The organism is Streptomyces sp. NPDC002785 (assembly GCF_040295565.1).
Lineage (GTDB): Bacteria > Actinomycetota > Actinomycetes > Streptomycetales > Streptomycetaceae > Streptomyces.
Map to the genome: position 1 here is coordinate 1 of NZ_JBEOVN010000033.1, position 47,891 is coordinate 47,891.

Sequence of the window (47,891 nt, forward strand, 5' to 3'; positions counted from 1 at the left end):
GCGCCCCGCAGGCTCTGCGGGGCGCCCCTCACTCGTGTGCGGGTCGCCGTGACCTCAACTCGGCTCTTCAAGAGCCTGATTGGGAATGCGCAACCGAGGCCCCCATTCCGCAAGCGCCCAGGTAACGCTTTGGTAGCCACCGGGGTACTGCCCATTGACGGCCCGGTGACGTGCGCATACCGTCCTCTCACCAAATAGGAAACTTTCCTAACAGAGGGCAGGTGCAGTGCTCATGGCCGGAACCACACCGGGTACCCCCCGCGTTCTGCGGGCCATGAACGACCGGGCCGCCCTCGATCTGCTGTTGGAGCACGGACCCCTCTCGCGTACGAAGATCGGGAAGCTGACCGGGCTTTCCAAACCCACCGCGTCGCAGCTGCTCGCGCGGCTGGAGGCCGCCGGGCTGGTCGTCGCCACCGGGACCGTGGCGGGGCGACCCGGGCCCAATGCCCAGCTGTACGCGGTGAACGCGCGGGCCGCCCATGTCGCGGGGCTGGATGTGAACGCCCGCCGGATCGTCGCCGCCGTTGCCGATGTGACCGGTGAGACGGTCGGGGAGTTCGAGCTGCGCACCCCTGGGCGGCGCGCCGACTGCGTGGTGCAGCAGGTGGCGGACGCGCTGGACGGGGCCATCAAGGACGCCGGGCTCATCCGCTCCGATGTGCACCGTGTCGTCATCGGCACCCCGGGCGCCTTCGACCCGGGTACCGGAAGGCTGCGGTACGCCTCGCACCTGCCCGGCTGGCACTCCCCCACCCTGCTGGACGAGCTGGCCGCGTTTTTGCCGATGCCGGTCGAGTACGAGAACGACGTGAACCTGGTCGCGGTGGCCGAACAACGGCTCGGCGCGGCACGCGGGCACGACGACTTCGTCCTGCTGTGGAACGAGGAGGGGCTCGGTGCCGCCCTCGTCATCAACGGACGGCTGCACCGCGGCTTCACGGGCGGTGCCGGTGAGGTCGGCTTCCTGCCGGTGCCCGGCGTCCCGCTGGTCCGACAGGTCACCAAGGCGAACGCGGGCGGTTTCCAGGAGCTGGCGGGCGCGCAGGTGTTGTCCCGGCTGGCCCGGGAGCTCGGCATCGACGACAGGCTGAGCCGCGGCAAGGGCACCCATCACGAGGTCGCGGCCCGTCTCGTCGCGCGAGCCGCCGAGGCCGCGGAGTCGGGCGAGGACGGCCCGTACCCCCGGCTCCTCGATCTGTTCGCCACCGGACTCGCGACCGGTCTCGCCTCCATGGTCGCCGTGCTGGACCCGGAACTCGTCGTGCTGTCCGGCGAGTTGATCGCGGCCGGCGGGGAAGCGCTGCGGGCCCGGGTGGAGTCCGAGCTCGTCGAGCTGGCGGCCTCCCGGCCCCGGCTGATCGCTGGTGACGTGACCCACCGCCCCGTACTGCGCGGCGCGCTGGAGAGCGCACTCGCCACCACCCGTGACGAAGTCTTCGACACGTCGCGCTGACGCCTTTCCCGCACCTTCCTTCGTACATCGCCCCTCTCCGTCCCCCATCCTTCATCGGGAGTCACCGCCATGTCCGGACACTGCCGGAAGACGGCCGCCGCGCTCGCCGCGACCGCCGCGATATCGCTGTTCGCCTCTGCCTGTACGGGCCAGAGCAACTCCGGTGCCAGTGATGACGCGTCCAAGGAGACGACCATCAATTTCTGGCACGGCTGGAATGCCCCGAACGAGGTCAAGGGAATTCAGGCCACGGTCGACGCCTTCGAGAAGGCGCACCCCAATATCCATGTGAAGGTCGTCGGCAATATGACCGACGACAAGATCAACCAGGCACTGCGGGCGGGCGGTTCGAAGGCCCCGGATGTCGTCTCTTCGTTCACCACGAACAATGTCGGCAAATTCTGTTCGTCGAAGGCGTTCGTCGACCTGAACCCCTTCCTGAAGAAGGACGGGATCGACCCGGACAAGACCTTCCCCAAGGCGATGAACGAGTACACGCAGTTCGACGGTGTGCGCTGCACCGTGCCGCTGCTCGGTGACGCGTACGGCCTCTACTACAACAAGGACGCGTTCAAGGCCGCAGGTATCACCAGTCCGCCGAAGACCTGGTCGGAATTGGCCACGGTTGCCAAGAAGCTGACGAAGACCAGGGGCGACTCGTACGAGCAGCTCGGTTTCATGCCGAACTACCACGGTTACGAGGCGACGACCGAGCACTACCTCGGTGGCTGGGACCCGAAGTACTTCGACGCGGACGGCAAGTCGAACATCGCCAAGGACCCGGCTTTCGCCTCCATGCTCACCACCCAGAAGAAGCTGGTCGACGACCTGGGCGGCTACGAGAAGCTGGAGAAGTACCGTACGGCGTTCGGTGACGAGTGGGGCGCCAAGCACCCGTTCCACACCGGCCAGGTGGCCATGCAGCTGGACGGCGAGTGGCGGCTCGGGATGGCCGAGGAGACCAAGCCGGAGTTCGAGATCGGGGTGGCCCCGATGCCCGTCGCCGACGACGAGGCCGACACCTACGGCAAGGGCTATCTGACCGGCACCATCGCCGGTATCGCCGCCACCTCGCAGAAGCAGAACGCGGCGTGGGAGCTGGTGAAGTACATGACGACCGACACCGACGCGGTGGTCGACTTCGCCAATGCCATTCACAATGTGCCGTCCACGCTGGACGCACTGAAGTCGCCGAAGCTGAAGTACGACCCGCGGTTCAAGACGTTCCTGGACGTCGCCGCGAACCCCGACAGCACCACCACCCCGCCCTCGGTGAACGGCGGCGCGTACCTGGTGTCCCTGCAGAACCTCGGATTCGACATCGAGAAGGGCAAGCAGAAGGACATCGAGGCGGGTCTGGAGAAGACCGCCAAGGAAATCGACGCAGCGATCGCACAGGCGAAGTAGAACGGCGATGAGCACGTACACACTCCGCTCGAAGCGCCGCCGGTCGGCCCTTCGGACGGCGGCCTTCATGTCGCCGTGGCTGATCGGGTTCTGTGTCTTCTTCGCCTACCCGCTGATCTCCACGCTCTATTTCTCCCTCACCGACTACGACGGTTTCGCCGCCCCGGAATTCAGTGGGCTGAAGAACTGGTCGTACGTCTTCAACGAATACCCGCTGTTCTGGCCCGCGCTGCGCAACACGCTCTGGCTGGTCGTGGTCATGGTCACCTGCCGGGTGGTGTTCGGTCTCGGCATCGGGCTGCTGATCACCAAGATCAAGACGGGTGCCGGGGTCTTCCGCACCCTGTTCTACCTGCCGTATCTGGCCCCGCCGGTCGCGGCGACCCTCGGCTTCGTCTTCCTGCTCAACCCGGGTACGGGGCCGGTCAATTCGATCCTCGGCGATCTGGGGCTGCCCACGCCCGGCTGGTTCACCGACGCCACCTGGTCCAAGCCGGCCCTGACCGCGCTCGCGGTGTGGGGGGTGGGCGACCTGATGGTGATCTTCATGGCCGCGCTGCTCGACGTACCGAAGGAGCAGTACGAGGCGGCGGAGCTGGACGGGGCGTCCGCGTACCAGCGGTTCCGCTTCGTCACTCTGCCGAACATCTCGCCGATCATCATGTTCGCCGTGGTCACCGGAATCATCCAGACGATGCAGTACTACACCCAGCCACTCGTGGCGGGGAAGGTCGCCTCGGGTGTGATGGGCGGCTCCGGGCAGCAGTTCGAACCGGGCTATCCCGACAAGTCGACACTGACGCTTCCGCAGCTCGTCTACAACCTCGGCTTCCAGCGCTTCGACTACGGCTCCGCCTGTGTGGTCGCACTCGTTCTCTTCGTACTCGCCATGGCGTTCACCGCACTGCTGATGCGGCGCCGCAGCGGGCTGATCCAGGCAGGTGAATGACGTGGCGCAGGCTCTCGACACCCTCGAGCCGGCCGACCGGGCGACCGACCCGATCACCCCGGCCGAACGCACGGCACGCCGCAAGGCGGTGCTGAACTGGATCGCCGTGCACTCGCTCGGCGTCGCTGCCGCACTCTTCTTCGTGCTGCCGTTCGTCTTCCTCCTGCTCACCTCGCTGATGAGCGACCAGCAGGCGCTGACCCGCGACCTGTGGCCGCACCCCTTCGAGTGGAGCAACTACAAGAAGGTGTTCGACACCCCGGGCTTTCTGACCTGGTGGAAGAACACCCTGCTGTACGCGGGGCTCGGCACCGTCCTCACGGTCGTGTCGTCGCTGCCCGTGGCGTACGCGCTCGCCAAGTTCCGCTTCCGCGGGCGGCATCTTTCGCTGATGCTCGTCATCTCGATGATGATGCTGCCGCCACAGGTCGTCGTCATCCCGATGTATCTGTTCTGGGCCAAGCAGTTGGACATGTCCGGCACGCTCTGGCCGCTGATCATCCCGATGGCCTTCGGTGACGCGTTCTCCATCTTCCTGCTGCGGCAGTTCCTGCTGACCATCCCGAACGAGTACCTCGACGCGGCGAAGGTCGATGGCTGCGGTGAGCTGCGCACCCTGCTGAAGGTCGTCGTACCGATGGCCAAGCCGGGCATCGCCGCCGTCGCGCTCTTCCAGTTCTTCTACGCCTGGAACGACTACTTCGGACCGCAGATCTACGCCTCCGAGAACCCGGCCGCCTGGACGCTCAGTTACGGCCTGGAATCCTTCAAGGGCGCGCACCACACCGACTGGAACCTGACCATGGCCGCGACCGTACTGGTCATGGCCCCCGTGATCCTTGTCTTCTTCTTCGCCCAAAAGGCTTTTGTCGAGGGCGTCACACTGACCGGAGTAAAGGGCTGACCTATGAAGCTCACAGTAGTTGGTGGCGGGTCCACCTACACACCTGAACTGATCGACGGCTTCGCCCGTCTGCGGGACACGCTGCCCATCGAGGAGCTCGTGCTCGTCGACCCGGCGGCCGACCGCCTCGAACTCGTCGGCGGCCTCGCCCGGCGGATCTTCGCCAAGCAGGGCCACCCGGGGAGGATCGTCACCACCTCGGACCTCGACGCGGGCGTCGCCGACGCCGATGCGGTCCTGCTCCAGCTGCGCGTCGGCGGCCAGGCCGCCCGCAACCAGGACGAGACATGGCCACTGGAGTGCGGCTGCCTGGGCCAGGAGACCACTGGGGCCGGCGGCCTCGCCAAGGCGCTGCGCACCGTCCCCGTCGTCCTGGACATCGCCGAGCGGGTCCGCCGTACCAACCCGAACGCCTGGATCATCGACTTCACCAATCCGGTCGGCATCGTCACCCGGGCGCTGCTCCAGGCCGGGCACAAGGCCGTCGGCCTGTGCAACGTGGCGATCGGCTTCCAGCGGAAGTTCGCCAGGCTCCTCGATGTCACACCCGGTGAGGTGCACCTCGACCATGTCGGGCTCAACCATCTGACCTGGGAGCTCGGGGTCCGCCTCGGCGGCCCGGACGGCGAGAACGTCCTGCCGAGGCTGCTCGCCGAACACGGCGACACGATCGCGGACGACCTTCGCATGCCGCGGGCGATCGTCGACCGGCTGGGCGTCGTCCCCTCGTACTACCTGCGTTACTTCTACACGCACGACGACGTCGTACGGGAGCTCGGCACCAAGCCGTCCCGGGCGGCCGAGGTCGCCGCGATGGAGAAGGAACTCCTCGCCATGTACGGCGACCCGGCGCTGGACGAGAAGCCCGCGCTGCTCGCCAAGCGCGGCGGCGCCTTCTACTCGGAGGCGGCCGTGGACCTGACGTCCTCCCTGCTCGGCTCGGGCGGCACACCTGTGCAGGTGGTCAACACGTACAACAGGGGGACGCTGCCGTTCCTGCCGGACGACGCGGTGATCGAGGTGCAGGCGAGGGTCGACGAAACGGGTGCCACCCCGCTCGCCGTACCGGAGCTGGACCCGCTGTACGCCGGTCTGATCGCCAATGTGACGGCGTACGAGGACCTCGCCCTGGAGGCCGCGCTTCGCGGAGGCCGCGACCGGGTGTTCAAGGCGCTGCTCGCGCACCCGTTGATCGGTCAGTTCGAATACGCCGAGGCGCTCACCGACAAACTGATCGCACACAACCGGGAGCACCTGGCGTGGGCGTGAACGCTTCGGTCCTCGCGATCGATGCGGGGAACAGCAAGACCGATGTGGCACTGATCGGTGAGGACGGAACGGTGCTGTCGGCGGCCCGCGGCGGTGGCTTCCAGCCGCCGGTCGTGGGGATCGAGACGGCCGTGGACGTTCTCGGTGCGGCCGTCGCCCGGGCGCTGGAGCTGTCCGGCACCCCGGTCGGCTCCGTCGCACATGTGTCGGCCTGTCTCGCCAACGCCGATCTTCCGGTGGAGGAGGAGCAGTTGGCGGCGGCGCTGCGGGCCCGTGGCTGGGGTTCCACGGTCGAGGTGCGCAACGACACCTTCGCGATTCTGCGTGCGGGGGTGGACGAGCCGCGAGGTGTGGCCGTCGTCTGCGGTGCGGGGATCAACTGTGTCGGCATGGTGCCGGACGGACGGACCGCGCGCTTTCCCGCCATAGGCCGGATATCCGGTGACTGGGGCGGCGGTTCGGGTCTGGCCGAGGAGGCGATGTGGTTCGCCTCGCGGGCGGAGGACGGCCGCGGTGAGCCGACCGAACTGGCCCGTGCGCTGCCCGGTCACTTCGGGCTCGACTCGATGTACGCGCTGATCGAGGCGCTGCATCTGGGCCGGGTCGAGTTCGAGCGCCGGCACGAGCTGGCTCCGGTGCTTTTCGCGACCGCGGCGGCCGGGGACCCGGTGGCGGGTGCGCTGGTGGACCGGCTGGCGCAGGAGGTCGTCGCGATGGCGTCGGTCGCGCTGAGCAGGCTCGGCCTGCTGGACGAGGAGGCGCCGGTGGTGCTGGGCGGCGGCGTGCTGGCGGCCCGCCACCCGCAGCTGGACGACAGGATCGCCGAACTCCTCGCGGTACGTGCCCCGAAGGCGCTGGTCCGGGTGGTGACGGAGCCTCCGGTTCTGGGGGCCGCGCTGCTCGGCCTGGATCACACGGAGGCGGCTGCCGGGGTGCACGAGAGGCTGCGTACGCAGTACAGCTGAGACGGGTGGTCTCTCCCGAGGGGGCGTCCCGCGGTGTTTGACGCCGCAGGACGCCCCTTGCGCACGGGAACCGTTCAGTTGTCCCGAACGTGTTCATGAGTGGGGAGATCGGTCCGCTTCGGGGATTGGTCCGCCGGTCGTCTTGATCGGCGGAGCAGGCCTTGATCGAATGCGTGTGATTGCATCCGTGGATCGATGCAGGATCCAGGCGTTCCTGGTGTGGATGTCGGTCCCTGCGGCCATACTTCTGGCCGGGTACCAGTCCCCGATCGGCCGGGGTCCGGGCCACCGTCAGTGACCGAGGGGGAGGTCAAGTGACATACCCGCCGAATGTACGCACGGCGCCGGAACACGCACGGGCGCAGCCGCCCGTGCCCGCGACCGTACCCGCTCCGCCGCAGGGCGGTGCCTGGTCCGCGACGGCACAACGGCTACGGGCCGCGGCGACGACCGAACCGGGCAGGCTGCAGATCATCGGGGCCGTACTGGCCCTGCTCGTCGTCGCGTTCGGGGCCGTGACGGCGTTCGAGATCGCCGACCGGGCGGCCGCAGCCGACGACGTGGTGAGCCGCAGCCAGCCGCTGAGCGCCGACGCGGCGGACATCTACCGCTCGCTGGCCGATGCCGACACCGCGGCGGCGAGCGGCTTCCTGGCCGGGGCGCAGGAGCCGCGCGATGTCCATGACCGGTACGGCAAGGACATCAAGGAGGCATCCCGGCTGCTGGTGAAGGCCGCGGCCAACACGGAGGCGTCGACAGCCTCCGGACACGAGATCACCACGCTCAACGAGGAACTCCCCCGGTACGCGGGTCTGATCGAGCGGGCCCGTGCCAACAACCGGCAGGGACTGCCGCTGGGCGGTGCCTACCTCCGGTACGCGAACCAGAAGATGACCAACGTACTGCTGCCGGCCGCCGAGCGGCTGTACACGGCGGAGACCGGCCGGCTCGACCGGGACAACGACTCGGCCAGGGCCTGGCCTCTCCTCTCGCTCGGGCTCGGTGTCGTGGCACTGGCCGCACTGTTCTGGGCGCAGCGGCGCAACTACCGCAGGACGAACCGGGTCTTCAACCACGGGCTGCTCGTCGCGACCGCCGCGTCCACCGTGGTGCTGCTGTGGCTGGCCGTGGGGCACACGGTGGCACGGTCCGAACTGCTGAACGCCGATGTGCACGGCCAGCAGTCCCTCGATGTTCTCAACCATGCGCGGATCGACTCGCTGAAGGCGCGCGCCAATGAGAACCTCACTCTTGTCGCCCGCGGCGCGGTACTCACCCCTGATGGCAAGAACGACAAGTACGAGACGGACTACAACACGGGCATGAAGGCCCTCGGTGAAGAGCTGGGGAGAGCCAGGAAGCTCGCCGACGACTCCCAGGGGAGCGGGCCGGTGGCGAACGCCATCAACGGTGTCTCCGAGTGGCAGGGCCGCCACCGGACCGCCCGCACGACCGACGACAACGGCGACTACGAGGGCGCGCTGAAGCAGATCATCGGGCCGGAGAACTCGACGGGTGAGTCCTTCAACCGGGTGGACGAGGCGCTGAAGCAGGCGCTCGCCCATGAGCAGGGCGAGTTCACCCGGGCCGCGAAGGCCGGGCGCGGGGCACTGGGCGGGCTGCCGATCGGGGCCGCCGCACTCGCCGCGCTGGGTGCCATCGCCGCGGTCGTCGGGGTCAACCGCAGGCTCTCGGAGTACCGGTGAGAGGGGGAGCGATGACCAGGAAGCGCACGGGGTCCACCCGCGGCAGGCTGCGCGGCTGGGGCGGAATGACGGGCATGGCCGTGGCCTGCGCGGTGACGGCCTCGCTCACCCTGCTGCCGCTCTCCCACGGCGGCACCGGCACCCTCGTCGGGGACACCTCGGGGCCGGGTACGGCGCAGGCGGTGCAGGCCCGGGCCGGCGACTGCGCGGACCCGGAGGCGAGCCTGCCGCCGTCGAGCGCCGACGGCCCGGGCATCGCGAAGATCAAAGCGCGCGGAAAGCTGATCGCCGGCGTCGACCAGAACAGCTTCCGCTGGGGATACCGCGATCCGGAGACCGGCAAGCTCGAAGGCTTCGACATCGATCTGGTGCGGGCCATCGCCAAGAACGTCCTGGGCGATCCCGACGCGGTGATCTTCCGGACCATCCCCACCAACCAGCGGATCGCCGCTCTGGAGAACGACAAGGTCGATGTCGTCGTCCGGACGATGACGATCAACTGCAGCCGGCTGGACCAGGTCTCGTTCTCCACGGCCTACTTCCAGGCCGGGCAGCAGGTCCTCGCTCCGAAGGACTCGCCGATCACCGGGTTCGACACGTCACTGGCCGGCAAGCGGATCTGCACCGCCGAGGGTTCCACCGCGTACGAGGCGCTGGAGAAGCAGTCGTTCGGCTCGGTCTTCAAGGACGAGCACGACGGCACCGAGGCGGACGAGGACCGGCTCACCGTCCCCAACCAGCTGGACTGCCTGGTACGGCTGCAGCTGGGCGAGGTCGACGCGGTGGTCACGGACAACGCGCTGGCGGCCGGCCAGGCAGCCCAGGACCCGGCGGTCGAGCTCAAGGGCGACAAGCCGTTCACCACCGAGTACTACGGCGCGGCGACGAAGCGCGGTGCGACCGATCTGGTGGCCCGGATCAACCAGGTGCTCGTCGACTACCGCAGGGGTGGTGGGGACAGCCCATGGATGGTCTCGTACCGGAAGTGGCTGGAGGCCGGTCTGCCGGGTATATCGGCGCCGCCGGCCCCCAAGTACCGGAGCAACTAGCGCCGGGCCGGCCAGGTGTGCGCGCGGGCGCGGACCGGGCCGGCGAGGCAGTGGCACTGATCCTGCCGGGCCCGTCCCGGCAGGAAGAGCGGAGAGGTGATCGATGGGCGTCGCGGGCCCCTTTCCCGGCTACGCGGGGAGGCCCCCCGGCCCGGTCATGGACCGGGACGAGGCGGACCGTGCGCTGGCCCGGCTGGGCGCGGAGCACGAGGCGATCGAGACCTCGCTCCTCGCCCTGCAGGACCACGCCGGCCGCCGGCTCCTGGAGGGCGCCGACCTGACCGGTGTCACCAAGGAACGCTGGGCCTCCACCGAGCAGTGGATCACGCTGCTGTGGGGGTATTTCGACGCCTACGCGGGGGCGCTGGCCGAGGCCCGCGCGGTGCGGGCCCGCCGGCGCCACCCCAACCGGGACGACCTGGTGACCCTCACCGAACTGCTGCGCGGCCAGGGTGTCACCGTGGCCCATGCGGCCGGCCGGCCCAATCCGTCGATCACTGGTCCCGCCAAGCTCTCCGAGCGGTTCACGCTGGAGGAGCTGGTCGCCCGGATGAACGACCTGTACGCCCGCTCGCTGGACATGGTCGTCGCCTCCGACTCCGTGTGGTCCGCGCTGCCCGCCCGGATAGATCTCCTCGCCGTCGAGCTGCACCGCACCCGCTCGCTGGCGCACTCCGTCGGCGTACGCCCCGGAGAGCATCCGGCGGGCGACGACCTGGAGGCGATCACCCATGAACTGGCCACGCTGCGGGTCCAGGTGATCTCCGATCCGCTCGCGTTCTGGCTGTCGGGCCCCGGAAGTTCGGCGCCCGGTGGCGGACGCCCCGACACGACGCGCTACGACCGGGCGGCCCGCGCCCTGGACGACGTACGCCGCGAGATCGAGGCGGTGCTCGCGGTCCGGCAGGACGCCGAGCAGCGTCTGGTCCACCTGCGTGATGTCCTCTCCCGCGCGGACCGCACCCTGACCGAGGCCCGGTCGGCGCGCGGCGAGGTGCTGGCGAAGATCGCCGCCTCCGAGGTCCCCGCGGTCAGCGGCCCGGCGACCGCGCTCCAGGAGCGGCTGGCCGCCGCTTCGGAGTACCGCAGGCATGCGCAGTGGCACCGGCTCTCCCCGCTCCTGGAGACGCTGGAGCGGGAGGCCGAGGAGGAGTTGCTGCGGGCCCGTGAGTCGCTGACCGCGGTCACGGCTCCGCTGGCCGTGCGGGCGGAGCTGCGTGGCAGGCTCGACGCGTACAAGGCGAAGGTCGCCCGGCACGGGATGGCCGAGGATCCGCTGCTGATCGAGCGGTACGACGCGGCGCGCCGGATGCTGTGGAGCGCACCGTGCGATCTGCGGGTCGCCACGCAGGCGGTGCTGCGCTACCAGGAGGCGGCGGCCGAACTGCTGTCCCAGGGCCGGACCTCGGGACCGGAGGACCGGCGATGAGTACAGGTATGTGCAAGGTGGAAGGGCCGCTGCGGCGGCGGGGCGAACAGGGGGACGGACCATGAGTACGCAGTGCCAGCGCCCTGCGTGCGAGGGCAGTTACGAGGACATGGGCGGCGGTGAGCTGTACTGCGACACCTGCGGTCTGGCTCCGGTCGTCTCGCCGACGGGCATGGTGAGTTCACCGCCGACCGGGATCGCGGGCGGCGGTGGCGCGAGCAGCAGGGGCAGCCGGGGCAGCAACAGCAGTTCGCGGGCCTCGTCCCGGGCGTCCTCGCGTTCCTCGTCCCGCTCGTCGACCTCGCGGCGTTCCGTTTCGGGACGGCTCTCGCGCTCGCTGTCCGGTGGCGCCACGTCCCGTTCGGTGTCGGTGCGTTCCTCCGGTTCGTCCACGGGCGCGTCGTCCGGCCGGGGGAGGCTGGGCGCGGGCCTGGTGCAGGTGCCGGACGTGCCGCGTCCCGACCCGAGCTCCGCGGTGATGGAGAACCCGCAGGTGCCGGAGCGGAAGCGTTTCTGTTCGCGTTCGGACTGCGGGGCCCCGGTGGGCCGGGCCCGTGGCGAACGGGCGGGCCGCACGGAGGGGTTCTGCACCAAGTGCGGCCACCCGTACTCCTTCGTGCCCAAGCTCCACGAGGGCGACATCGTGCACGGCCAGTACGAGGTCACGGGCTGTCTGGCGCACGGCGGGCTCGGCTGGGTCTACCTCGCGGTCGACCGTGCGGTGTCCGACCGCTGGGTGGTCCTCAAGGGCCTGCTCGACACCGGTGACCAGGACGCCATGGCGGCCGCCATCTCGGAGCGCCGCTTCCTCGCCGAGATCGAGCACTCCAACATCGTCCGGATCTACAACTTCGTCGAGCATCTCGACCAGCGCACCGGCTCGCTCGACGGCTACATCGTGATGGAGTACGTCGGCGGCAAGGCGCTCAAGGAGATCGCGAACGAGCGCCGAACCCCGGCCGGGAAGCGCGATCCGCTGCCCGTCGAGCAGGCGTGCGCGTACGGCATCGAGGCGCTGGAGGCGCTCGGCCATCTGCACAGCCGCAACCTGCTGTACTGCGACTTCAAGGTCGACAACGCGATCCAGACCGAGGACCAGCTGAAGCTGATCGACATGGGCGCGGTCCGCAGAATGGACGACGGAGAGTCGGCCATCTACGGCACGGTGGGGTATCAGGCGCCGGAGGTCGCGGAGGTCGGCCCGTCGGTCGCCTCCGATCTGTACACGGTCGCGCGGACGCTCGCGGTGCTCACCTTCGACTTCCAGGGCTACACCAACGTCTTCGTGGACTCGCTGCCGGACCCGGACAACATCGAGGTGTTCCGGACCTATGAGTCGTTCTACCGGCTGCTGGTCCGGGCCACCGACCCCGATCCGGCGCGGCGGTTCGCCTCGGCGGCGGAGATGGCTGAGCAGCTGACGGGTGTGCTGCGCGAGGTGGTGTCGCTGCAGACGGGGCGGCCTCGGCCTGCTCTGTCGACGTTGTTCGGTACAGAGGTACGGGTCACGGACACGCAGTTGTTCGCCGAGCTGACGGACGAGGTGTCGCGGCTGGGGGCACGGGCTGCCGCTTCGGCGTCGTCCGGGCGCTTCGGGCGGCGGCGGAACGGGGCGAGGGCCGGCGCTGCCGCGCCGTCTCCCGCTGTGCCGCCCGCAGGTCCGGGGCAGGGCGCGCTGCCCGCGGGTGCGCCGCCCGCGCCCGGGGCCGCTCCGCTGTCCGCGCCGCCCACCCACACAAAGGCGGGCAACGGGGCAAGCCAGAACAGCGCGGCCCTCCAGAGCGGCGCGGCCTTCTCGTACGCACAGGCCCGGGCCGTGATTCCGGCTCCCCGTGTTCCGGCCGCCACCGACCCCGGTGCGCCGTCGGGGCCCTATCACCCGAACGGCCCCCGGCTGGCCCGGTTCGACGCACGGTCCACCTCGCTCGCGCTGCCCGTGCCCCGGGTCGACACGAGCGACCCCAACGCGGGCTTCCTCGCCGGACTGATGACCACCGCCCCGTCCGAACTGATCGCCGCGCTGAACGCCGTACCCGCGGCCTCGCTGGAGACCCGGCTGCGTGAGCTGCGCGCCCGCCTGGAGATGAACGAACTCGGCGCGGCCGGGCAGACGCTGACGGCGCTGGAGAGCCAGTTCCCGGACGACTGGCGGGTCGTCTGGTACCGCGGCGTCACCTCGCTGGTGACGGGTGACAACGAGAACGCGGCGCTCTCCTTCGACGCGGTGTACGACGCGTTCCCCGGTGAGCCGGCGCCCAAGCTGGCGCTGGGTATCTGTGCGGAGGTCCTGGGCCAGCTGGACAACGCCGCCGAATACTACCGGCTGGTGTGGACGACCGACCCGAGCTTCGTCAGCGCCGCGTTCGGCCTGGCCCGAGTGCGGCTCGCCGCCGGGGACCGGGCCGGGGCCGTCGCGGTGCTGGAGTCCGTGCCGGAGGCGTCGATCCATTACACGGCGGCCCGGGTCGCCGCGGTGCGCGCCCGGCTGCATGAACGGGCACCGGACGAGCCCCTGATCGTCGATCTGATGGCCGCCTCGGCCCAGGTCTCGGGGCTGGCCGGTTTCGGTCTGGACGCGGTGCGCCGCGAGCAGTTGTCGACAGAGGTGCTGGGGACGGCGCTCGACTGGGTACTCTCCGGTAGTCCAACGGCTCGGTCCTCGGCCCCGCAGCCGCCTGCCGGGTCGCCCGGGCCGAGAACGCTGCTCGGCAGTGAGCTGGACGAGCGCGGCCTGCGTTTCGGGCTGGAGCGTTCGTACAGGATGCTCGCCCGGCTTGCAGAGCCCGGCGACGAGAGGATCGAACTGGTGGAGCGGGCCAACCGTTTCCGCCCCCGGACGTGGGTGTGAAAATGTCGCAGAAGCCCCAGGAGACGGCCCTGTCGAAGTGCCCCGGCTGCGAAGAGCCGCTGGAGCCGGGGGACCTGTTCTGCGGTGCGTGCGGGTACGACCTGTCGGCCGTGCCCGAACCGCCGCAGGACAACCCGACGATCGCCATGGCCGCGCCGGCGGAGCACGGGGCGACGGCCGCCGCCCGCACTCCGGCGGGTCGCCCGGCAGCGGTCCGCTTCGACGGGCCGGGCGGATCCGGCGACTTCGAGCTGGCCGCGCCTGGGGCCGCACCCGCATCCACGCCGTCCGCCGAGGCGCCCGCACCCGACCCCCGTACCCCGGCCGCGGAGCCGCCCTCCACGCCGCAGGCCGGCACCAGACTGTGTGTGGCCTGCCGCGCCGGTCGTGTCGACACCGACGGCTACTGCGAGAGGTGCGGTCACGCCCAGCCGCGCGAGCGCGACCACATGGAGCAGGAGCTCGGTTCGGTGGCCGCCGTCAGCGACCGGGGCCTGCGCCACCACCGCAACGAGGACTCGTTCGCGGTGTCGACCACCGCCCTGCCCGACGGTTCACCGGCCGTCGTCGCGATCGTCTGTGACGGCGTCTCATCGGCGAGCCGCCCCGACGAGGCGTCCGCGGCCGCCGCGAGCGCCGCCAACGAAGCGCTTCTGGAGTCGCTGCCGCGCGGCACCCATCCGCAGCAGGCGATGCACGAGGCGATCGTGGCGGCCGCCGAGTCGGTCAACTCCCTGGCCGAGGAGCCCGGCCAGGCCATGGAGCACGCCCCGCACCGCCACCAGAACGCCCCGGCGTGCACCTTGGTCGGCGCGGTGATGGCGGGCGGTCTGCTGGTCGTCGGCTGGGTCGGCGACAGCCGCGTCTACTGGGTGCCGGACGACCGCACCAACCCGCCTGCCCGGCTGACCGAGGACGACTCCTGGGCCGCGCAGATGGTGGCGGCGGGCCTGATGAACGAGGCCGAGGCGTACGCGGACGAGCGGGCCCACGCCATCACGGGGTGGCTCGGCGCCGACGCGTACGAACTGGAGCCGCACACCGCGTCCTTCAAACCGGACCGGTCCGGTCTCGTGGTGGTGTGCACGGACGGCCTGTGGAACTACGCGGAGTCGGCGGCCGAGATGGCCGCGGCGGTGCCGGCCGATGCGCAGCTGCGGCCGTTGCACGGCGCCCGGGTGCTGGTGGGTCATGCGCTCGACGGTGGGGGCCACGACAACGTAACAGTGGCTCTGCTGCCGTTCGCCGTACCGCCGCAGGGGGCAGGATCGGCCTGCGGCAACACATGAGTCCCGTTCCGTAGCGCTTGGTTCCGTTTCCGTCCGCCCACTCGCCCCTGACGACTTCGCTCGCGTTCACCCGCTTTTACTCGTATTTCTTCCCTCACAGCTGTCTTCGTCTGACACCTGGAGCATCAAGGAGCCGATCAGATGGCCAACTTCTCCAAGTCGAACGTGCCGCGGTTCTCCGTCGAGGTGTACCAGAACGAATATCTGCCGGAGGGCGGTCGCGAGGTCAACGCGATCGTCACGGTCACCTCGACCGGGGGAGGCACCACCGGCGGCGTGCCGCTGTCCGGTGCGGCTGCGACACCCACGCACGTACCGGGGCAGGCGCCGAAAGCCGCCGTGGTGATCATGGTCGACTGCTCCGGTTCGATGGACTATCCGCCGACGAAGATGCGCAACGCCCGCGATGCGACGGCCGCGGCCATCGACACCCTGCGCGACGGCACCGCGTTCGCCGTGGTCGGCGGTACGCACGTCGCCAAGGAGGTCTACCCGGGCAATGGGAGGCTCGCCGTCGCCGATGCGCGGACCAAGGCCCGGGCGAAGGAGGCCCTGCGTGCGCTCAGCGCCGGTGGCGGTACGGCGATCGGCACCTGGCTGCGGCTGACCGACCGGCTGCTCGGCGCCGCCGATGTGGAGATCCGGCACGGCATCCTCCTCACCGACGGGCGCAACGAGCACGAGGCGCCGGAGGATCTGCGGGCCGCGCTCGAATCCTGCGCGGGGCGCTTCACCTGTGACGCCCGGGGTGTCGGCACCGACTGGGAGGTGAAAGAGGTCACAGCCATAGCCTCCGCGCTGCTCGGCACGGCCGACATCGTCGCCGACCCGGCGGGGCTGGCCGCGGACTTCACACAGATGATGGAGAACGCGATGGGCAAGGCGGTCGCGGATGTCGCGCTGCGGCTCTGGACGCCCGTCGGGGTCGAGATCAAGTTTGTGAAGCAGGTCGCACCGACGGTCGTCGATCTGACCGGCCGCCGCACCGAGGCGGGCCCCCGCGCCGGGGACTATCCCACGGGTTCCTGGGGAGACGAGTCCCGCGACTACCACGTGTGCGTACAGGTGCCGGAGGCCGGGATCGGGCAGGAGATGCTGGCGTCCCGGGTCTCGCTGATCCTCCCCGACCCGTCGGGCGGGTCCCCGCAGGCCCTTTCGCAGGGCCTGGTACGGGCGGTGTGGACGCAGGACATGGTGGCGTTCACCTCGATCAACCCGCAGGTCGCGCACTACACGGGCCAGGCGGAACTGGCACAAGTCATCCAGCAGGGGCTCGATGCCCGCAAGTCGGGAGACTTCGACGGCGCGACCGCGAAACTGGGCCGCGCGGTGCAGCTGGCATCGGCGTCCGGGAACGAGGACACTGCGAAACTGCTTTCGAAGGTGGTGGACGTCGTCGATGCCGCGACCGGTACTGTGCGACTGAAGGCGAAGGTCGCGGAGGCCGACTCGATGACACTCGAAACACGCTCCACCAAGACCGTTCGCGTCAAGAAATAACCACACAGCCGCACAGTCGGGCCGCCCGGCCGGAGCGATCCGCCGGGTGGCGAAGAGCAGCAAAAAAATGACGGCCCCCGGGGCCGGACGAGGAGAGGAGGAAGCGCCGACATGCCGACCTGCCCGAACGGACACCAGTCGGATTCCGATGACTGGTGCGAGGTCTGCGGACATCGCATGACCGGGGCGAGCGCGCCTGCGGGTGCGGTCCCCCCGCCGCCTCCCCCGCCGCCCGCTCCCGGTTACGGCTTCCCGCAGGGCCCCGGCCCCGATGCGACCCAGCAGGCCGAGCTCTGCCCGCAGTGCCGCACGCCGCGTGAGGCGATGGCGCCGTTCTGCGAGGAGTGCCGCTGGAACTTCCTCACGAACACAGCGACGTCGTACACGCCGCTGGCGCCGTCCCACAGCATTCCCGGCCCCCCGCCCGGTCTCAACCTGCCGCCCGGCTTCCAGGCACAGCAGCCGCCGGGCCCTCAGCAGCGCGATCCCTTCGAGTACCAGGGCTCGCGGCCTTCGCAGGTGAACCGCCCGGCCGAGCCGCTCTCCCCCGACCGGGGAAGCCGACCCGGGCCCCTGGCGCCGGGTCCGCAGTCACCGGGGCCGCAGTCGCCGCAGCCGCCGCATCCGTTCCAGCAGCAGGGGCCGCCGCTGTCCTTCCAGCAGCAGACCACGCCACCCCCGCCGCCCCAGCAGCAGTCGGCGCCGGCCGCGTTCGAGCGGCCCGGTCCGGCCGCCCCGCAGGCCCCCCAGCCACCGGCCCAGCCGCAGTCGCCGCACTCCGGTGATGGCAACGACTGGATGCTGTCGCCGCCGTCCCGGGCAGAGGCCCCGCAGCCGCCGGCCCCGCCGCAGCAGCAATCGCCGTTCCCGGGTCAGAGCCAGAACCAGCCGCCCGCGACCTGGACCGCGGTCGTCGCCCCGGACCGTGAGTACTTCCTGGCGATGATGCAGCGCAGTGGTCCCGAGGCGACCGGGCTCAACCTGCCCGCGTACTCCCCGGAGCAGCAGCTTTCGCTGACCGGCAACCAGATCACCATCGGTCGCCGCAGGAACAGCACCGGCGAGTCCCCCGACATCGATCTGTCCGTGCCGCCGGAGGACCCGGGCGTCTCGCACCAGCACGCGGTGCTGGTGCAGCAGCCCGACGGCAGCTGGGCCGTGGTCGACCAGAACTCCACCAACGGCACCACGCTCAACGGCGCCGAGGACCCGATCCAGCCCTATGTCCCCGCCCCGCTCCAGGACGGCGACCGGGTGCACGTCGGGGCGTGGACGACGATCACGATCCGCCGGGGCTGACCCGCGCTACCCGCTGGGCAGTGGCCAGGCGTACGGCCCCTCGGGGTCGTCCAGCCAGGCCCACTGCCGCCCGCCTTGGACCGTGATGCCGAACCTCTCCCGCTCGGGGCGCCTCTCGCGCTGCCAGAGGGAGAGGGCCTCGCGCGGGTCGAGGGTGGCCTCGGTCAGCGTCAGCAGGAACCGGAAGAGTTCGTTCTGGCTGACGCGCCTCGGCAGTGCGCCGGTGTGCGGGCGCCGCACAGGTGGCGGCTGTGTGCCGCGCAGCGGTACGAAGTACGCGGACGTGTGCAGAAACCGGCCTTCGGCGTACTTCCCGTGTGCCCCTTCCCGTACCCGCAGCGCGATCAGTCCGGTGGCGAACGGCGCCAGTATCCGTGCGCCAGGCGTGCACTGGTCCAGCCAGGCCTGCGGTACGCACGGCAGGGTGCAGGTCGCGATGATCCGGTCGTACGGGCCGCGCGGGGGCCAGCCCCGTGCCCCGTCCCCGGTGATCACCGCCGGGCGGTATCCGGCCGCCGCCAGATGCCGGCGGGCCGACTCGGTGATCTCCGGGTCGAGGTCGACGGTGGTCACGGCGTCGTCACCGAGCCGGTGTGCGAGCAGCGCCGCGTTGTAGCCGCTGCCCGCGCCGATCTCCAGGACCCGCTGCCCTTCCCGTACGTCCAGCTCTTCGAGCATCCGGGCCATCAGCGACGGCTGGCTGCTCGACGAGATCAGCTCACCGTCCCGGATCCGGGTGGCCAGTGCCCCGTCCGCGTACGCCCCGTGCAGCCACTGGGCCCGCCTGACCGGGTCGGGGTCCTCGCACCACAGGCGGTCGAATCCACCGCCCACGAAGTAGTACGGCACGAAGAGATGCCGCGGCACCTCCTCGAACGCGGCCAGCCATTGCGGATCAGCCAGCGCCCCACCGGCCACGATCCCGCGCACCATCGCCCGCCGCTCCTCGGCGGCGGCCTCGGAGAACTGATCCGGGTACGCGTCGTTCATACCTCCACCTTCCTGCGCCGGGGCCCCGGGGGCCAGGAACCGGGCCGGGGCGGTTCCTGTCGCGCCAGACGTCGCGCGGCGGACGGCAGTTCGACGAGACGGGACCTAGGACCCCGGTCCTCGGCCGGTGCGTCTGCGACGATGGACGGGTGACAGAGATTCCGCGCGACACACTGCAGGAGCAGACCTTCTACGAACAGGTCGGCGGCGAGGAGACCTTCCGGCGCCTGGTGCACCGCTTCTACCAGGGAGTCGCCGAGGACCCGCTGCTCCGGCCGATGTATCCGGAGGAGGATCTGGGTCCGGCCGAGGAGCGGTTCAGGCTGTTCCTGATGCAGTACTGGGGTGGGCCCCGTACCTACGGTGAGCAGCGCGGGCATCCCCGGCTGCGGATGCGGCACGTTCCGTTCCGGGTGGACCGGGCGGCTCATGATGCGTGGCTGAGCCATATGCGGGTCGCCCTCGACGAGCTCGGACTGGCGCCGGAGCACGAGCGGCAGCTGTGGGGCTACCTCACCCATGCCGCCGCCTCGATGGTGAACACCGAGGGCTGAGCACGCGACCCCGTCTCTCTGCCTGTCCCGCTGCCACGGGTGCGGAATGGCGTTCCTCCGTGTCCGATTAACGGTCACGATCCCATCAAGCTGTACACGCAAGCGGTTCCAACAGCACGTACGTCCTGAAAGGATCCATACGACGTCGGGGGGCGGGTGTGCGGTGATGGTCCAGGGGGGCACGTGTGACGGGGTTCGTCCTACTTCGGGTGAGGGCCTATCGGCTCCTGCTCGCCGCCGCTGTCCTGGCCGTTCTGCTCACCACCTCGGTACTGGCCGCGCTCACCGCCTTCTCCGGCTCCATCGGTGACGCGGCGCTGCGTCACTCCCTCACCCATCGCTCGGCGACCGCCGCCTCCCTCGTCATGTCCGCGCAGGTGGTGCCCGCGCAGCGCAACGCGGCCGACGCGACCGCCCGGAGAACCGCCCGCGACACCTTCGACGGCCTTCCCGTGACCGTCCGGACGCTGGAGACGTCGGGGACGTACGCGCTGCCGCGCGGCCTGCGGGCTCCGACCGTCCGGGGCGGCGACCCGGATCTCACGCGCTTCGCCTCGCTCGACCGCAGCCGCATCCGACTCACCGCGGGCCGTATGCCGGCGGCCGGGAGCGGGAAGGCCGGTGATCCCGTCCAGGTCGCCCTGCCCCACGCCGCCGCCCGGGACCTGAAGCTGCGGGCCGGCTCGCGGCTCACCCTCACGGACCGGCTGGACGACAAGCCGCTGCGTGTCCTGGTCACCGGGGTCTACGAGGCATCCGACCGGACAGACCCGTACTGGCAGTTGGACGAGCTCGGCGGGCGCGGTATCCGCAAGGTCGCTTTCACGACGTACGGTCCGCTGCTCACCGACCCTGCCGTGACCGGTTCCGGACGGGTCAGTTCCGGCAGCATGTCCTGGCTGGCGACCGCCGATTTCCGCACGGCCACCACGGGCCGGATGGACGCGCTGCACAGTGCTGCCGCGGCTGCTCCGAAGAAGCTGCAGGCCGCCCCCGAGTTCAAGGCCGGGGCCACTGCGCAGACCTCGCTCCCCCGGGTGCTGGAGCAGATCGACCGGGCGCTGCTGGTCTCCCGTTCGACACTGCTGATCGTGGCCGTCCAGCTGGTGCTGCTCGCCGGATACGCACTTCTGCTGGTGGCCCGGCTGCTGAGCAGTGAACGCGACGGAGAGACCCGGCTGCTGCGGGCCCGCGGCGGATCGCGGGCCCGCATCACCACGTTCGCAGCGATCGAGGCGCTGCTGCTGGCGTTGCCCGCCGCGCTCGTCGCCCCGCTGCTCGCCGGGCCGCTGACCCGGTTGCTCGCGGACCGCGGCGCACTGTCCCGGATCGGGCTGCGGCTCGACGCGGGCGCCACCGCCACCGTATGGCTGGTCGCCGCCGTCGCCGCGCTCACCTGCGCGCTGGCCGTCGTGGCGCCCGCGCTGGCGGCCGGTGCCGGGGACCGTCGTGCCGGCCGTGCCGCGGCGCTGCCCGCATCGCTCCGGGCAGGTGCCGACATCGGCCTGCTGGTGATCGCGGCGGTGGCGTACTGGCAGCTCGACCGCCGGAGCACGGGTTCCGGCGGCGGTGCGCTGAGCGGGGACCGGCAGGGGGAACTCGGTGTCGATCCGCTGCTGGTCGCGGCTCCCGCGCTGTTGCTGCTCGCGGGCACCGTACTGACGCTGCGGCTGCTGCCGCCCGCGGCCAGGCTCGCGGAACGCGGTGCGGCAGGCGGCCGGGGGCTGATCGCGGCCCTGGCCGGCTGGCAGTTCAGCCGACGCCCGCTGCGTCAGGCCGGACCGGTGCTGCTGCTGGTCCTTGCGGTGGCGATGGGCATGCTGGCCATCGGGCAGGGCGCGTCCTGGGACCGTTCGCAGGGCGACCAGGCGGACTTCAAGGCCGGCGCGTCGCTGCGCGTGCTGGCCAGTGTCGACGACGATCCGGAGGAGGCGGGCAGGTACGCGCGGCTGTCGGGCGTACGGGAGGCGGCGCCCGCGTTCCGTACGACCACGGAGCTCACCGGTCAACGAACCGCCGAGGTCCTCGCCCTGGACACCGCGCATGCCTCCGAGCGGATGCTGATCCGCGGCGACCTCGGCGACCGGCCGCGGGAGCGGCTGTTCGACCCGATCGCCCCGCCAAGGACCGCACGGGCCGGGCTGCCGCTGCCGAAGAACAGCGAACAGGTCCGGTTCGATGTGCGGATCACGACGGCCGGGGCGCACGGGCGGCCGTCGCCGGACGCCACCGCGCAGCTCCTCGCCGTGCTGCTGGAGGATCGTTACGGCCTTGCGTACCGGGTGCAGGCCGGAGCCGTACCCGTCGACGGCAGGACACATCCGTTGGCCTTCGCGGTGGCGTCCACGGGTGACCTCGCCGTGACCGGGTTCGAGCTGGACGGCAACCATCCGGCCGGTCCGCGCAAGTCGCACCGGTTGGACGTCGGCGCCCTCAGGACCGTGACGGCCGACGGAGCCGAGCAGGCGGTCCCGGTCCCCGAAGGGTTCCGCTGGAACTCTGAACTGACCGACACCGGATCCGGTGAGGCGCTCCCCCGCGGTCCGGTGGACGCGACGGCCTCCGCGAAGAGCCCACTGGCCTTCGGGTACGACATCGGCTCGGCCCCGGACCCGTGGGAATCGCGGCCCGCCTTCTCCGTGCGGGCCACCGCGCCCCGTCCGAACGCGCCGATGCCGAACGCCATCGCCACCGACGCGTATCTGAAAGCCGCCGGAGCGAGGAAGGGGCAGAGCGTCGACATCACGGTGGCCGGCGAGAAGGTCCGGGTGAAGATCGTGGATGTGGTGCGCAGGCTGCCGACCACAGGCCCCGGCACCGGCTCCGATGCCTCCGGTACCGGCATCGGCCGGGACCGGGACGGCGGAGCCCTGCTTCTCGACTTCGGGGCCGTCGCCCAGGTCTTGACACAACGCCCGGGCGCTGCGTTCACCGCCAACGAGTGGTGGCTGAGCACCGCCCCCGGACAGGCTGGAAAAGTCGCGGCCTCGCTGCGGGCACAGCCCGACATCGATCCGGCACAGGTCCAGGTGCGTGACGAGATCGCTCGGGAACTGGTCAGCGATCCGCTGGGCGCAGGGCCGCAGTCCGCGCTGCCCGCGGTGGCGGTCGTCGCCGCTGCCCTGGCCGCGGTCGGCTTCGCGGTGAGCGCCGTCGGCGCGCAGCGGGAAAGGACCGCGGAGCTCGCGGTCCTGCGGGCGCTGGGTACGCCACGCCGACGGCTGACCAGGATGATCGCCGCCGAACACGGCGTGCTGATCGCGATCGCGCTGCTGGTCGGGACCGTGCTCGGGGCCCTGCTGAACCGCGCCGTCGTGCCACTTATCGTGCTGACCGCGCAGGCCACCATGCCGGTGCCCCCGGTGCTGGTGCAGTTGCCGGCCGGGCAGATCGCGGCGTTGCTGGCGGGCGTCGCCGCGCTGCCGCTGGTGGTCATCGTGTCCCTCGCCCTGCGCGGCCCCGACCCCGCGACCTCGCTGCGCCTCCAGGGAGACAACTGACATGGCTCCGCGTTCCGTTCGAGGCCGCGGCGTCCCCGTCGCCTGTGCGCCCTGGGTCCGTACCCGGCTGCGCACCGCTCCTGGCGCGGCTTGGGCGCTGGGGCTGCTGGTGCTGCTGACGTCGTTCCTCGCCGCCGCCTTCCCGCGCGCCGTCGAACGTTACGAGACCGAGGGGCTGCGCCATGACATCGCCGTCGCGGACCCCCGGCACAGTGTTCTGAAGCTCCGCGCGCCGCAGCCCGCTCTGCAAATACCCCAGGCGGAGCGCGAGGCAGCGGTGCGTGAGGTGGGGCTGGCGTCCGCCTATCGCGCGGCACTGTCCGCGCTGCCCGACGTGGTGCGGACCGACACCACCCAGTCCTCGTACGGCTTCCGCACCGGGAAACCGATCGCCGCGCAGGAGAGCTGGCTGTCCCGGCCGGACCGTGTCGACCCCGAGCTGACCTACTCGACGCTGTCGGGCCTCCGGAACCACGCCACCCTGCGCTCCGGGAATTGGCCCGCCGTCCACGGCGAGGTCTCCTCGGACACGCCGGAGGTGGAGGGTGCGGTCACCGAGGAGACGGCGAAAGCCCTGCGGATCAAGGCCGGTTCGGCCATCACCCTGCCGACCCAGGGCAGAACACCGCTGACCGTACGGATCACCGGCATCGTCACCCCGGAGCGCCCCGAAGCGGCTTACTGGTCGACCCAGCCACTGCTCCGGACCCCGGCCCTGATTCCCGAACCGGATCTGGAACCTCCGCGATACCACTGGACCGCGGCTCTCCTGCTGCCGCCGGATGCCGCGCCCGCACTGCTCGCCACCGCGGGTGCCCCGGAGGCGTTCTGGCGGTTCGCGCCGGACGGCTCCCACCTCACCGCCTCCGACGTGCCGGAACTGCGCTCGTCGATCGCCTCGTTGGAAGGCGGTCCCGGGCTGGTGAAGCTGCGTGCGGCGGTCGACGAGGACGCCGAGCTCTCGACGGACATGGACGAGATCGTCACCCGGTACGACACCCTGCGTACGGCGATCGGCCCGATCGTGACGGTCGCCGCCGTGGGCATCGGAGCCGTCGCCGCCGTAGTCCTGCTGATGACCGGCGGACTGATCGGGGTGCGCCGCCGCAGCGAACTGGCGCTGCTGCGCTCACGCGGCGGGTCGCTGCGCGGCATCGGCGGGCGGCTGCTCGCCGAGACGGCGGTGACCGCGGTGCCCGCGGCGGCGCTGGGGCTGCTGATCGCCGTAGCGACTGTCGGGCAGGCCCGGCTGTGGCCCTCGGTCGTCGGCGCGGCCGCCGTCGCCGTACTGGTCTGTGCCGCCCTGCCGCTGCGTACGACGCTGCAGCACCGCAGGCCGCAGCTGCACGGAGCCCGCGACGACCTGATGAGCGCCCGGCCGACACGGCGGCGCACGGTCGCCGAACTCACCCTGCTGATGCTGGCCGTAGGCGCGGTCGTCGCCCTGCGCCGACGCGGTACGGGGGGCGACGGCGGCGGCGACCTGCTGATCAGCGCCGCCCCCGTACTCGTCGGGCTGATCGCCGCCCTGGTCCTCGTACGGCTTCTTCCGCTGCCGCTGCGTCTCGCCTGGCGCTCGGTCGCCCGGCGGCGCGGTGCAGTCGGTTTCCTGTCGCTGGCCCGCGCCGGGCGCACCTCGGCGGGCGGCATGCTGCCGCTGCTCGCGCTGCTGCTCGCGCTGACCACGGCGGCGTTCGGCGGCTCGGTGCTCGCGGGTGTCGCCGATGCGCGGGACGACGCGGCGGTGCGCGCGACCGGCGCGGACGCCCGGATCGATGGCCCGGGCCTCTCCGTGCCGCTGCCGGACCGCCTGATCCGGGAGGTACGGGGAGCGGACGGCGTACAGGAAGTGGCGGGCGTGCGGATCGAGTACGACGTTCCGGTGTCGGCCGACGGGTCCGGGGACCAGCGCCCCAAGGGCGCCACCATGGTGGGCGTCGACCCGGCAACGTATGCCCGGCTGGCCCGCGCGACCGGCCTCGGGGCGTTCCCCGCCGACCGGTTGAAGGCTTCCGGACCCGCGGCTTCGAAGGGGACGGCGCCGTCCGGGGACCGGGTGCTGCCCGTCATCGCCTCCCCGTCCGTCGCCGAGCGGCTCGGTGACGGACCACGCGACCTCTCCACGGCGGCCGGGAACTTGAAGGTGCGGGTGGCGGGTACCGTCATGCGCACTCCCGCCGTCTCCGACAGCGACTTCTTGATCGTCGACGCCGCATCGCTCTCCCGCAGGCAGACCACCACGCTGCTGGTCACCGGCGGCTCCCTGGACGCGAAGGCGCTGCGCACGGCGGCGCACGACGCGGGCAAGGACTTCTCCGTACGGCTGCGCTCCGAGGAACGCCAGGCGTTCGTCGACACCCCCATGCAGCGGGGCGCCGAGGGAATCTACGCGGCAGCGATCGCGGCCGGCGCGGGCTACGCCCTGCTCGCCGTCCTGCTGTCGCTGCTGCAGACCGCACCGGAACGCACCGCCCTGCTGGCCCGGCTGCGGACCATGGGCCTCACCTCCCGGCAGGGCAGACGGCTCCTCGGCCTCGAAGCGATGCCGCAGGCGCTGCTGGCCGCCGTCGGCGGGCTGCTCGTCGGATGGGCGACGACGGCCCTGCTGGCGCCGGGCGTCGACCTGGTGAGCCTCGCGCTCTCCGCCGGGCCGCGCTCCGGCGCGACCGACACCGCTCCGCTGCGGGCCGACCTGTGGTCGCTGACGCTTCCGGCGCTCGGCGTGGTCGTCCTCACCGCCGCGGTGGCCGCCGTCCAGGCCTGGTGGGCCACCCGCCGCGGATCGATCACCGAACTCAGGGCAGGAGACCCCCGATGACGTCGCCGTCGACCGACACCACGCTGGCCGAGCTCGAACAACGGGCCGCAGCACGCCGCGACCGGCCCTCCTACGGGCACGACGCGGTGATCGCCTGCGACCGCCTGGTCCGCATCTTTTCCACGGACGGGGTGGAGGTGCAAGCCCTCCAGGGCCTCGATCTGCTGGTCGCCGAGGGCGAGTTGATGGCCCTGGTCGGTGCGTCCGGCAGCGGCAAGTCGACCCTGATGAACATCCTGGCGGGCCTCGACGTGCCCACAGCCGGGTCGGCGAAGGTCGCGGGGTCCGATCTGCTGTCGATGGGGCCGAAGGAACGGCTCCGCTACCGCCGGGACGTCGTCGGCTTCGTCTGGCAGCAGACCGCCCGCAATCTGCTCCCGTATCTCACCGCCGTCCAGAACATCACCCTGCCGATGCAGCTGCGCGGCCGGGGGCGCAACCGTGAACGAACCGCGCGCGCCGAGTCGTTGCTCCGGATGCTGGGCCTGGAGGAGGTCCGCGACCGGCGCCCGCAGCAGCTCTCCGGCGGCCAGCAGCAGCGGGTGGCGATCGCCGTCGCGCTCGCCAACAGCCCGTCGGTGCTGCTCGCCGACGAACCGACCGGCGAACTCGACTCCGCCACCGGCGAGCAGGTGTTCGCCGCGTTCCGCCGCGCCAACGAGGAGCTCGGCACCACGATCGTGATCGTCACGCACGACCAGGCGGTGGCGAGCGAGGTCCGCCGCACGGTCGCCATCCGCGACGGCCGTACATCCTTCGAGGTGCTGCGCCGCACCGAGGTCGACGCGGCGACGGGCCTGGAGTCCCAGGTGGCCCGCGAGTACGCGATGCTCGATCGCGCGGGCCGACTGCAACTTCCCGCCGAATACACGGAGGCGCTCGGAATGGAGCACCGCGTGATGCTGGAGCTGGAGCAGGACCACATCGGGGTATGGCCGGACGACCAGCCGCGCCCGTAACGGGTGTTGGTGGTGCTGGCCCCAGGTCGCTTCGACCAGGTGGCCCGATGTTCCCGCGCCACGTACGCACCTAGCGTCGTGCGGGAGTCATCCACCTGATCCGAGGAGCACGATGCGCGTCGCCTCACTGGTCACCGCCGGCCTGGGCCTGACCTGCTTACTCGCGGGCAGTGTCCCCGCGTCGGCCGCCCCCGCCGCCCCCGCCCACCAGCGGCTCGTCTGGGGCTCCTGCTCGCCACAGCAGCAGGAGCTGAACGAGGCGGGTGCTCAGTGCGCGAAGGTGACCGTTCCCCTCGACTACTCCGATCCCGGCGGCCCGACGATCAAGATCGCCGTCTCCCGTATCAAGGCCACCGCGAAGCAAGGGCAGCGGCGGGGCATCCTGCTGTCCAATCCGGGCGGCCCGGGCGGAGCCGGACTCGCCAACACCCTTTATCTGCGCCCCGCGTTGAAGGATGCCGCGGACCGTTACGACCTGATCGGCTTCGACCCCCGCTTCCTCGGCGAGTCCACCCCTATCACCTGCGACCCCGCCGCCCCGACACCCACGCCCGGCCCGACCACGACCCGCCGCAAGGACTTCGAACAGTCCGTACGGTCCGCCCGCGACACCGCACGCCGCTGCCAGGAGCACGGGGACAACGCGCGGCTCCTCCCGCACGCCACGTCCAGGAACGTCGCCCGCGACATGGATGCGATCCGCGCGGCGCTGGGCGAGCGCAGCCTGTCCTACTACGGCGTCTCGTACGGTGCCGATCTGGGTGCCGTCTACACCCAGATGTTCCCCCGCCGCGCCGACCGCATCGTCATCGACTCCTCCACCGACCCGACGGCCACCCAGTACGAACTCTTCCAACGGGCTGGGAAGCCGCTCGAAGAGGCACTGGACGCCTGGGCCGGGTGGGCTGCCCGGCACGACGACATCTACCGGCTCGGCAGCACGCCCTCCCAAGCACGGGCGAGTGTGCAGCAGTTGCTCGACGGAGCCGAGAATCGCCCGGTCACCGTCTCCGGTGTCCGGCTCGACGCGCCGTTGCTGCGGCTGGTGCTGAGGCAGCTCATCCAGCACGAGGAGTACGACCCGGCGCTCGCCGGTACGGTGCGCGACCTGACCGACGCCGCCGCGGGCAGGCCGGTCGAGCCCGGCCCGGAGCTCGCCGCCATGCTGGAGCTGCTCGCGTCGCCCGAGCTGGCGGACAGCATGCTGGGCGGGGCTCTGTTCATGTGCGGCGACAACGGCTGGCCGGCCGGTGGCTGGCCGAGGAACCCGGAGACGTACTGGACGAACATGGAGCGCAGCCGTGCCACCCAACCCGTCTTCGGCCCGATCGTCAACGGCATGATGGCCCCGTGCGCGTTCTGGACGAGCACGTCCCGCGAGCCCGCCACGGTGATCGGCAACGAGGTACCCGTACTGATGCTCCAGGCCCGGCGCGACAACAACGTCCCCTACGAAGGGGCGTTGGCGCTGCACCACCGGCTGACCGGTTCGCGGCTGGTGACGGCGGACATCCGCTCGCACGGGGTGTTCGGGCGCGGACTCGACGGCCTCGCCCCCGTCCCCTGCGCCGACAGGGCCGTCGACGACTACCTGCGCGACGGCACTCTGCCCGGCGCCGACCTGACCTGCCCCCGCACCGGGGAGGGCCGGTGATCAGCAGACGTACGGGCCTGGTGGCCACGGCATCGGCCCTGCTCACCGGAGCATCCGGACCCGCGGCCACGGCCGCCGCACCCCCTCGCGCCCCCGGGCCCCGCGGCCGCCTTCAGAGCGATGTGGACGCGATCCTGGCCACCGGAGCCACCGGCGTACTGGCCGAGGTACAGAGCGCCCACGGCCGGACGACGGCCCGCGCCGGATCCGCCGGTCCGACGGCCCCGCGCCACCCGGTCCCCTGGGACGCGTACTACCGGATCGGCAGCGACACCAAGACCTTCACGGCCACGCTCGCCCTCCAACTGGCAGGCGAGGGGCGGCTGGCGCTCACGGACACCGTCGAGCGGTGGCTGCCCGGCGCCGTGCGGGGCAACGGCAACGACGGCCGCAGGATCACGGTCGCCAATCTGCTGCGCCAGACCAGCGGGCTGAACGACTATCTCGCCGTCTCACCGGACGCGGCCGATGCGTTCACCCCGGACGGCTACCGCCGGTCGCGGTTTCGCACCACGACCCCCGAGGACCAGCTGAAGACGGCGCTGAGCCGGCCGCCCCTGTGGGTGCCGAACGCCGAGCACCCGGCCCGGGAAAGGCACTGGGGCTATTCCAACACCAACTACGTGGTGGCGGGCCTGATCATCGAGCAGGTGATCGGTAACTCCTGGGCGCAGGAGATCCACGACCGGATCATCGAACCCCTGGGCCTGCGCCACACGTTCACGCCGGGGACCTCGCCGTACATCCCCCACCCCACGGCCACCGCGTACACATGGTTCCCGGGCTGTACCCGGCCGACCGACACGACCCTGGCGTCCGGCGGCGGGGCGGACGGCTCCGTCATCAGCACCACCCATGACCACGGTGTCTTCCTGCGCGCCCTGATGAGCGGCAGGCTGCTGCGCCCTGCCCAGCTGGCCGCGATGAAGGAGACGGTCGCGGCCGAGAACTGGAGTGCGGCGCCGGGGGTCCGATACGGACTGGGCATCGCCTGGCGCCCGGTGGCCGGGAGCAGCGGCGGAATCTGGTTCCACGGCGGAACCCATCTGGGGATCGTCTCCGAGAGCGGGGTGACGCCGGACGGTGCGCGGGCCGCGACCAGCGCCACGTTCACCCTGCGGATGGGCGACCCGGCACAGGACGCCCAGGACATGGCCGCGCTTCGGCTGGTGGACAGGGCCCTGACCGGCTAGTAGGGCTTGGTCGTCGGCCTGTCCGGGGTGAGTCCGTCGGCCTGTCCGGATGGGTCCTGTCGTCGGGTCGTTGCTCGGCCCGCGCCCACGGTCACCGCGAGCGTGCCGAGTCCGCGGCCCGGGCCGCGCAGGGCGATCGAGCCGAACGGGGTGCGCAGCCGCAGCCAGGAACCGGCCGCGAGCAGGGCGACCGGGAAGTCCGGCGCCGGGCGGAGGAAGCCGAGGGACTGGGCGGCGTGGACGGCCCGCAGCGGAAGGTCGGTGCCGGCGACCGTGCGCGACCAGATCTCGCGCCCGATCAGGTCCCGCTCCGCCCGGGTGCGGCGGTCCTCGGGCAGGGCCTCGTCGCGGGAGCGGAACTCCGCCACCGCGGCGGTGACTGCTGTGCGCAGGGAGACCGGGTCGGGCAGGCCCGGCAGTTCGTGCCAGCCGCCGCGGGGCGGGAGGACACCCGTCCACGGCGGCCCGGTGACGGGTGCGGGCAGGGCGCCCGAACCGGCTGCCGTGCCCTCGACGTCGAGGGTTTCGAGGAGTTCACCGGCAGACACCGTGACGTCGAAGTCGTGCGGGCCGGCCAGCCGCGCCGCCCGGATCGCCAGGACCTCGAACGACGGCGGCCTGCCGAACACGGCCAGCGCACTGCCGCCCGCCTGCATCCGCACCGACGCGGCCCGGTCGTAGTGGAGCAGCCGGCCGAGGAAGGCCGCGAGATCCGCGGCCTCCCTCGGGTCGGCGAACTCCAGCGACCGCACGGGCACCGTCATACTGCGGCAGGCTCCTCGGCCAGGTACTGCTGGAGGAAGAGGTTCTCCTCGGCGGAGATCCGCCGGGGCCGCGCCTCGGCCAGGTCGTAGGGCACGACGACGGTCGAGGCCCGTACGTAGACCTGGTCCGGGTCCTTGATCTCGTACGCGATCGTCAGCGACGCGGCGCCGATCTTCGTGACCCACGACTCGACGGTCACCGGCTCGTGCCGGTGGACCAGCGGTCGTACGTAGTCGATCTCGTGCCGGGCCACGACGGACCCGCCCGAGAAGGACGGCGAGCCGTCCCCCGGCGCCAGCCGGAACATGAAGTCGATGCGCGCCTCCTCCAGATAGCGGAGGAAGACCACGTTGTTCACGTGTCCGAAGGCATCCATGTCCGACCAGCGCAGCGGGCAGCTGTAGATGTGACGAGCCAAGACGATCAGCCTCGCGTGAGCTTCTTGTACGTGGCACGGTGCGGGCGGGCCGCGTCCGCGCCGAGGCGCTCGACCTTGTTCTTCTCGTACGACTCGAAGTTGCCCTCGAACCAGTACCACTTGGAGTCGCCCTCGTACGCCAGGATGTGCGTGGCGACGCGGTCCAGGAACCAGCGGTCGTGGGAGATGACCACTGCGGCGCCCGGGAACTCCAGCAGGGCGTTCTCCAGCGAGGACAGGGTCTCGACGTCGAGGTCGTTGGTGGGCTCGTCGAGCAGCAGCAGGTTGCCGCCCTCCTTGAGCGTCAGCGCCAGGTTCAGGCGGTTGCGCTCACCACCGGAGAGAACACCGGCCGGCTTCTGCTGGTCCGGGCCCTTGAAGCCGAACGCGGAGACATACGCCCGCGAGGGCATCTCGACCTGGCCGACGTTGATGTAGTCCAGCTCGTCCGAGACGACGGCCCAGAGGGTCTTCTTCGGGTCGATGTTGGCGCGGGACTGGTCGACGTAGGAGACCTTGACCGTGTCACCGACCTTGATGGAGCCGGTGTCCGGGGTCTCCAGGCCCTGGATCATCTTGAACAGCGTGGTCTTGCCCGCGCCGTTCGGACCGATGACGCCGACGATGCCGTTGCGCGGCAGCGTGAACGACAGGTCGTCGATGAGGACCTTGTCGCCGAAGGCCTTCGAGAGGTTCTCGACCTCGACGACGATGGAACCGAGCCGCGGGCCCGGCGGAATCTGGATCTCCTCGAAGTCCAGCTTCCGCATCTTGTCCGCCTCGGCCGCCATCTCCTCGTAACGGGCGAGACGCGCCTTGGACTTGGTCTGCCGGCCCTTGGCGTTGGAGCGGACCCACTCCAGCTCTTCCTTGAGCCGCTTGGCGCGCTTCTCGTCCTTGCGGCCCTCGACCTTGAGGCGGGTGGCCTTCTTGTCGAGGTACGTGGAGTAGTTGCCCTCGTACGGCAGGGCGCGGCCTCGGTCGAGCTCGAGGATCCACTCGGCGACGTTGTTCAGGAAGTAGCGGTCGTGGGTGACTGCGACCACGGCGCCCGAGTACTTCGACAGGTGCTGCTCCAGCCAGTTCACCGACTCGGCGTCGAGGTGGTTGGTGGGCTCGTCGAGCAGCAGCAGGTCGGGGGCCTCGATGAGCAGCTTGCAGAGCGCGACGCGGCGCTTCTCGCCACCGGAGAGGTTGACGACTGGCCAGTCGCCGGGCGGGCAGCCCAGGGCGTCCATGGCCTGCTCCAGCTGGGCGTCCAGGTCCCACGCGTTGGCGTGGTCCAGGTCCTCCTGAAGCTTGCCCATCTCCTCCATCAGCGCGTCGGAGTAGTCGGTCGCCATGAGCTCGGCGACCTCATTGAAGCGCTTGAGCTTGCCCATGATCTCGGCGGCGCCGTCCTGGACGTTCTCCAGGACCGTCTTCGCCTCGTCGAGCTGCGGCTCCTGCATGAGGATGCCGACGCTGAAACCGGGCGACAGGAACGCGTCACCGTTGGACGGCTGCTCCAAGCCCGCCATGATCTTCAGCACCGTGGACTTACCGGCGCCGTTGGGGCCCACCACACCGATCTTCGCCCCGGGCAGGAAGTTCAGATTGACGTCATCAAGGATCACCTTGTCGCCGTGCGCCTTGCGCGTCTTGCGCATGCTGTAGATGTACTCAGCCAAGAGAAACCGTCCGGCTATCGATGTGTGGGCAGATACACCCCATCTTGCCTGACGTCCATCCCAGGACGGAAACCCGTCTCATCAGGGCCCTGTGAACTGCCCTTTCGCCGTCCGCGCTCGTAGCCGACCTGTCACTGGTTGTCGCCGTCGATCGCTGCCGAGCGCCCTCGCACGGCCCAGGGACGGCCCAGAGACGATCACTCGGCTGACGTCGCCCACGTGTCGAGCCTGACGTTCACCTGGTGATCGCGCTCGGCGAGCCAGAGGACCGCACCCTCGACGCGGGCACGGGGAGCAGGCAGTCCAGCCACGGGTAGGACGCTCGGCACATCCGCCGCGTGGCGATCGCCCGGACGCGGCCGACTGCACCTGCGGACGGCGGCACCCTTCCCTGCTATCGCCCGGTGGGAATCTCGTAGACGATCTCGCACAAGGCGGCGGGCACGACGATGTCCGCAGTCTCCACGGGTCGGCCCTGGTCGCTGTAGTACGTCCGCCTGATGTGGGTGACGAGAGCGGCCTTCTGGATGCCAAGGAGAGACGCCTCCTCGATGGTCGCCTGCCGCGGCTCCGGCTGCTCGACAGCGTGGCTGACTGTGACGCCGATCGCAGCCATACGGTTCACGACGCCCGCCCCGGCGTGTGGCCCTCCCTCAGGGAGAACGACGAGTGTGCCGGCGGTGAGGTCGTACGGCTCCCAGCTCGTCGACAACTGCATCGGCCGACCGTCGGCCAGGAACTCGTACACGGTACGGACGCACAGGTCACCTTCGGCGACACCGAGCCGCGCCGCGATCTCCGCCGGTGCCGGGATCTTGGCCTCGGTCCGGCTCTCCCAGTCCCCGTGTTTGCCCACAGCCTGCATGTCCGCACGAAACGGGGAATCGTCACGCTGCTCGCGCGCCGAGGAACGGACCACCCGGACGCGCCGACGGGGTTCGGCGACATAGGTGCCGGAACCCGCACGGCCTTCCAGAACTCCCTGGGAGATCAGCAGCTCCTGCGCCCGGCGGATCACGTTCTCGCCGACGCCGCACTCCTGGGCGATCTGAGCACGTGAGGGCAGCCGGTCCCCCGATGTCCACTCATGCTCCGCGATCCGCTGTCGGAGAACGTCCGCGATGCGGAGATAAGGCGGCTGCTCAGGCATATGGAAAATCTAGTCCACTAGCCCTAATCTAGTTAACTAGCTTCACGTACTGTGATCACTTGGCGACGGAGACACCTGTGCCTGCTTCCGAACTGAGCGTCGAGGACATCGCCGCCCGGTTGTCCGCCGCCGGACTCACCGCACGCGTGAAACAGCACGTCCACCACACATCGATCGAAGCGGAGGTGCCGGACGACTTCCCCGCCGACGCATGGCGGGAGGTCCTGGAGGTAGTGGCGAGGGCCGATCGATTCGGACTCTCCGCCAGCAACGTGAACGGCCGCGTCTTATGGGCCGCCGTAGGCAAAGCGGTCCCCGCGACGGGCGATGTCCGGGGACCTGGCCATCAGCGATAGGAGCTGACCAGCGTGTTCAACCGTATCCGCCGTGCCGTCTCACGCACCAGTGAGCGGTACTTCCCGAAGGGTCGGCACCGCCGCCCCTTAACGCCTGTCCGATCGAGGGTCGTTCACCTCGGACTCGCCGACTCCCCCACGCTGCACATGGGGCGGCTTCGAGACGGCATGGATGTTCTCGTCGCCGAGGAGACCGCGCTCGTGCGCCCATGCGTGCTGGCCAGCAACGAACACGCGAGGCGACGCTCCACGGCCGTAGCTCACACCCCTTTCACGCAAACCTGGTTCGCACCGCCGGAGGCCATCTGATGCCTTCTCATCAGCGTCCAGGCGTGACGAGGGCGAAAACCGCTTCCTACAGGTCGAGTTCGTGCCTGATCGGTACGCACCGTGAGTGCGCGCATTCCTCCCCCACCGTGGCACCGATCGGCGTTCCCGTGGTCTACGAAACGTGCAACTGCCCTTGCCACCCGGCGACTCCCCTGGTCGCCTCGAAGGAGGTGTCCCAGTGATGAGGTGGACGCCCAGTGGTCCGCTTGCCGCCAACGTCGAGATCACCTCGGCCAGCGTGCAGCGTGGGGATGTGATCCAGATCGGCGGTCAACCGTGTCGCGTGGTCGACCTCTTCCAACTTGCCGGCGAAGCCAAACGGCTTCGTTTCGAATCGGGCGAGCTGCTGACCATGCACTCCCGGACCCGGCTCGTCGCCCTACGGATGCTGAGAAGGAGGTGATTCAATCCGTGGCTTCCCGCCGTCATGTCATCGCCGACGACCTCCGGACGCAGATCTCAACCGGCCGCATCAAGGCCGGCGAACGTCTCCCATCTGAGGCACAACTCGCCTCCCGCTACGCGGTCAGCACGCCAACGCTGCGGAGCGCCCTCGCGGTACTCCAGCGCGAAGGGCTCGTCGAGAAGATTCACGGCAGGGGGAACTTCGTCCGCCACCCCCTCCGCAGAATCACGTACGTCGGCGGTGGCCGCACTCCCACCGCTCAGACCGCGACCGATGCGGCTCTACGCATGACCGTCCGCACCACCCATCTTCCGGCGCGAGGGCATCTGGCCGCTTTGCTGAGGGTGTCGACAAGCAGCCCACTGACCGAATTCCTCTGCCTCAGCCACGAGGGGAAATCACCACACAGCCTGGCTCGAATCTACGTCCCCCGCGACTTGGCGCCGACCGACAGTCCAAGCGAATCACCCTGCTGCGAGGAGGTGTTGGTCAGGCTGACGGAGCTCCGCCCCCCACCGGCCGTGGTACAGGAGCAGGTCAGCGCCCGCTTCCCGACGCCCAGAGAAGCGGCAACTCTTCGCATCAGCTCGGCCCTGCCCGTCCTCGCAATCACACGCGTCGCAACTGACACCACTGGACGCGTTGTCGAGGCGGCGCTCCTGGTGCTTCCCGGCGACCGCGCCGACGCCCTCTTCACGCACCACACGGCGACCGAAGAGAGGGGGACGGACGGATGACGCCCCGCAACGAAATGCGACTCCTCCCATGGTCGGGCCCCGAGGGCAAACCGTGCTTCCTGAGCACCGACGACAACAGCGGCCACCTGTCCCGCCTGGCCGACAATACGGAAGCGGTACAACTCGGCATGGCGGCCGAACTCCTGAAGCACGTGTCAGAAGTACTCGGCGACGAGGAGGCCGAACCGGAGGAGCTGTGGCTCCTGGCAACGGACCTGACTGGAGCTCTCCACGAAGTGCTCCGTGTGGCAACAAGCCGCGGCCACCGCCTGTCGTTACCGGATCTCTCCGCTCATGATGGGGGCGACGAGGGCCTGCGGCTGCCGGCGGCCGCCTTCGGCTAGCGGCACCGCAGATCCAACGGCAGAGAGGCCCCAGACCGAGTCTGGGGCCTCTCTGCTTGGGCCGTACCTCTCTCGCCGCGGGCATGGAGCCGGTTGATGCACGCTTTCCAAGTCTGTTGGCGGGGTTCCTCATAGGGCGCAGGGACGGTTCACCTGCACTCACCCGAGGTCGGCCGCTCACCCGGCATAAGGCACCCTGCCTTCTCTGAACACTCGTCAACTATGCTGAATGAGACGGAAAATGAGACGGCCGATGAGCTGCACGCGCAACAGACCTGAGCGTTGAGCAAGAGCCACGGCACCGGGTCAACACGGGGCACGGCGCATCGTCGTCATGGCGCGGCCTACCGCTGGCAGCTGGGACGCACGATTACCTACGGACAAGGCTCTATAGCCAACTGGATGACAGGGATTTAATGCATGGATATGGGTACGCGCCAGCGTATGCTCTTCACTTCTCTTTCGGAGGTAGCCATACTTCGCGCGCTTGAAGTAGCTGGCAATCGACTGAAAAAGAATGACCGCCCCTCTCGGGCGGCAGTGAACCACCTTCCCAAATGGGATGTTCATACATTTCTACCTGCAAAAGAAGCAAACCTCGACTCTCTCCTGAAAGGATCATGGGATATCCCCAGGGCTTCAGGCTATCCCGACAGGCTTTTGCAGGCACTGGACGAGCACGCCCGCATCATCCTGACAGCGGGCATTGCCTACAGTCGAGCAGACTTGCTTATGACGCTGTCAAAATACGACCTAGATGCCATGATCTTCTACGAGAAGAACGGAGGCTGAAATGACCACATCCCGGCCTGGACTCCCTGCAGCACTGGAGCGCGGCCTTCGGTTAGAAGTGGGTGGAGTCTGCCCGTTCACTCACTGCCGCATGCCGGCTCAGGAAAATTGTCACATTTGGGATCGAGCTAAGGGTGGACCTGATGTTTTTGGCAATTTACTCAGGGCATGTGCAGCGCACCACCACCAACATACAGCCGGACACATCCCCGACCATGATTTACGGGTAATCAAGGCTCGCCTCGCCTGGAACAACGACAGGTATACACACGCCGAGTATCTCTGGCTGCAGGTCTTTGCGCAGCTTGGAGGCACGCACTTCAGGCATCCGACTCCAGAACGTGCCTGTCTGCGGTTCTTGGAGACGGACGGCTACATACTGTTCGTCGGGACCTCGAAGGCCGCCGACAGCGAGCGGCCAATGGACGACTGGCGACTCACCAACATCGGACAGTGGTTTGCGAAGGCCTGGTCGGAGTCTGGGGCCTATCCCATAAGAATCTCGCGTTGTTAAGACGACGTTGGGGCGCCGCGAGCAGCGATTAAGAATCGAACTTCCGCCCTGAGCTTGGGAATCACCGGGGGCCCCGGGTATACGGGCGTCTGAGCAGGTGCTGTCATTGATCTGCATGGCCTGTCCCACTGCAAGTCGCTCCCTCGTTGACCGTGGTACACCGCGCGATCTGGTGCGCATCTGGTGCGTCTGGTCTGCGCTGGCGCTGTAGCGAACCCTGCTCGAACAGGGAGGTGCCCGCCCCTTCGCGCTTGCTCAGCGCGTTACATGGGGGGCGTACGCAGTCACCGAGTTGGCGAGATTCCCCGAGTGGCCCCCAGATGTCAGTGTTGATCGCTACCCTGATTACCTCATGCGTACTACCAACTGTGCCAGTGGGAGAATGAATGTTCAGCATCTCTGAGGTCGAAAACTTTGGTGCTATCGATGCTGATGCTGACGACCTCCTTAGAGAGTGTTTCCAGGATCACCCAGCCTATGTTGCGGCTAAGAGGCAAAGAAAATTCCTGATCCTTGGCAGAAAAGGATCAGGTAAAACGGCCATCTTCAAAAGAATTCTTACGGAGCGTCGCCCGAATGAGTTCTCTTATGGCCACTCCTTCGATGACTACCCCTGGCAGCATCACGACCTGCAAGCCCAAGTAGGAGTTCCGGAAGAGAGGCGCTACTTCCACAGTTGGAAATACTTGATCTTGATCGGCTTGGCTAAGGTGCTCCTCAATGCGGATCAAAGTCAGCCGTGGAGTGATGATTCCTTCGAATCGGTGCAAGCGCTTGAGGATTTTGTTGTTGACTCCTATGGGTCGAGGGATCCAGACGTTCGGCAGCTTTTTAGCCCAGAGAGGGAGTTGCGACTGAAGAGTGTCCTAAAGGTGCCGTTCTTTGAGTTGTCGGGTGAGCGTGTTCGAGTCAGGGAATTGCCTCCGCATATTCAGGAAGTGAATCGAGCAATTCAAGAGCACGTCTTGCGTGCATTGAATCCGGTCAACTCGTATTACATCTGTTTTGACCAGCTTGACCTCGGCTTTGTCAAGTCCGAGGAGTCGTACTCTCAGCGGCTGGTTGGCCTCATCCTTGCTGCCCGTGATCTATTTTTGGCGGCCCGGGAGCGCGGCAAGAAACTGAACGTTGTCGTGTTTTTGCGCGACGACATTTATCAAGATCTTCAATTCGAAGATAAAAATAAGATCACCGAAAACTTTACCAGCTTGGTCCAGTGGAGTGAATCCGGCGCCGGGTTGACGCTGAAGAGGTTGATGGAGAGTCGTTTTACTAACGTACTTGGGGGTGGCGGGGACTCGGTGATCCCTTGGGAGGATGTGTTTGACGAGACTCGGGAAATGCCCAGTCGGCAGACGAAGTACAAGCACATCTGTGATCGAACGTTTTTGCGCCCTAGGGATGTCATTAAGTTCTGCAACGAAGTTCTGGAGCAATATAAATCACCTCTCTTTGTGGCGAGAGGGCAGTTCGACAATGAGGCGGTTCATGAAGCCAGGTCGGGCTATTCTGACTACCTGCTGAATGAGCTGGACGACGAGATCGCTAAGCATGTCCCGCAGTATAAGGAGTACTTGGAGGTCGTAAAGGAGCTGGGTGCTATGCAGTTCTCCCTAGCCGACTTCAGTGCTGCTTGGTCGCGGCGTTCGACTTTGTCTGAAATTCCAGCAAAAGTTGGCCTTGCTCAGCTCTTCGAATTCTCGGTTGTAGGATATCTGAAGCCGGGAGGGCGTGGTGGCGGTTCCGAGTATGTATGGAGGTATCGGGACCCGCGTGCTCGCTTCAATGCGACATCTGAAGTATTCCGAATTCACGCAGGCTTTAAGGAAGCACTAGATTTGACTCGTCAGAGCGCTTAGAGGCTGCTCGCGCCCAGGTCGGCGGAGCGGGTTTGGCCGGTGTCCTGCCCGGTTTGGGGTCGAGCATGATCAGGGGGCCGTACGCTGGCCAGCAACTCGGGCAGGCTGTGATCCTGCCCGGAATTTGAACGAGTGGCCCCCTGGTCTTGCTCGACGCGGGACCCGAACCGGGGAGGTGGCTAAAGCCGTGGAGCCGACCGCCCCAGCCACAGCGGGTTTCTCCCCACCATGGCGCTCGCTCTAGCCGCGCGACCGGCGTAGCCGGGGCCAGAGCGGGCCGAAGGCAGGAGCGCCAGGCCCCGGCGGTGAGCCGGGGAGCGCGCGGCGAGCGGAGCGAGCCGCCTTGATGAAGTAGGGAAAGTTCTACCGCGCTGGGATCAGGTTCTTGCCGTCGTGGCTCCGCACGTGGGGGCCGGCCCCGTCGAGGGCGTCCAGCAGTCGGATCGCGTAGACCTCGGACATGCGCTCGGTGATCTGCTCCTGGGTGAGCCATTCGACTGCCGTCGATTCCGCGGACGTGCGCTCAGTGCCTCCAGAAGGCTTGCACCGGAAGACCAGGGCGACGATGCCTCGGGTCGTGTTCTTGTAGACCCCGGTGAGTTCGTCCACCTCTACGTGGATACCCGTCTCCTCCAGGACCTCGCGTACGACGCCCGCCTCTGGGGTCTCGTCGAGTTCGAGTACGCCACCGGGTAGCTCCCAAGTGCCGTTGTCGGCGCGACGGATCGCCAGGAGCCGCCCGTCTTCGCGTACCACTACTCCGGCCACAGATACGGAGTGCAGCGGCATCGAGGTTGCCTCCTGTGATTGACTCATATACAGGAGCATAGGAGGCAGAGAAGGACTATGGGAACCGCGGCAGGAGAGAGGTCTGTACCTCGGTACGTACAGATCGCCGACGAGATCGTGCAGCAGATCCGAGCAGGGGTCCTCGGCCCTGGCGACATGGTGCCGAGCGAGTCAGAACTCGTCGAGCGCTACGGCGTCGCGGGCGGGACGATCCGTAAAGCCATGGTCGAGGTGCGCGCGAGCGGGCTGGTCGAGACTCGGCACGGCAAGGGCTCGATCGTCAAGGATCGCCCGCCCGTGCGGCACCGGTCATCGGACCGCTTCCGGCGCTCACTTCGGCAGGGTGGCAAGGCCGCGTATCTCGCCGAGTCCGAGCAGTCCGGCGCCACGGCGAAGGTGAGCGTCCTCTATATCGGACCGATGCAGGCCTCGGAGGATGCCGCCCAGCGATTGGGGATCCCCGCCGGCACTCAGGTACTCGCCAGACGACGCCTCTACTTCCGCAACGGCACGCCCGTCGAGACGGCGACGTCGTACCTCCCATGGGACGTCGTGAAGGACATCCCCGAGCTGTTCGCCGAGAACCCCGGCGGTGGCGGCATCTATGCCCGACTCGAAGACCACGGGCACGAGTTCGCTGAGTTCGTCGAGACGCTCCAAGGGCGTCCGGCCTCCAAGGCGGAGTCCTCGGAGCTGGCCCTCAGTCCTGGCGCTCCGGTGATCCACCTGATCCGTGAGGCCCGTACGACGGAGGGCCGCGTGGTTGAAGTCTGCGACACCCTCATGGCTGCTGACCAGTTCGTATTCGAGTACCGGATCCCTGCCACCGACTGACGCTCTCTCAACTCCTCTCAGCCCGTCGCGAGTTCTTCTTCGCGGCGGGTTGACTCATGTACAGGAGTCGTGCACTCTTCTTCATGTCACTCATATACATGAGTGACGGAGTCCAGCATCTATAGAGGAGTGATGTGCTGTGCGTCAGATTCCCGTCGACACCACCAACGCGACCGTGATGGTCGCCAAGGCTCCCCAGCCCAAGGTCAAGGACCGTCGCACCGGTGAGATCGCCCTCGACAAGGACGGGGTCACGCTGATGACGGTGGAGGTCATGTTCTCCACGCCGGACGAGGTGGAGATCCTCAAGCTCACCGTTCCGCAGCCGGGTGTCTCCGAGGACCTGACCATGGGTACCCCGGTCGCGCTGACGGGCCTGGTCGCCTCCGCGTGGGAGAGCGAGTTCAACGGGCAGAAGCGGCATGGGATCGCGTTCCGCGCAGTGGCCATCACCTCGCTCGCCGCCGCTGCGTCGAACTCGCGGGCGGCCTGATCATGACCGCGTTAGCGGTCGCCCTGGTGCTGGTCGTCGCTGCCGCAGTGATTCTGCGGTGGCGGCGTCCCGCCTGGTACTGGCTGGCCTTCGGCGCCGCCTTCGCCGCCCTGCGGGTCCTGGTCCGCTACGCCTCCGTCATGGACGCGTGCGGGCTGACCGTCCCGCCCTCCCGCTGGCGCCTGGCCTTCGCCCGGGTCGCCAACCGGCCCGTCCCTGAGTCCCGCGCCCCGCGCATCCTGCGCGTCCACCCCACTCGCACCGGCCTGGTGCTCCGCCTCAAACTCCGCCCCGGCCAGGATGCCTTCGACGTCTCCGCCGCCACAGACCGGCTGCGCCACTCCTTCGCCATGTACGGCGTCACTTCGCGGGCGCTCCGCTCGGGCGTGGTCGAGGTGCGGATGACCGGCTACGACGTGCTCAAGCGGGTCCACATGCCCGTAAAGACAGACTCGGCTCCGATGCGGGTTCCGGTCGCCCTGCGCGAGGACGGGGCGGTTCACTACCGCGACTACCGCGCCGTCCCGCACGGTCTCACCCTCGGCGCCACGGAGTCCGGGAAGTCCGTCTACCAGCGCAACCTGGTCGCCGGTCTCGCGCCCATGGATGTCGCACTGGTCGGCATCGATTGCAAGCAGGGGGTTGAACTCTTCCCACTGGCCCGCCGGTTCTCCGCACTCGCCGACAATCCGGACACCGCCCTCGACCTCCTCGAAGCCCTCGTCTCCCACATGGCGGACGTCTACCAACTGATCCGCGCTGAACAACGGATCACGGTCAACGTGCAGGACGCGGAGATCGCTGCCGACATCTGGGACCTGCCTGAGCACCTGCGACCGGTGCCGATCGTCGTCCTCGTGGACGAGGTCGCCGAACTCGCCCTGTTCGCGTCCAAGGACGAGGAGAAGCGGCGCGACAGGATCATCACCGCCCTCGTGCGGCTCGCCCAGCTCGGCCGGGCTGCCGGCATCTATCTGGAGATCTACGGGCAGCGCTTCGGCTCCGAACTCGGCAAGGGCATCACCATGCTCCGCGCCCAGCTCACCGGCCGCACTGCCCACCGCGTCAACGACGAATCCTCCGCGAACATGGCCTTCGGGGACATCTCCCCCGACGCCGTCCTCGCCGCGATCCAGATCCCCACCGAGACCCCCGGCATCGCCGTGACCGGAGACTCGTCCGGCGGCTGGGCCCGCATCCGCGCCCCGCACACCTCGCTGCGCCAGGCCGTGAACCTCTGCAACCGGCACGCCGACCGTACCCCGGACCTGCCCGCCCTCGCGCCCTTCCGGCCTGCCGTCGCCGCGCTGCCCTCGGAACGTGTGCCGCTGTCCAAGACGGCCCCCGCAACCGTCTGACCGCTCCTGCCTCTCGGTTGGCGCGACCCTCTCGCGCCATGTCCCTACCCGCTCCATGCCTGCTGAAGGGAGAACACGTCATGTGCCCCGACTGCGAGGACTTCGCCCGCACCGTGCTCATGCTGGGCCAACTCGCCCTCTACGCCGACGTACTCGGCGCTGACCAAGGCTTCATCGAGGCTGTGGGCCCGTCCCTCGCCGCGTCCCTGCCGGAGCCGCCGCCCGGTGCGTTCCCGCCCGGCTACGACCCCACCGACGGCCCCGACTACCCCGGCGGCTCGTGATGGCCCGCCCCGCGTTCCGCGTGGACGCGGTCCTCGTCCAAGCCGTCATCGCCGGGGCGCTGTCCTTCGCCCACCTGCACGACCTCGCCGATGCCGCCGGACAGGACGGCTGGAAAGCCTGGGCCTACCCGATCTCGGTGGACCTGCTCCTCGTCGCTGCCTGGCGACGGCTGCGCAGTGAGGGCCCGTCCCGTCTGGCCTGGTGTTGGTTCCTGATCGCCCTGATCGCCTCGCTCGGCGCCAACGTCGCCACCGCCGGATTCCTCGACCTGGCCCATCCGCCGGCCTGGCTACGGTTCGGCATTGCCGGATGGCCTGCCCTCGCCTTCCTCGGCGGCACGCTCCTCGCCCACTCGCACGCCTCCGAGGACCAGGAACCGGTTCTGCCTGCACCGGAAGCCGAGCCGGACATCACTCCCGAGCCGCAACCCGAACCGGCTCCGCTCACCGTGGCCGAGGGCACCCCGGCCATCGCCTCCGCTACCTCGGCGCCGACCAGTCCCCCGGTTCCGGCCGCACTGGTCGACCACGCGCGAAAGCTCGCCGCCGACCACCAGGCCCGCACCGGTGCCCGGATCGACACCGACACCCTGCGCACCCGCCTTGGCGTCCCGCCCCACCTGGCCGACACCATCGCCGCCCAACTCACGTGACCTGAAGGGAGAACCGCCCTCATGCCTGCCCGCGACCACTTCCACTCTGTGATGCGGATCGGCCCCGTGCAGATCGGCACCCACCGTGACCGCCACGGCCGCACCGAACACGCAGCCGTGTGCACCAAGGACGGCTGCGGCTGGTCCGCCGGCTATTCCAGCCAGACCGCCGCACAGCTCGCCGCCCGCACCCACCGCTGCACTGCCCGATAGGAGAACCGTCCCATGGACGTCCCGCTCTGGCTCGCCCTGATCGTCGTCGGCTGGCTCGGCGTCAAGCTCATCCGCCCGCCCTGGTGGCTCGTCGCCGTCCTCCTCCTCGGCGGCTACCTCCTCGGCGACAGCCTGCTCGCCCCCGCCATCGACACCGCCGTCAAGTAACCACTGCCGAAGGGAGATCCACCATGCTCCGCCCCAAGGTCCCGACCATGCCCCAGCCCACCGGCCAAATCACCCCGCCCGCCGTGGTTGTCGAGCCGACCGCCGTCATCCAGCACACCCCGGAAGCCCGCGCCCCCATGACGGCTCCGGCTCGGCCGACCGTGCAGCTCACCCCAGGCGGCGCCATCGCGCTCGTGGGTGGCGGGACGGCCGTGGTCCTGGTCGTCGGCGCCGTCCTGGTCTCCATGCTCCTCGCGGTCGCCATCACCGGCGCATCCGTCGCCATCTGCGCCCTGGTCATCCGCTCGCTCATCAGCGACGAGGGCAAGCGCCGCTGACCGGCCCCCGGGCGGCCTCAACCGCCAAGTCTCCGCCGCCCGGGAGCCGTCCCCTGTCCGATCTCTCAACCGGAAGGAACCCTCAGCATGACCCACCGCACCCGCCCGCCGTCCCGGATCTGCCGTAACTGCGGCGGCTTCGCCTCTGCCGCAGTCACTCTCGGCGGTCGCGACCGGCACGGCCACCTCCGCACCATCAGCGCGCACTGCCCGGCCTGCCACGGCACCGGAACCGCCCATAGCCCCGCTCGCCTGCGGGAGGGTACTCGTGCCTGACACGCTGCTCGATCCGACCCCCCTCGGCGACCTGCTGAGGGTGGCTTCGGCCGACGACTTCGACCGCTGGCAGGACCAGATCCGCCGCACAGGCGGCTGCGCCGATCCGATCCACCTGACCGGCTGGACCCTCGCCAAGGACAGGGCAACCGGCGAGACCCTCCACCGCTACTCGACCGAAAACGAGCCGGGCGGACGGCTCCGGGTCGCGTGCGGCAACCGGCGGGCCTCCCGCTGCCCCTCCTGCGCCTGGACCTACGCGGGCGACACCTACCACCTCATCCGCGCGGGCCTGGCCGGAGACGACCGCCGCGACATCCCGTCCACGGTCCGCGGACACCCCCGCGTCTTCGCCACCCTCACCGCCCCCTCCTTCGGCCCCGTCCACAACCGGCCCGACCGCAGCGTCTGCCGCTGCGGCACCCGCCATGCCTCCGATGATCCGGCGCTCGGCACGGCGCTCGACCCGGCCACCTACGACTACGCGGGCGCCGTCCTGTTCAACAACCACGCAGGCGACCTCTGGCAGCGCTTCACCAACCGGCTCCGCCGCGAGATCGCCGCCCGAGCAGGCCTCACACAGCGGGAGCTGAAGGAGTCGGCCCGACTCTCGTACGGCAAGGTCGCTGAGTTCCAGAAGCGCGGCGCCCTGCACTTCCACGCCGTGATCCGCCTCGACGGGCCCGAGGGACCAGACACCCCGCCTCCGTCCTGGGCGAGTGCCGGCCTACTCACCGACGCGATCCACGCCGCCTCCACCCACTCGTACACGTCGGTCTCGGTCTCGGCCTCCAAGGACCAGCCCGCCCGTACGTTCCGCTGGGGCACCCAGCTCGACGTCCGCCCTGTGAAGGCCTTCGGCGACGGCTCCGACATCACCGAGCAGGCCGTGGCCTCCTACGTCGCGAAGTACGCCACCAAAGCCGCCGAGAACACCGGCACCCTCGACCGCCGCATCGGCGAACTCTCCGAACTCGACCGCCACCAGGTCCCAGCCCACACCCGCCGCCTCATCGAGGCATGCAAGCAGCTCGACCCGCTCTACCCCGAACGGCGGCTGTGGGCCTGGGCGCACATGCTCGGCTTCCGCGGCCACTTCTCCTCGAAGTCCCGCCGGTACTCGACCACCCTCGGCGAACTCCGCCAGGCCCGTGCCGACTTCCGCGCCGCGCAGGAACGCGAAGCCCTCGGCCTGGACGACCGAGAGCCGGACACCGTCCTCGTCCTCGCCGACTGGCAGTACGCAGGACACGGTCACACACCGGGTGAGTCCGCTCTCGCTGCCACCATCGCCCGCAACCTCCAGCTCAACCGCGAAACCGCACGCGAAGAACTTCGATCGGCCCCTGACGAGAGGGAGTGGTGACCATGGCAACGCGGCTCCCGGTGCGCTACCTGACGCCTGACGACCTGGTGGAGATGTTCGACCTCCCCAGCGTCGAAACGGTCTACCAGTGGCGTCGCAAGCGCGTTGGTCCTCGCGGATTCCGTGTGGGCCGACACCTGCGCTACGACCCGGATGACGTCCGTGCCTGGGTCGAGTCCCTTCAGGAAGGGTTTGCCGCCTGATGGCCGGACACATCCAAGACCGCTGGTACAAGGCCGAAATCGGCGCGGACGGCAAGACCCGCAGGATCAAGAGCGATCGATACGGCCTCGGTCTCCGCTACCGCGCCCGCTACATCGGCCCGGACGGCACCGAGAAGTCCAAGAGCTTCCCGGACAAGCAGAAACGCTTGGCTGACGTATGGCTGACCAACATCGAGGCCGATATGGCGCGCGGCCAGTACATCGACCCGCGAGCCGCACGGACCACCTTCCGTGAGTACACCGAGCGCTGGATCGCGGCACTGACCACCGACCTCACGAGCCGGGCCGCGGTCGAGGGGCGGCTACGTCTTCACGCCCTGCCATACCTCGGAACGCGTCCGATCGGCTCGTTCCAGCCGGAGCACATCCGCGACTGGAACCGTCAGCTCGAAGGTGCCGTGGCGTCGGCCTCCTACCGACGCCTGATCTTCGATGCCGTCTCCTCCGTGCTCACTGCGGCCGTGGATGATCGTCTGCTGGCCTCAAACCCCTGTCGAGCCCGATCGGTCAAGGCGCCTCGGCCCGCGCCCTCACGCGTCCATCCATGGTCGGCCTCGCAAGTCTTCGCCGTACGGGCTGGACTCCCCGAGCGCTACCAGGCCATGACCGACGTCGGCGGCGGCTGCGGCCTCCGCCAGGGCGAGATCTTCGGTCTCGCGGTCGACAACATCGGAGACCTCGGCTGGCTCTACGTCCGGCAGCAGGTGAAGAAGGTCCGCGGCTCCCTCGTCTTCGCGCCGCCGAAGCGAGGCAAGCTCCGGGACGTTCCGCTGGACCCCGAAGTGTCAGTGGCCTTGACCGAGCACATGAAGCGCTTCCAGCCGATCGGCGTGACATTGCCCTGGGTGACGCCGACCGGGCCCAAGGTCACGCATCGGCTTGTCTTCACGAGCAGCGTCGGCACGGCCCTGTGGAGTAACGGCTTCAACGACGAGCGGTGGAAGCCCGCGCTCGCCGCCGCCGGCATCATCCCGGTGCCGGAGAAGGGCCAGCGTTTTGCGGCGGCTCGTGAGCATGGCATGCATGCCCTGCGGCACTTCTACGCCTCGGTCCTCCTGGACGCCGGCGAGAACATCAAGGCGCTGAGTCTCTACCTCGGGCACAGCGATCCGGGCTTCACGCTCCGCGTGTATACGCACCTGATGCCGAGCAGCGAGACCCGAACCCGGAAAGCCATCAGCGCGATGTACCGGACCGCCGGTCACGCCCATGACGGCCCAGAGACGGCCCAAGCCGCCTGACACGGCCCCTCATCGACGGGAAACCCGCTGGTGAGGGGCTGTTTTGCGCCCTCACCTGGAGAGAAACACCCCATCTTGCCTGACGTCCATCCCAGGACGGAAACCCGTCTCATCCTGGGCCCGTGACCTGCCCCTTCGCCGTCCGCACCCGTAGCCGACCTGTCACTTTTTGTCGCCGTCGATCGCTGCCGAGCGCCCTCGCACGGCCCAGGGGCTGGGAATACAGGCCCGGCAAGAGTCGCATGCGCACTTCCTGGCCGGAGGTTGACCGACCGCTCCTGTCAGCGACTCCTTTCGTCCTGCCCGCCACCACACTCGCGGTAGTCGGTCGAACCGGCTAGTGCTAGTGCCGTGACCGGCAATGTTTGCCCCGTAAGGAGCGTCGTCCGGTGCGTGCGATCGCAAGGCGGCCGTGAGTCCTTGGGTGGGGCCTCCCCTGCTCGAACGTAGCTGAGAGCTTGGGGAAGGAGCTACCAGGGCTTTTGGCCAACGCGGAAGGGGGTCCCCCCTGGCCCTTAAGGCCTTGGGGGAGTGCGTGCTGGGCGGCGCGACGGGGCAAAGCTTGCCGGGAGGGG

The 47,891-nt window shown here is 69.3% G+C and carries 44 protein-coding genes; 37 read left to right on the forward strand and 7 right to left on the reverse strand.

Going from position 1 to position 47,891, the window contains the following annotated elements; genetic code table 11:
- Positions 1 to 232 precede the first annotated feature (232 nt).
- The 9 genes from ABTZ94_RS11350 to ABTZ94_RS11390 all read left to right on the forward strand — a co-directional run bounded on the left by ABTZ94_RS11350 (position 233) and on the right by ABTZ94_RS11390 (position 11,134).
- Complete coding sequence (locus ABTZ94_RS11350) at positions 233 to 1,456, forward strand: ROK family transcriptional regulator (protein WP_351199843.1); 1,224 nt, start codon at positions 233 to 235, stop codon at positions 1,454 to 1,456.
- Between the two features lie 69 nt (positions 1,457 to 1,525).
- Positions 1,526 to 2,863 carry an ABC transporter substrate-binding protein gene (locus ABTZ94_RS11355; protein ID WP_351199845.1) on the forward strand — a complete coding sequence of 446 codons (1,338 nt, stop codon included), beginning with the start codon at positions 1,526 to 1,528 and terminating at the stop codon, positions 2,861 to 2,863.
- A 7-nt stretch (positions 2,864 to 2,870) separates the two neighbouring features.
- Positions 2,871 to 3,812 carry a carbohydrate ABC transporter permease gene (locus ABTZ94_RS11360; RefSeq protein ID WP_351199847.1) on the forward strand — a complete coding sequence of 314 codons (942 nt, stop codon included), beginning with the start codon at positions 2,871 to 2,873 and terminating at the stop codon, positions 3,810 to 3,812.
- Position 3,813: 1 nt separating this feature from the next.
- Entirely contained in the window at positions 3,814 to 4,716 is a 903-nt protein-coding gene (locus tag ABTZ94_RS11365) for a carbohydrate ABC transporter permease (protein ID WP_351199849.1), read from the forward strand.
- A gap of 3 nt (positions 4,717 to 4,719) precedes the next feature.
- Positions 4,720 to 5,985 (forward strand): 6-phospho-beta-glucosidase, encoded by a 1,266-nt coding sequence (locus ABTZ94_RS11370; protein ID WP_351199851.1) that lies wholly within the window; start codon positions 4,720 to 4,722, stop codon positions 5,983 to 5,985.
- Positions 5,976 to 6,950: an N-acetylglucosamine kinase gene (locus ABTZ94_RS11375; protein WP_351199853.1), complete on the forward strand. Its 975-nt coding sequence runs from the start codon at positions 5,976 to 5,978 to the stop codon at positions 6,948 to 6,950. The genes ABTZ94_RS11370 and ABTZ94_RS11375 overlap by 10 nt, the downstream gene beginning before the upstream one ends.
- Before the next feature lie 314 nt (positions 6,951 to 7,264).
- Complete coding sequence (locus ABTZ94_RS11380; RefSeq protein ID WP_502967223.1) at positions 7,265 to 8,656, forward strand: GlnX family signal transduction membrane protein; 1,392 nt, start codon at positions 7,265 to 7,267, stop codon at positions 8,654 to 8,656.
- 11 nt (positions 8,657 to 8,667) lie between these two features.
- Positions 8,668 to 9,705 (forward strand): glutamate ABC transporter substrate-binding protein, encoded by a 1,038-nt coding sequence (locus ABTZ94_RS11385; RefSeq protein WP_351199855.1) that lies wholly within the window; start codon positions 8,668 to 8,670, stop codon positions 9,703 to 9,705.
- Between the two features lie 103 nt (positions 9,706 to 9,808).
- Positions 9,809 to 11,134, forward strand: a complete 1,326-nt coding sequence (locus tag ABTZ94_RS11390; RefSeq protein WP_351199857.1) for a hypothetical protein — start codon at positions 9,809 to 9,811, stop codon at positions 11,132 to 11,134.
- Between the two features lie 99 nt (positions 11,135 to 11,233).
- Here the strand turns inward: ABTZ94_RS11390 and ABTZ94_RS37805 are convergent, their stop codons facing one another.
- A complete protein-coding gene (locus ABTZ94_RS37805) occupies positions 11,234 to 11,527 on the reverse strand; it encodes a hypothetical protein (RefSeq protein ID WP_502967224.1) in 294 nt (97 codons plus the stop codon).
- Here ABTZ94_RS37805 and ABTZ94_RS11395 point away from each other — a divergent pair.
- The 4 genes from ABTZ94_RS11395 (at position 11,499) to ABTZ94_RS11410 (ending at position 18,070) form a co-directional block, all read left to right on the forward strand.
- Complete coding sequence (locus ABTZ94_RS11395) at positions 11,499 to 13,982, forward strand: serine/threonine-protein kinase (RefSeq protein WP_502967225.1); 2,484 nt, start codon at positions 11,499 to 11,501, stop codon at positions 13,980 to 13,982. The two genes, ABTZ94_RS37805 and ABTZ94_RS11395, sit on opposite strands and share 29 nt — an antisense overlap.
- Positions 13,979 to 15,271 carry a protein phosphatase 2C domain-containing protein gene (locus ABTZ94_RS11400; RefSeq protein ID WP_351199861.1) on the forward strand — a complete coding sequence of 431 codons (1,293 nt, stop codon included), beginning with the start codon at positions 13,979 to 13,981 and terminating at the stop codon, positions 15,269 to 15,271. The genes ABTZ94_RS11395 and ABTZ94_RS11400 overlap by 4 nt, the downstream gene beginning before the upstream one ends.
- Before the next feature lie 141 nt (positions 15,272 to 15,412).
- A complete protein-coding gene (locus ABTZ94_RS11405; protein ID WP_351199863.1) occupies positions 15,413 to 16,771 on the forward strand; it encodes a vWA domain-containing protein in 1,359 nt (452 codons plus the stop codon).
- A gap of 111 nt (positions 16,772 to 16,882) precedes the next feature.
- Positions 16,883 to 18,070, forward strand: coding sequence for an FHA domain-containing protein (locus ABTZ94_RS11410; RefSeq protein ID WP_351199865.1), 1,188 nt, complete (start codon positions 16,883 to 16,885; stop codon positions 18,068 to 18,070).
- 6 nt (positions 18,071 to 18,076) lie between these two features.
- On the opposite strand, the gene ABTZ94_RS11415 is transcribed toward ABTZ94_RS11410, so the two are convergent.
- Positions 18,077 to 19,060 carry a methyltransferase domain-containing protein gene (locus tag ABTZ94_RS11415; RefSeq protein ID WP_351199867.1) on the reverse strand — a complete coding sequence of 328 codons (984 nt, stop codon included), beginning with the start codon at positions 19,058 to 19,060 and terminating at the stop codon, positions 18,077 to 18,079.
- 149 nt (positions 19,061 to 19,209) lie between these two features.
- Here ABTZ94_RS11415 and ABTZ94_RS11420 point away from each other — a divergent pair, with 149 nt between their 5' ends.
- The 6 genes from ABTZ94_RS11420 (at position 19,210) to ABTZ94_RS11445 (ending at position 29,738) form a co-directional block, all read left to right on the forward strand.
- On the forward strand, positions 19,210 to 19,614 hold the full coding sequence (locus tag ABTZ94_RS11420; RefSeq protein WP_351199869.1) for a globin: 405 nt from the start codon (positions 19,210 to 19,212) through the stop codon (positions 19,612 to 19,614).
- Positions 19,615 to 19,799: 185 nt separating this feature from the next.
- On the forward strand, positions 19,800 to 23,114 hold the full coding sequence (locus ABTZ94_RS11425; protein ID WP_351199871.1) for an FtsX-like permease family protein: 3,315 nt from the start codon (positions 19,800 to 19,802) through the stop codon (positions 23,112 to 23,114).
- 1 nt (position 23,115) lies between these two features.
- A complete protein-coding gene (locus ABTZ94_RS11430; protein ID WP_351199873.1) occupies positions 23,116 to 25,932 on the forward strand; it encodes an FtsX-like permease family protein in 2,817 nt (938 codons plus the stop codon).
- Entirely contained in the window at positions 25,929 to 26,891 is a 963-nt protein-coding gene (locus ABTZ94_RS11435; RefSeq protein WP_351199875.1) for an ABC transporter ATP-binding protein, read from the forward strand. The genes ABTZ94_RS11430 and ABTZ94_RS11435 overlap by 4 nt, the downstream gene beginning before the upstream one ends.
- Positions 26,892 to 27,003: 112 nt before the next feature.
- On the forward strand, positions 27,004 to 28,545 hold the full coding sequence (locus tag ABTZ94_RS11440) for an alpha/beta hydrolase (protein ID WP_351199877.1): 1,542 nt from the start codon (positions 27,004 to 27,006) through the stop codon (positions 28,543 to 28,545).
- Entirely contained in the window at positions 28,542 to 29,738 is a 1,197-nt protein-coding gene (locus ABTZ94_RS11445) for a serine hydrolase domain-containing protein (protein WP_351199879.1), read from the forward strand. Before ABTZ94_RS11440 ends, ABTZ94_RS11445 begins: the two co-directional genes overlap by 4 nt.
- On the opposite strand, the gene ABTZ94_RS11450 is transcribed toward ABTZ94_RS11445, so the two are convergent.
- From ABTZ94_RS11450 to ABTZ94_RS11465, 4 genes are all read right to left on the reverse strand, one after another.
- Positions 29,735 to 30,502: a DUF8010 domain-containing protein gene (locus tag ABTZ94_RS11450; RefSeq protein WP_351199881.1), complete on the reverse strand. Its 768-nt coding sequence runs from the start codon at positions 30,500 to 30,502 to the stop codon at positions 29,735 to 29,737. The two genes, ABTZ94_RS11445 and ABTZ94_RS11450, sit on opposite strands and share 4 nt — an antisense overlap.
- Positions 30,499 to 30,921: an acyl-CoA thioesterase gene (locus tag ABTZ94_RS11455; RefSeq protein ID WP_351199883.1), complete on the reverse strand. Its 423-nt coding sequence runs from the start codon at positions 30,919 to 30,921 to the stop codon at positions 30,499 to 30,501. Before ABTZ94_RS11455 ends, ABTZ94_RS11450 begins: the two co-directional genes overlap by 4 nt.
- A gap of 5 nt (positions 30,922 to 30,926) precedes the next feature.
- Positions 30,927 to 32,591: an energy-dependent translational throttle protein EttA gene (gene ettA, locus ABTZ94_RS11460; RefSeq protein ID WP_351199885.1), complete on the reverse strand. Its 1,665-nt coding sequence runs from the start codon at positions 32,589 to 32,591 to the stop codon at positions 30,927 to 30,929.
- Between the two features lie 394 nt (positions 32,592 to 32,985).
- A complete protein-coding gene (locus ABTZ94_RS11465; protein ID WP_351199887.1) occupies positions 32,986 to 33,741 on the reverse strand; it encodes a GntR family transcriptional regulator in 756 nt (251 codons plus the stop codon).
- 77 nt (positions 33,742 to 33,818) lie between these two features.
- On the opposite strand from ABTZ94_RS11465, the gene ABTZ94_RS11470 reads away from it, so the two are divergent.
- From ABTZ94_RS11470 to ABTZ94_RS11495, 6 genes are all read left to right on the forward strand, one after another.
- Positions 33,819 to 34,097 (forward strand): hypothetical protein, encoded by a 279-nt coding sequence (locus ABTZ94_RS11470; RefSeq protein WP_351199889.1) that lies wholly within the window; start codon positions 33,819 to 33,821, stop codon positions 34,095 to 34,097.
- A gap of 511 nt (positions 34,098 to 34,608) precedes the next feature.
- Complete coding sequence (locus tag ABTZ94_RS11475; protein WP_351199891.1) at positions 34,609 to 34,830, forward strand: hypothetical protein; 222 nt, start codon at positions 34,609 to 34,611, stop codon at positions 34,828 to 34,830.
- Positions 34,831 to 34,838: 8 nt separating this feature from the next.
- Positions 34,839 to 35,570: a GntR family transcriptional regulator gene (locus ABTZ94_RS11480; protein ID WP_351199893.1), complete on the forward strand. Its 732-nt coding sequence runs from the start codon at positions 34,839 to 34,841 to the stop codon at positions 35,568 to 35,570.
- Positions 35,567 to 35,914, forward strand: a complete 348-nt coding sequence (locus ABTZ94_RS11485) for a hypothetical protein (protein ID WP_351199894.1) — start codon at positions 35,567 to 35,569, stop codon at positions 35,912 to 35,914. Before ABTZ94_RS11480 ends, ABTZ94_RS11485 begins: the two co-directional genes overlap by 4 nt.
- 420 nt (positions 35,915 to 36,334) lie before the next feature.
- Positions 36,335 to 36,706, forward strand: coding sequence for a hypothetical protein (locus tag ABTZ94_RS11490; protein ID WP_351199896.1), 372 nt, complete (start codon positions 36,335 to 36,337; stop codon positions 36,704 to 36,706).
- A gap of 900 nt (positions 36,707 to 37,606) precedes the next feature.
- Positions 37,607 to 39,079 (forward strand): P-loop ATPase, Sll1717 family, encoded by a 1,473-nt coding sequence (locus tag ABTZ94_RS11495; protein WP_351199898.1) that lies wholly within the window; start codon positions 37,607 to 37,609, stop codon positions 39,077 to 39,079.
- 363 nt (positions 39,080 to 39,442) lie between these two features.
- Here ABTZ94_RS11495 and ABTZ94_RS11500 read toward each other — a convergent pair whose 3' ends face one another.
- Positions 39,443 to 39,907 carry an NUDIX hydrolase gene (locus ABTZ94_RS11500; RefSeq protein WP_351199900.1) on the reverse strand — a complete coding sequence of 155 codons (465 nt, stop codon included), beginning with the start codon at positions 39,905 to 39,907 and terminating at the stop codon, positions 39,443 to 39,445.
- Positions 39,908 to 39,925: 18 nt separating this feature from the next.
- Here ABTZ94_RS11500 and ABTZ94_RS11505 point away from each other — a divergent pair, with 18 nt between their 5' ends.
- From ABTZ94_RS11505 to ABTZ94_RS11560, 12 genes are all read left to right on the forward strand, one after another.
- Entirely contained in the window at positions 39,926 to 40,702 is a 777-nt protein-coding gene (locus ABTZ94_RS11505) for a GntR family transcriptional regulator (RefSeq protein ID WP_351199901.1), read from the forward strand.
- Between the two features lie 139 nt (positions 40,703 to 40,841).
- Complete coding sequence (locus ABTZ94_RS11510; protein ID WP_351199903.1) at positions 40,842 to 41,195, forward strand: SCO3933 family regulatory protein; 354 nt, start codon at positions 40,842 to 40,844, stop codon at positions 41,193 to 41,195.
- A gap of 2 nt (positions 41,196 to 41,197) precedes the next feature.
- Positions 41,198 to 42,553, forward strand: a complete 1,356-nt coding sequence (locus ABTZ94_RS11515) for an FtsK/SpoIIIE domain-containing protein (RefSeq protein ID WP_351199905.1) — start codon at positions 41,198 to 41,200, stop codon at positions 42,551 to 42,553.
- Between the two features lie 80 nt (positions 42,554 to 42,633).
- Positions 42,634 to 42,837 carry a hypothetical protein gene (locus tag ABTZ94_RS11520; protein WP_351199907.1) on the forward strand — a complete coding sequence of 68 codons (204 nt, stop codon included), beginning with the start codon at positions 42,634 to 42,636 and terminating at the stop codon, positions 42,835 to 42,837.
- The gene (locus tag ABTZ94_RS11525; protein WP_351199925.1) at positions 42,837 to 43,490 is read left to right on the forward strand and encodes a DUF2637 domain-containing protein; all 654 of its coding nucleotides are present in this window, start codon (positions 42,837 to 42,839) and stop codon (positions 43,488 to 43,490) included. The genes ABTZ94_RS11520 and ABTZ94_RS11525 overlap by 1 nt, the downstream gene beginning before the upstream one ends.
- A 21-nt stretch (positions 43,491 to 43,511) precedes the next feature.
- On the forward strand, positions 43,512 to 43,703 hold the full coding sequence (locus tag ABTZ94_RS11530) for a mobile element transfer protein (protein ID WP_351199909.1): 192 nt from the start codon (positions 43,512 to 43,514) through the stop codon (positions 43,701 to 43,703).
- A gap of 12 nt (positions 43,704 to 43,715) precedes the next feature.
- On the forward strand, positions 43,716 to 43,871 hold the full coding sequence (locus ABTZ94_RS11535; protein WP_351199911.1) for a hypothetical protein: 156 nt from the start codon (positions 43,716 to 43,718) through the stop codon (positions 43,869 to 43,871).
- 23 nt (positions 43,872 to 43,894) lie between these two features.
- Positions 43,895 to 44,209 (forward strand): SpdD-like protein, encoded by a 315-nt coding sequence (locus ABTZ94_RS11540; RefSeq protein WP_351199913.1) that lies wholly within the window; start codon positions 43,895 to 43,897, stop codon positions 44,207 to 44,209.
- A gap of 87 nt (positions 44,210 to 44,296) precedes the next feature.
- Positions 44,297 to 44,485: a hypothetical protein gene (locus ABTZ94_RS11545; protein ID WP_351199915.1), complete on the forward strand. Its 189-nt coding sequence runs from the start codon at positions 44,297 to 44,299 to the stop codon at positions 44,483 to 44,485.
- Positions 44,478 to 45,851 carry a replication initiator protein RepSA gene (gene repSA, locus ABTZ94_RS11550; protein WP_351199917.1) on the forward strand — a complete coding sequence of 458 codons (1,374 nt, stop codon included), beginning with the start codon at positions 44,478 to 44,480 and terminating at the stop codon, positions 45,849 to 45,851. Before ABTZ94_RS11545 ends, repSA begins: the two co-directional genes overlap by 8 nt.
- 2 nt (positions 45,852 to 45,853) lie before the next feature.
- Complete coding sequence (locus ABTZ94_RS11555; protein ID WP_351199919.1) at positions 45,854 to 46,054, forward strand: helix-turn-helix domain-containing protein; 201 nt, start codon at positions 45,854 to 45,856, stop codon at positions 46,052 to 46,054.
- Complete coding sequence (locus ABTZ94_RS11560; RefSeq protein WP_351199921.1) at positions 46,054 to 47,316, forward strand: tyrosine-type recombinase/integrase; 1,263 nt, start codon at positions 46,054 to 46,056, stop codon at positions 47,314 to 47,316. The genes ABTZ94_RS11555 and ABTZ94_RS11560 overlap by 1 nt, the downstream gene beginning before the upstream one ends.
- Positions 47,317 to 47,891: the final 575 nt, after the last annotated feature.

Coding starts and splice junctions, on each gene's coding strand:
- ABTZ94_RS11485 (WP_351199894.1), top strand. CDS start 35,567: ATGACGCCCCGCAACGAAATGCGACTCCTCCCATGGTCGGGCCCCGAG.
- ABTZ94_RS11450 (WP_351199881.1), bottom strand. CDS start 30,502: ATGACGGTGCCCGTGCGGTCGCTGGAGTTCGCCGACCCGAGGGAGGCC.
- ABTZ94_RS11530 (WP_351199909.1), top strand. CDS start 43,512: ATGCCTGCCCGCGACCACTTCCACTCTGTGATGCGGATCGGCCCCGTG.
- ABTZ94_RS11560 (WP_351199921.1), top strand. CDS start 46,054: ATGGCCGGACACATCCAAGACCGCTGGTACAAGGCCGAAATCGGCGCG.
- ABTZ94_RS11555 (WP_351199919.1), top strand. CDS start 45,854: ATGGCAACGCGGCTCCCGGTGCGCTACCTGACGCCTGACGACCTGGTG.
- ABTZ94_RS11515 (WP_351199905.1), top strand. CDS start 41,198: ATGACCGCGTTAGCGGTCGCCCTGGTGCTGGTCGTCGCTGCCGCAGTG.
- ABTZ94_RS11505 (WP_351199901.1), top strand. CDS start 39,926: ATGGGAACCGCGGCAGGAGAGAGGTCTGTACCTCGGTACGTACAGATC.
- ABTZ94_RS11350 (WP_351199843.1), top strand. CDS start 233: ATGGCCGGAACCACACCGGGTACCCCCCGCGTTCTGCGGGCCATGAAC.
- ABTZ94_RS11410 (WP_351199865.1), top strand. CDS start 16,883: ATGCCGACCTGCCCGAACGGACACCAGTCGGATTCCGATGACTGGTGC.
- ABTZ94_RS11500 (WP_351199900.1), bottom strand. CDS start 39,907: ATGCTCCTGTATATGAGTCAATCACAGGAGGCAACCTCGATGCCGCTG.
- ABTZ94_RS11355 (WP_351199845.1), top strand. CDS start 1,526: ATGTCCGGACACTGCCGGAAGACGGCCGCCGCGCTCGCCGCGACCGCC.
- ABTZ94_RS11360 (WP_351199847.1), top strand. CDS start 2,871: ATGAGCACGTACACACTCCGCTCGAAGCGCCGCCGGTCGGCCCTTCGG.
- ABTZ94_RS11540 (WP_351199913.1), top strand. CDS start 43,895: ATGCTCCGCCCCAAGGTCCCGACCATGCCCCAGCCCACCGGCCAAATC.
- ABTZ94_RS11465 (WP_351199887.1), bottom strand. CDS start 33,741: ATGCCTGAGCAGCCGCCTTATCTCCGCATCGCGGACGTTCTCCGACAG.
- ABTZ94_RS11405 (WP_351199863.1), top strand. CDS start 15,413: ATGGCCAACTTCTCCAAGTCGAACGTGCCGCGGTTCTCCGTCGAGGTG.
- ABTZ94_RS11495 (WP_351199898.1), top strand. CDS start 37,607: ATGTTCAGCATCTCTGAGGTCGAAAACTTTGGTGCTATCGATGCTGAT.
- ABTZ94_RS11370 (WP_351199851.1), top strand. CDS start 4,720: ATGAAGCTCACAGTAGTTGGTGGCGGGTCCACCTACACACCTGAACTG.
- ABTZ94_RS11430 (WP_351199873.1), top strand. CDS start 23,116: ATGGCTCCGCGTTCCGTTCGAGGCCGCGGCGTCCCCGTCGCCTGTGCG.
- ABTZ94_RS11385 (WP_351199855.1), top strand. CDS start 8,668: ATGACCAGGAAGCGCACGGGGTCCACCCGCGGCAGGCTGCGCGGCTGG.
- ABTZ94_RS11390 (WP_351199857.1), top strand. CDS start 9,809: ATGGGCGTCGCGGGCCCCTTTCCCGGCTACGCGGGGAGGCCCCCCGGC.
- ABTZ94_RS11415 (WP_351199867.1), bottom strand. CDS start 19,060: ATGAACGACGCGTACCCGGATCAGTTCTCCGAGGCCGCCGCCGAGGAG.
- ABTZ94_RS11475 (WP_351199891.1), top strand. CDS start 34,609: ATGAGGTGGACGCCCAGTGGTCCGCTTGCCGCCAACGTCGAGATCACC.
- ABTZ94_RS11535 (WP_351199911.1), top strand. CDS start 43,716: ATGGACGTCCCGCTCTGGCTCGCCCTGATCGTCGTCGGCTGGCTCGGC.
- ABTZ94_RS11435 (WP_351199875.1), top strand. CDS start 25,929: ATGACGTCGCCGTCGACCGACACCACGCTGGCCGAGCTCGAACAACGG.
- ABTZ94_RS11520 (WP_351199907.1), top strand. CDS start 42,634: ATGTGCCCCGACTGCGAGGACTTCGCCCGCACCGTGCTCATGCTGGGC.
- ABTZ94_RS11490 (WP_351199896.1), top strand. CDS start 36,335: ATGGATATGGGTACGCGCCAGCGTATGCTCTTCACTTCTCTTTCGGAG.
- ABTZ94_RS11440 (WP_351199877.1), top strand. CDS start 27,004: ATGCGCGTCGCCTCACTGGTCACCGCCGGCCTGGGCCTGACCTGCTTA.
- ABTZ94_RS11545 (WP_351199915.1), top strand. CDS start 44,297: ATGACCCACCGCACCCGCCCGCCGTCCCGGATCTGCCGTAACTGCGGC.
- ABTZ94_RS11525 (WP_351199925.1), top strand. CDS start 42,837: ATGGCCCGCCCCGCGTTCCGCGTGGACGCGGTCCTCGTCCAAGCCGTC.